37 protein-coding genes, 1 tRNA gene and 1 riboswitch (1 of these 39 only partly in view) are annotated in these 50,780 nt (G+C 40.5%); of the genes, 23 read left to right on the forward strand and 15 right to left on the reverse strand.

The window, feature by feature from the left end; all coding sequences use genetic code 11:
* Positions 1–4,778, forward strand: the 3' portion of a protein-coding gene (locus tag OCK74_RS15230; protein ID WP_279297913.1) for an autotransporter-associated beta strand repeat-containing protein. The gene continues 2,290 nt to the left of window position 1, outside the view; 4,778 of the gene's 7,068 nt are visible here — the last part of the coding sequence; its start codon lies off the left edge, out of view; its stop codon occupies positions 4,776–4,778.
* A gap of 81 nt (positions 4,779–4,859) precedes the next feature.
* Here the strand turns inward: OCK74_RS15230 and OCK74_RS15235 are convergent, their stop codons facing one another.
* The gene (locus OCK74_RS15235) at positions 4,860–5,525 is read right to left on the reverse strand and encodes an FAD-binding oxidoreductase (RefSeq protein ID WP_279297914.1); all 666 of its coding nucleotides are present in this window, start codon (positions 5,523–5,525) and stop codon (positions 4,860–4,862) included.
* A gap of 297 nt (positions 5,526–5,822) precedes the next feature.
* Between OCK74_RS15235 and ppsA the strand changes: the two genes are divergently transcribed.
* The 9 genes from ppsA to OCK74_RS15280 all read left to right on the forward strand — a co-directional run bounded on the left by ppsA (position 5,823) and on the right by OCK74_RS15280 (position 20,603).
* A complete protein-coding gene (ppsA, locus tag OCK74_RS15240; RefSeq protein WP_279297915.1) occupies positions 5,823–8,288 on the forward strand; it encodes a phosphoenolpyruvate synthase in 2,466 nt (821 codons plus the stop codon).
* A gap of 174 nt (positions 8,289–8,462) precedes the next feature.
* Positions 8,463–8,666: riboswitch (cobalamin riboswitch) on the forward strand.
* Positions 8,667–8,786: 120 nt separating this feature from the next.
* Entirely contained in the window at positions 8,787–9,758 is a 972-nt protein-coding gene (locus OCK74_RS15245; RefSeq protein WP_279297916.1) for a ribonucleoside-diphosphate reductase small subunit, read from the forward strand.
* 44 nt (positions 9,759–9,802) lie between these two features.
* The gene (locus tag OCK74_RS15250; protein WP_279297917.1) at positions 9,803–12,142 is read left to right on the forward strand and encodes a ribonucleoside-diphosphate reductase subunit alpha; all 2,340 of its coding nucleotides are present in this window, start codon (positions 9,803–9,805) and stop codon (positions 12,140–12,142) included.
* Between the two features lie 84 nt (positions 12,143–12,226).
* The gene (locus OCK74_RS15255) at positions 12,227–12,874 is read left to right on the forward strand and encodes an NADPH-dependent FMN reductase (protein ID WP_279297918.1); all 648 of its coding nucleotides are present in this window, start codon (positions 12,227–12,229) and stop codon (positions 12,872–12,874) included.
* A 134-nt stretch (positions 12,875–13,008) separates the two neighbouring features.
* A tRNA-Asp gene (locus tag OCK74_RS15260) sits at positions 13,009–13,082 on the forward strand.
* Between the two features lie 545 nt (positions 13,083–13,627).
* Positions 13,628–14,227, forward strand: coding sequence for an RNA polymerase sigma factor (locus OCK74_RS15265; RefSeq protein ID WP_279297919.1), 600 nt, complete (start codon positions 13,628–13,630; stop codon positions 14,225–14,227).
* A 133-nt stretch (positions 14,228–14,360) separates the two neighbouring features.
* Positions 14,361–15,533, forward strand: coding sequence for a FecR family protein (locus OCK74_RS15270; RefSeq protein WP_279297920.1), 1,173 nt, complete (start codon positions 14,361–14,363; stop codon positions 15,531–15,533).
* 177 nt (positions 15,534–15,710) lie between these two features.
* The gene (locus OCK74_RS15275; RefSeq protein WP_279297921.1) at positions 15,711–19,082 is read left to right on the forward strand and encodes a TonB-dependent receptor; all 3,372 of its coding nucleotides are present in this window, start codon (positions 15,711–15,713) and stop codon (positions 19,080–19,082) included.
* Between the two features lie 15 nt (positions 19,083–19,097).
* Positions 19,098–20,603, forward strand: coding sequence for a RagB/SusD family nutrient uptake outer membrane protein (locus OCK74_RS15280; protein WP_279297922.1), 1,506 nt, complete (start codon positions 19,098–19,100; stop codon positions 20,601–20,603).
* A 793-nt stretch (positions 20,604–21,396) separates the two neighbouring features.
* Here the strand turns inward: OCK74_RS15280 and OCK74_RS15285 are convergent.
* The 7 genes from OCK74_RS15285 to OCK74_RS15315 all read right to left on the reverse strand — a co-directional run bounded on the left by OCK74_RS15285 (position 21,397) and on the right by OCK74_RS15315 (position 26,127).
* Positions 21,397–21,843 carry a DUF2147 domain-containing protein gene (locus OCK74_RS15285; protein ID WP_279297923.1) on the reverse strand — a complete coding sequence of 149 codons (447 nt, stop codon included), beginning with the start codon at positions 21,841–21,843 and terminating at the stop codon, positions 21,397–21,399.
* Positions 21,794–22,621 carry a sterol desaturase family protein gene (locus OCK74_RS15290; RefSeq protein WP_279297924.1) on the reverse strand — a complete coding sequence of 276 codons (828 nt, stop codon included), beginning with the start codon at positions 22,619–22,621 and terminating at the stop codon, positions 21,794–21,796. The genes OCK74_RS15285 and OCK74_RS15290 overlap by 50 nt, the downstream gene beginning before the upstream one ends.
* Positions 22,622–22,688: 67 nt before the next feature.
* Positions 22,689–23,264, reverse strand: coding sequence for a Crp/Fnr family transcriptional regulator (locus tag OCK74_RS15295; RefSeq protein WP_279297925.1), 576 nt, complete (start codon positions 23,262–23,264; stop codon positions 22,689–22,691).
* Positions 23,265–23,465: 201 nt separating this feature from the next.
* Positions 23,466–24,119, reverse strand: coding sequence for a class I SAM-dependent methyltransferase (locus tag OCK74_RS15300; RefSeq protein WP_279297926.1), 654 nt, complete (start codon positions 24,117–24,119; stop codon positions 23,466–23,468).
* A 201-nt stretch (positions 24,120–24,320) separates the two neighbouring features.
* A complete protein-coding gene (locus OCK74_RS15305; protein ID WP_279297927.1) occupies positions 24,321–24,782 on the reverse strand; it encodes a protein-disulfide reductase DsbD domain-containing protein in 462 nt (153 codons plus the stop codon).
* A gap of 2 nt (positions 24,783–24,784) precedes the next feature.
* The gene (locus tag OCK74_RS15310) at positions 24,785–25,339 is read right to left on the reverse strand and encodes a TlpA family protein disulfide reductase (protein WP_279297928.1); all 555 of its coding nucleotides are present in this window, start codon (positions 25,337–25,339) and stop codon (positions 24,785–24,787) included.
* The gene (locus OCK74_RS15315; protein ID WP_279297929.1) at positions 25,336–26,127 is read right to left on the reverse strand and encodes a methyltransferase domain-containing protein; all 792 of its coding nucleotides are present in this window, start codon (positions 26,125–26,127) and stop codon (positions 25,336–25,338) included. The genes OCK74_RS15310 and OCK74_RS15315 overlap by 4 nt, the downstream gene beginning before the upstream one ends.
* 287 nt (positions 26,128–26,414) lie before the next feature.
* On the opposite strand from OCK74_RS15315, the gene OCK74_RS15320 reads away from it, so the two are divergent.
* The 4 genes from OCK74_RS15320 to OCK74_RS15335 all read left to right on the forward strand — a co-directional run bounded on the left by OCK74_RS15320 (position 26,415) and on the right by OCK74_RS15335 (position 30,039).
* Positions 26,415–27,083, forward strand: a complete 669-nt coding sequence (locus OCK74_RS15320) for a metalloregulator ArsR/SmtB family transcription factor (protein WP_279297930.1) — start codon at positions 26,415–26,417, stop codon at positions 27,081–27,083.
* 16 nt (positions 27,084–27,099) lie between these two features.
* Positions 27,100–28,206, forward strand: coding sequence for an MBL fold metallo-hydrolase (locus OCK74_RS15325; protein WP_279297931.1), 1,107 nt, complete (start codon positions 27,100–27,102; stop codon positions 28,204–28,206).
* A gap of 53 nt (positions 28,207–28,259) precedes the next feature.
* Positions 28,260–28,718: a rhodanese-like domain-containing protein gene (locus OCK74_RS15330; RefSeq protein ID WP_279297932.1), complete on the forward strand. Its 459-nt coding sequence runs from the start codon at positions 28,260–28,262 to the stop codon at positions 28,716–28,718.
* Positions 28,719–28,797: 79 nt separating this feature from the next.
* Positions 28,798–30,039 carry an MFS transporter gene (locus tag OCK74_RS15335; RefSeq protein WP_279297933.1) on the forward strand — a complete coding sequence of 414 codons (1,242 nt, stop codon included), beginning with the start codon at positions 28,798–28,800 and terminating at the stop codon, positions 30,037–30,039.
* 78 nt (positions 30,040–30,117) lie between these two features.
* On the opposite strand, the gene OCK74_RS15340 is transcribed toward OCK74_RS15335, so the two are convergent.
* From OCK74_RS15340 to OCK74_RS15355, 4 genes are all read right to left on the reverse strand, one after another.
* Entirely contained in the window at positions 30,118–30,636 is a 519-nt protein-coding gene (locus OCK74_RS15340; protein WP_279297934.1) for a hypothetical protein, read from the reverse strand.
* 17 nt (positions 30,637–30,653) lie between these two features.
* Positions 30,654–31,157, reverse strand: a complete 504-nt coding sequence (locus tag OCK74_RS15345; RefSeq protein ID WP_279297935.1) for a hypothetical protein — start codon at positions 31,155–31,157, stop codon at positions 30,654–30,656.
* A gap of 219 nt (positions 31,158–31,376) precedes the next feature.
* Positions 31,377–32,117 carry a LytR/AlgR family response regulator transcription factor gene (locus OCK74_RS15350; RefSeq protein WP_279297936.1) on the reverse strand — a complete coding sequence of 247 codons (741 nt, stop codon included), beginning with the start codon at positions 32,115–32,117 and terminating at the stop codon, positions 31,377–31,379.
* On the reverse strand, positions 32,110–35,328 hold the full coding sequence (locus tag OCK74_RS15355) for a sensor histidine kinase (RefSeq protein ID WP_279297937.1): 3,219 nt from the start codon (positions 35,326–35,328) through the stop codon (positions 32,110–32,112). Before OCK74_RS15355 ends, OCK74_RS15350 begins: the two co-directional genes overlap by 8 nt.
* Before the next feature lie 728 nt (positions 35,329–36,056).
* Here OCK74_RS15355 and OCK74_RS15360 point away from each other — a divergent pair.
* The 3 genes from OCK74_RS15360 to OCK74_RS15365 all read left to right on the forward strand — a co-directional run bounded on the left by OCK74_RS15360 (position 36,057) and on the right by OCK74_RS15365 (position 37,860).
* Positions 36,057–36,665 (forward strand): class I SAM-dependent methyltransferase, encoded by a 609-nt coding sequence (locus tag OCK74_RS15360; protein WP_279297938.1) that lies wholly within the window; start codon positions 36,057–36,059, stop codon positions 36,663–36,665.
* A gap of 69 nt (positions 36,666–36,734) precedes the next feature.
* Positions 36,735–37,106, forward strand: coding sequence for a DUF1214 domain-containing protein (locus OCK74_RS28000; RefSeq protein WP_423803167.1), 372 nt, complete (start codon positions 36,735–36,737; stop codon positions 37,104–37,106).
* A 67-nt stretch (positions 37,107–37,173) separates the two neighbouring features.
* Positions 37,174–37,860 (forward strand): RagB/SusD family nutrient uptake outer membrane protein, encoded by a 687-nt coding sequence (locus tag OCK74_RS15365; RefSeq protein WP_279297939.1) that lies wholly within the window; start codon positions 37,174–37,176, stop codon positions 37,858–37,860.
* A gap of 178 nt (positions 37,861–38,038) precedes the next feature.
* Here OCK74_RS15365 and OCK74_RS15370 read toward each other — a convergent pair whose 3' ends face one another.
* A complete protein-coding gene (locus tag OCK74_RS15370) occupies positions 38,039–38,617 on the reverse strand; it encodes an RNA polymerase sigma factor (RefSeq protein WP_279297940.1) in 579 nt (192 codons plus the stop codon).
* Between the two features lie 388 nt (positions 38,618–39,005).
* Between OCK74_RS15370 and OCK74_RS15375 the strand changes: the two genes are divergently transcribed.
* Complete coding sequence (locus OCK74_RS15375; protein WP_279297941.1) at positions 39,006–39,203, forward strand: hypothetical protein; 198 nt, start codon at positions 39,006–39,008, stop codon at positions 39,201–39,203.
* A 79-nt stretch (positions 39,204–39,282) separates the two neighbouring features.
* Here the strand turns inward: OCK74_RS15375 and OCK74_RS15380 are convergent, their stop codons facing one another.
* Positions 39,283–42,873: a bifunctional metallophosphoesterase/BamA family protein gene (locus tag OCK74_RS15380; protein WP_279297942.1), complete on the reverse strand. Its 3,591-nt coding sequence runs from the start codon at positions 42,871–42,873 to the stop codon at positions 39,283–39,285.
* Between the two features lie 1,533 nt (positions 42,874–44,406).
* A complete protein-coding gene (locus tag OCK74_RS15385; protein WP_279297943.1) occupies positions 44,407–45,069 on the reverse strand; it encodes a metal-dependent transcriptional regulator in 663 nt (220 codons plus the stop codon).
* 106 nt (positions 45,070–45,175) lie between these two features.
* Here OCK74_RS15385 and OCK74_RS15390 point away from each other — a divergent pair, with 106 nt between their 5' ends.
* The 5 genes from OCK74_RS15390 to OCK74_RS15410 are packed head-to-tail and all read left to right on the forward strand — an operon-like array spanning position 45,176 to position 50,617.
* Positions 45,176–46,375, forward strand: a complete 1,200-nt coding sequence (locus OCK74_RS15390) for a di-heme oxidoredictase family protein (protein ID WP_279297944.1) — start codon at positions 45,176–45,178, stop codon at positions 46,373–46,375.
* Positions 46,376–46,388: 13 nt separating this feature from the next.
* Positions 46,389–46,838 carry a QcrA and Rieske domain-containing protein gene (locus tag OCK74_RS15395; RefSeq protein ID WP_279297945.1) on the forward strand — a complete coding sequence of 150 codons (450 nt, stop codon included), beginning with the start codon at positions 46,389–46,391 and terminating at the stop codon, positions 46,836–46,838.
* Positions 46,835–48,061 carry a hypothetical protein gene (locus tag OCK74_RS15400; protein ID WP_279297946.1) on the forward strand — a complete coding sequence of 409 codons (1,227 nt, stop codon included), beginning with the start codon at positions 46,835–46,837 and terminating at the stop codon, positions 48,059–48,061. Before OCK74_RS15395 ends, OCK74_RS15400 begins: the two co-directional genes overlap by 4 nt.
* Positions 48,062–48,107: 46 nt before the next feature.
* On the forward strand, positions 48,108–48,410 hold the full coding sequence (locus OCK74_RS15405; protein ID WP_279297947.1) for a hypothetical protein: 303 nt from the start codon (positions 48,108–48,110) through the stop codon (positions 48,408–48,410).
* A 50-nt stretch (positions 48,411–48,460) separates the two neighbouring features.
* Positions 48,461–50,617, forward strand: a complete 2,157-nt coding sequence (locus OCK74_RS15410; RefSeq protein WP_279297948.1) for a TonB-dependent receptor — start codon at positions 48,461–48,463, stop codon at positions 50,615–50,617.
* Positions 50,618–50,780 lie beyond the last annotated feature (163 nt).

Here is a 50,780-nt window from a genome sequence, read left to right on the forward strand (position 1 = left end):
GTCAGGGGATCGGGACCTCCAACATTTTACGCTTGCATAATGGCACGTACAAAACCTCCAATGGCAGCACCACTATTATGGAGAACTATCCCATGCAATTGTACGTGGATGAGAACACTGTAAATGGTTTTGAACCCTTCCGGAATGCCAATCTATCGATGACCGTTCATGGCAAGGGTACCCTGAACTATGCTATTCCTTATTTAAGGGAACTGATCCAGGGTGACTGGAGCGACTTTACCGGTACCCTGGTAGCCAACGGCGTCAACACGACAGACGGAAGCATCCTGATGATCGATAACGGCGTGGGCTTTCCCAGCAACCGGATCGTCACCACCGGTAACACTAAAATTGCAACCTATCAGAATAACAACAACATTTATCTAGGTGGCCTGTCGGGAAATGCCGGCACCATGCTTTCCTGCGGCGGAACGAAGTCGCCCAGTTTTGGCCATGGTTTTACTACTTATATCGTAGGGGGCGCAGGAACCGATGAAACGTTTAACGGTGTTATCAACAACTATCTTTATGGCAATTCGGCCGATGGCGATGGCACAACCACTATCGTTAAAGAAGGGGAGGGCTTGTGGCGCCTGAACGGAAACAACACCTATATCGGTACCACAACCGTTACCAGAGGGAAACTGATCATCAATGGTAATAACGCTGGTGCCGGTAAGGTAACTGTTGATGAAGACGCAACATTAGCCGGCAAAGGAAGCATAACCGGGGAAGTGGATGTTACCGGTATGCTTGAACCTGGTGATGGTTCTATAGGTACCCTCACGCTTAAAGACAAACTGACGCTTCAAGCTACGTCAACAACTTCTATTGACATTGATAAAACCGGCAATGCCTGGGACAAGATTTCAGTTACCAGCAACATCACATACGGTGGCACACTGAAAATCAACTTTACCGGCACGCCTGCTTCCGGTGATGTATTCAAGATATTCAGCACACCAGCTGCGATCTCTGGCACAATTACGCAATTCGAACCAGCCACACCAGGGCCCGGACTGCTTTGGGTATTTAAGCAGGCAACAGGTGAACTGGCTATTCAAACCCCCAACTTTGTAGAAGCTCCTTCCAACCTTAATCTGAATGCTCCAGTGGCAAAAGCTGGATCACCCAGCACCGTTAACTTCAGCTGGACAGACAATTCCGACAACGAAGATTATTTCATCTTAGAACGCAGCACAGATAATGTGAATTTTGTAGACGTGGGCCATAGTGCTGCGAACACAACAACATATACTGATGGTGGTTTACAATCAGGCGTTAAATATTACTACCGTATCAAGGCACATAGCCCGTTAAACGAGTCTATCTACAGCCCGGTTGCATCCGTAACTACGCCGGCCGAAGGCACGTTACCTACTGTGACCGCCAATCTTTCCCCATCAAACAATGCAAGCAATTTGTTTCTGGATAACAATACCATTTCTTTGAGCTGGAGCGGCAATTACGCAGATGTTTATGAAGTGTACCTGGGAACCAGCAGTAATAGCTTAACCAAAGTGGCTGATGTGCCCGCAGGAACATCCACGTATGCGCCTCCGTCACTGGATCCCAATACAAAATACTACTGGAGGATCGATGGCAAAAATGACAATGGCACCACCACCGGTACCATCTGGAATTTCCAAACAGCCAATATTCCGGTTACAGTAGCGGGTGATTACCGGTCCGCCGAAAGCGGCAACTGGGGAACTTCTTCAGTGGCTACGGATATATGGGAAGTTTACGACGGGACTAATTGGAATGCCACTACGACGCTTCCTTCAAGTTCAACTCCTACGGTGTCCATTAGAACGGGGCATACCGTTCGGTTAAATGCCACCACAACAGCCAACAACCTGGTTATAGAAAGCGGGGCGACACTGATTTCCGGAGCAAGTGATGGGGCCAGCGGAACGGTTACCCAAAGGAATATCCGGGTGATCAGCAGCATCAACAATTTTGGTACGGTTGGTTCCAGTTCCACAGCCACCAACCGGTTAAACTTTGAAGGCTATCGAAAAAGTGGTACAGTCTACATTACCGGTACCAGTACCTACTATCTGAATACGTTCACAGTTAATAGCATTGCCCAGAATACGGAAGTGGAGATTGATGCCAACCTCAACCTGGCCAGTTACATGCGGGCTAATTATTCCACGGCCACAACCTTGCCATGGACATCTGATCCTCAAAATGATGACAACATTAGCATCACCCTCAATGAAGGAAAAACGGTGACGATGAGCAGTTCTGGTTACCTGCAGGCCGGTAGCAGCCCGACGACCAATACCATCGCGGAATTCGGGAATTATACATTCAATATCAACGGTACGCTCGACATGCGTTCCACCGGTACTTCCTGTATTGTTGGTCATGCTACCCGGGCAAGTGTGACGACCATCAATGTAAACGGAACCTGGCTGATGGGCAATGCCATCCGCTTCATACCTTCCGGCAGTGCGGCACCTGTGGGTTCTGTGGCACTGAACATTGGGGCGAACGGTGTGGTTGATGCCGGAGCAAGAACGATCAATTCAAGCAACACTGCTACCAATATCGTGGTGACCAACACCAGTTTTAACCAGACCGTGTTCTTCAACATTTCTGGTGGAGGTTTGTTGAAATCCCGGGTCAGCACTTCTGAAGTATTGTTCCCGGTAGGCTCAGGCAATACATATAGTCCGGTCAAATTGACCAATACCGGAACAGCCAATATTATTGGAGTAGGAGTAAAAACGGGCTTAGATTACCCTATAGGTGATCCATCTAAAGTGATCAACAAACAATACAGTGTGATACCCAGTACGGCAGCAGGCGTTAACCTGGCCATCAGTTTGGGCTGGTTGACAGCCAACCAGGGTGCCAACTTCAATCCTTCTGGCGCTTCAGTGCAAGGTCGGTACAACAGCAACTCCTGGTCAGAATCTGCCGCCACTATAACGGGTGCGGGTACTATAACCAGTCCGTACTATGCCAAAGTATCGGGATACACAGACTTTGGAACCTTTGCGGTTGGCCAGGCAGGCTCCGTGAATGACGTGGAAGCACCCACCGCACAGTGCAAGCCGGTTGAGGTAACCCTGGGCCTGGACGGCACCGTGGCCATCACCGCTGAGCAGGTAAATAACGGGTCGTCGGACAAGAGCGGCGTGGTAAACCTGAGTGTCTCCCCTAGTAATTTTACAGCAGCGCAGGTGGGAGCCAACACAGTCACACTTACCGTTACAGATGCCAGTGGCAATAAAGCAGAGTGCTCCTCAATTGTCACAGTGAAGAAACGTCCTGTTACCCTGGTGTATACAGGAGCTGGTTCAGCGCAATATTCAGACCAGCAATCCCTGACCGCTACACTTACCGATCAGGCAACAGGAACAGTGCTTTCAGGTAAGACCATACGTTTTGATATCGGGGCACAAACAAAAAGCGGTACAACTGATGCAACCGGGGTTGCCAGCGTTGACCTGGTGATCAATCAGGATCCGGCTGCTGCGTACAGTGTGAAATCGGAATTTGCCGGCGACGAGCTGTTCCTGCCAGCTTCAGAGGAAGATCCTTTCGACATTCTGCAGGAAGATGCCAGGGCTTATTACACTGGTACCTTGTTCGCTTCGACAGGTGCGGGTTCAACTACCACCGTTACCCTGAGCGCAACCATACGGGACATCACCGCTGAAACCGGGGATGCTTCAACGGATGCTTTTGAAGGGAATATTCAGAATGCGACAGTGACCTTCATCGACCGGACCACTAATACCGTCATTGCAACGGTTCCAGTGGGATTGGTGAACCTTGGAGATAAAAAGGTAGGAACGGCCACATACAACTGGAGTGTAGACATTGGGAATAACAACGCTAAGGATTATACCATTGGCATCCAGGTGAGCAATTATTACCAACGCAATGTTTCTGAGGAAAATACGATCATTACAGTTTCCAAATCTCTGGACGACTTTATTACCGGTGGCGGCTACCTCAAATTGGTTCGTCCTTCCGGGCAAAAGGCAGGTGATGTGGATAGCAGGAATAACTTCGGGTTCAGTGTCAAGTTCAACAAGAGCAAGACCAACCTGCAGGGCAATATCAACACGATCGTTCGCCGTACAGAATCTGATGGTGTACATGTATACCAGGTCAAAGGAAATGTCTTGACATCACTATCGACTACCTCGGCAACGGGAACTACGCAGGGTAAGGCCACCTTCAATGGCAAAGCAAGCATACAGGATATCACCAATCCGATGTCCCCCGTATCTGTAGATGGCAATGCTACCATACAGGTTGAAATGACTGACCGTGGCGAGCTAGGGACCGGGGATGCGATTGGCATTACGATCTGGAATAAGGCAGGGGGTGTATGGTTTGCCAGCAATTGGGACGGTATCCGCACTCAGGAGCAGGTGTTGGCCGGTGGAAATATCAAGATCAATAACGGCATCGTTCAAACAGTAGCACTAAGCAGTATATCTGCAACGACGGCTAACATGCAGGCAATGGCTGTTGCAGAGGATAATAATCAAGGGGATTTACTGGAAGTGTCGGTATCGCCCAATCCAACTACTTCCTTTACCAAACTTACGATCCAGGGCCGTCCTGCTGAAGGCAATGTACGTTTAAGTGTGATGGACCTCTCTGGCCGGTTGATCGAATTAAAAGAGATCGTCCCGTCACGAGCAACCATTCAACTCGGTGAAGCTTACAGGCCAGGTATATACCTGATCGAAGTAAGGCAGGGCCGGGAAAGAAAGGTGGTGAAATTGATCAAATTAGCTGAGTAAAGTTTGATGCATCAAAAAAGCCACCCCTCGCCGGGTGGCTTTTTTACTTCAGCAATATCTTCCTGTTGCAAAAGGATCATTTTATTTTTCAAACACCACGGCTTCGGGGAAAGCTCCAAGTTTTACTAAACAATCTTGTACATTTTCAATCATCTTCGGAGGCCCGCACAAGTAAAAGTGTTTAGTTAAATCATCAATATTGTCTTTCAGGAACTGCTCGTTGATATAACCATGCTGATACCTTTCGCTTTGCTCGTCAGTGATGATGAAAATAGCGTTTGGTCCAAGCATTGAAGTCAATTCGTCTTTCAGGATGATATCCCGGTCGGTTTTGTTGGAAAAAAATAGTTTGTTGCCTTCCAGTTTGTTTTCCTTGTTTAACTGCCTGAGTATAGCAATAAAAGGAGTGATGCCTGCCCCTCCTGCAATGAAATACCCGGGTCCTTTATATTCAATAGTGCCCCAAACATCCCGGATGATCAATTCATCCCCTGGTGTAAGCGTATTTAATTCGTTAGTAACCCCTGGATGATCACTATATATTTTGATCGTGAATTCCAGGTAAGGAGCTTCATTCAATGCAGTAAAAGTAAAAGGCCTCCTTTCTTCTTGCCATCCTTCTTTATTAATGGAAACTTCTGTTGCCTGGCCTGGATTAAAATGAAAACCTGGAGGCTTTTCAAATCGAAATCGTTTAACATTATGAGTAACCTGTTCAATCGTTATGATCTTGACGGTCTGTTCCATTTTTTTCCCATTTTTCTATTTCATGAAAATACATAAAGTATTGTCTGATCAACGAATGTGCTTACGGTTTTGTTGTTAAAATGGAAATTAAGTGGTAACTTTTGATTAAGAAGATTTAATGATAATGTAATACAAAGCATCCGCTTTTTCGCATATACTTACATCATAGCGTTCTCAGAACAGCAATAATCCTGGAAGAACATATTAGAATTATTATTGGACAGATTTCTGTTCAATATGGGCTTCTTATACAATCTCGTTACCCTGGATTTTGTAAACCATTCAAAACCATAAAAAATGATGAACGAAACCAACTTCATTGTGCCCCTGAACCAGGTGGGACTGGAAGACCTGCTGTGGGTAGGAGGGAAGAACGCTTCTCTTGGAGAAATGATCCAGCATCTCTCCCCTTTAGGCATCAACATCCCGGGCGGATTTGTGATCACAGTGAGTGCCTATAAGTATTTCCTGCAGTCTAATGACCTGGAACCTGCCATCAAAAACTATGTACGGGAGATCGATTTTGACAACATTGATTCCTTAAGAAAAGGCGGAAAGAAGATTCGACAACTGATTCGCAACACAAGGTTCCCCAAAGAGCTAAGTGAGTTGATTATCGAAGCGTATTTGAAGCTGTCGGATTATTACAACATTCCGGATACAGATGTGGCGGTTCGCTCCTCTGCCACTGCAGAAGATCTGCCGGATGCTTCCTTTGCCGGCCAGCAGGAAACTTATCTCAATGTCAGAGGTCCCGGTGCACTGATCGATGCCGTAAGAAATTGCTTTGCATCACTTTTTACGGATCGGGCAATTTCTTATAGGGAAAGTTTTGGATATGATCATTTTCAATTAGGTCTGTCAGTTTGTGTTCAAAAAATGGTGCGTTCGGACCTGGCTTGTTCGGGTGTTGCTTTTTCCCTGGATACGGAAAGTGGTTTCAAAGATGTAGTTGTGATCAATGGCTCATATGGATTGGGTGAAATGATCGTTCAAGGATCGGTATCACCCGATGAATTTATAGTGTTCAAGCCAACTTTGAACAGTGATTGTACCCCCATCATTGAAAAAAAGCTGGGAAACAAAGATGTGATGATGATTTATGGCGATGATCCCGATGAAAGGGTGCGCATCATTCCCACGGAAAAAAACATGCATGAAAAATTCTGCATACCGGATGAAATGATCCTCCAGTTAGCAAAATGGGTGGTAGAAATAGAAAATTATTACACCCGCAAAAAAGGTTACTGGTGCCCTATGGATGTGGAGTGGGCTTTAGACGGCAAATCCAACCAGCTCTTTTTGGTACAGGCAAGACCTGAGACCATCCATTCGCAAAAGAAGGATCGTAAACTGGTTGATTATCATATCAACGACCCGGAAAAAGAACAAAAAATAATTGCAAAAGGTATCGCAGTAGGAGATGAAATTGCTACCGGCAAGGTAAATATTATCTATTCCTTAGACAGCCGTGTGGCCGATGGAAATTTTTTCCAGGAAGGTGATGTCCTGGTGACAGATATGACCGATCCTGATTGGGAGCCCATCATGAAAAAGGCGGCGGCTATCATTACCAACAAAGGTGGCAGAACCTGTCATGCCGCCATTGTAGCCCGTGAAATGGGGGTTCCAGCTATTGTAGGTTGTGGCAACGCAACCTATTGGTTGGCAGAAGGGCAGATCGTCACTGCTTCCTGTGCAGAAGGTGATGTAGGCATCATTTACAACGGGGCCATCGACTTTATCAAATCAGAAATCGATCTGGATGATCTGCCCCCGATACAGACACCGTTAATGTTTAATGTGGGTTCGCCCAATATGGCTTTTCAGTATGCACACTTGCCTAATCAAGGCGTCGGATTGGCAAGGGAAGAATTTATCATCAACAACTACATACAAGTACATCCGCTTGCTTTGCTCAAACATCGCTCGCTCAATGATGGAGAACTTTCTTCCCAAATCAGGAAGATCATTAAAGGCTTCGATAGTGAAGAGGATTTCTTTATCAAAAAGCTGGCGTATGGCATAGCCAAAATTGCTGCAGCATTTTATCCCAAGAATGTCATTGTGCGGTTTTCTGACTTTAAAAGCAATGAATATTCCAATTTAATGGGAGGCAATCACTTTGAGCCTGTTGAAGAAAATCCGATGATAGGGTGGAGAGGAGCATCCAGGTACTACGCTCCTGCATACAAAGAGGCTTTTGGATTGGAATGTAAAGCCATTCGCAAGGTGCGTGAGGAAATGGGTTTAACCAATGTGGTGATGATGATCCCCTTCTGCAGGACGGTGGAAGAATTATTGCTGGTTCAGGCGACCATGAAAGAATTCGGCCTGGAAAGAGGACTAAATGGTTTGCAGATTTATTTGATGGCAGAACTCCCTTCCAATATTGTCATGGCGGAGGAATTTGCTGCACATATTGATGGCTTCTCTATAGGTTCCAATGACCTGACACAGCTGACTCTTGGGTTGGATAGGGATTCGTCACTGGTTGCGCATTTATACAATGAACGCAATCCTGCAGTGAAAAAGTTGATTCGTATGTTGATACGGACAGCCAAAGACGCGAATGTGAAAGTGGGCATCTGCGGACAAGGTCCATCTGACTACCCGGACTTTGCACAATTTCTTGTGGAGCAGAATATTGATAGTATCTCTGTTACACCAGACTCCTTAGTGAAAACAGTCAGGGCCATTCACCAGGTAGAACAGGAGTTATTTGAAAAAATCAAATCAACTAATGTAAAACAATCGATGTAGTGCCTATCACATTAGCAAGTAATGAAAATGGTAAGATGATATTAGGATCAAACAGCCTCCGCATCGGAGGCTGTTTGATTACAAATTGTTTTAATAATACAGTTCTAGAGCGGTTTTGGCTGTTTTTCAACATTAGGTGGAAAACAACTTAAGCCTGTCTCGGTAAAGCCATATTATCTTGCGACAGATTTTGGTTATGACTCCATTTTATGGATCGTATTAAAAGGGAAGTCCGGTGAAAGTCCGGCGCTATCCCCGTAGCTGTAAGTTCCTTACATGTTGTTCAAACGCTCTTTAAGCCACTGTCCGCCTGAGGCGGATGGGAAGGCCTAGAACAACGGAACAAGCCAGAAGACCTGCCTGAATCAACTTACTGTTTCATAGCTTTCGGGTGAAAGGCATTGAACTGATTCATTACGTAAGAATGCTCTTCTTGCGCTGTATCAGCATCCCTTTGCATCGCTCCGGAAGCATATTGCTCAACGATAAAACAATATTATGCAGGCGGAGAACGAAATTCTATTGCAAGAGAACAAGGATCGTTTTGTGATCCTTCCTATCAATTATCCCACCGTATGGGAACACTACAAAAGGCATGAGGCTAGCTTTTGGACCGCAGAGGAAATTGATGTAAGCAGTGACCTTAAGGATTGGGAAAACCTCAATGATGGTGAGCGACATTTTATTTCACATGTACTGGCCTTTTTTGCAGCCAGTGATGGCATTGTAAACGAAAACCTGGCAGTGAACTTCATGAGCGAGGTGCAATTGCCGGAAGCAAGGTGTTTCTATGGATTCCAGATCATGATGGAGAATATTCATAGTGAAACCTATGCCTTACTCATTGATACTTATATCAAAGACCCCCACGAGAAACACAAACTTTTTCATGCCATTGATACAGTGCCAGCAGTGAAACAAAAAGCAGAATGGGCATTGCGGTGGATCTCCAATGGGACCTTTGCACAGCGACTGGTTGCTTTTGCGGCTGTTGAAGGTATTTTCTTCAGTGGTAGTTTCTGTTCCATCTTCTGGCTCAAGAAAAGAGGATTGATGCCGGGCCTCACCTTCAGTAATGAACTCATCAGCCGCGATGAAGGACTGCATTGTGAATTTGCCTGCCTGCTTTATAGCATGCTCAGAAACAAATTATCACAGGAAGAAGTGTACGCCATTATTACTGATGCGGTGACTATTGAAAAATCATTTATCACTGATGCGTTGCCGGTTGATTTGATTGGTATGAATGCCCGCCTCATGCAACAATACATTGAATATGTGGCTGACCGCTGGATCAGTGAACTGGGCTATCCGAAGATTTATCATGCTGTCAATCCATTTGATTTTATGGAAATGATATCGCTGCAGGGTAAGACCAACTTTTTTGAAAAGAGGGTTGGGGATTACCAGAAGGCGGGAGTAATGGCAGCAAAGGAGGGGCAGACCTTTTCATTGGAAGAAGATTTTTGATTGGAATGTATAAGTATTGAAGTAAACGAAAACCAATATTATTTATGAGTTACGTCATTAAAAGAAGCGGCAAAACAGAACCTATACAATTTGATAAAGTAACGGCACGCATCAAAAAGCTTTCGTACGGATTGAGTCCACTGGTAAGTGTGATTGAAGTGGCTAAGAAAACCATTGAAGGTATCTACGAGGGCGTGCATACAACTGACCTGGATAACCTCGCAGCAGAGGTGGCTGCATCATTAACGGCTAATCATCCGGATTATGCCATTCTGGCTTCACGAATTGTTGTGAGCAATTTGCATAAGAATACAGAAAAATCTTTCTCTGCTACCATGAGGAAGTTGTATCAGTATACTGATGCCAGCACCGGAAGGCAAATGCCACATATTGCTGATGATGTGATGCAGATCATTGAGGATAATGCCGGACTATTGGATAGTGTGATCATCTATGACCGCGATTATGCATTTGATTATTTTGGTTTTAAGACGCTGGAGAAGTCTTACTTGTTGCGGATTAATGGCGAAATAGCAGAACGCCCGCAACATATGTATATGAGGGTGGCACTTGGTATTCACAAGCAGGATATTGAAAGTGTTTTGAAAACTTATCAACTAATGAGTGAGCATTGGTTTACTCATGCCACACCTACGCTCTTTAATGCGGGTACTCCGAAGCCTCAGATGAGCAGTTGCTTTTTGCTGGCTATGAAGGAAGATAGTATTGAAGGTATCTATGATACACTGAAACAAACCGCTAAGATTTCTCAAAGTGCCGGTGGCATCGGATTATCCATACATAATGTTCGTGCAACTGGTAGTTATATCAGCGGAACTAATGGCACCAGCAATGGAATTATTCCTATGCTGCGTGTTTTCAATGATACTGCTAGGTATGTAGACCAGGGAGGAGGCAAGCGTAAGGGTGCTTTCGCTATTTACCTGGAGCCATGGCATGCAGATGTACTGGAGTTTCTGGATTTGCGCAAAAATCATGGCAAAGAGGAATTGCGCGCCAGGGACTTGTTCTATGCCCTTTGGATTCCTGATTTGTTCATGAAGCGCGTTGAGGCTAATGAAGACTGGAGTTTATTTTGTCCCAGCGAAGCGCCTGGACTGCACGAATGCTGGGGAAAAGAATTTGAAGAGCTATTTGTTAGATACGAGCAAGAGGGCAGAGCCAGGAAAACCATCAAAGCGCAAGAGCTTTGGTTCAGGATCCTGGATGCGCAAATAGAGACAGGCACACCCTACCTGTTGTATAAAGATGCGGCCAACAGCAAGAGCAACCAGCAAAACCTGGGCACGATTAAAAGCAGTAATCTGTGCACTGAGATAATAGAATATACTTCACCTGGTGAGGTAGCGGTTTGCAACCTGGCATCTATTGCTTTGCCGAAGTTTGTGACAAATGGAACCTTTGATCATGCGAAGTTATTTGAAGTGACCTACCAGGTTACTAAAAATCTGAATGCCGTTATTGATCATAATTATTATCCTGTGCCGGAAGCAAGAAACGCTAATCTAAAACACAGGCCGGTAGGATTGGGCGTGCAGGGATTGGCGGATGTGTTCATTAGGTTGCGCCTGCCTTTTGAAAGTGAATTAGCAAAATTGTTGAACCAAAACATCTTTGAGACGATTTACTTTGCGGCCATGACTGCCAGTAAAGACCTGGCAAAGCAATATGGTGCTTATGAATCCTATGCAGGATCTCCTGTTTCAAAAGGCATTTTTCAATTTGACATGTGGGGCGTAACGCCAGGTGATCGGTGGGACTGGATTGGACTGAAAGAAGAAGTGAAGAAATATGGCGTTCGGAATTCGCTATTGGTGGCGCCTATGCCTACAGCTTCTACTTCGCAGATACTTGGTAACAATGAATGCTTTGAGCCTTATACCAGCAATATTTATGTGCGCAGGGTATTAAGCGGAGAGTTCATTGTTGTGAACAAACATTTGCTCAAAGACCTGGTGACACTTGGCTTGTGGAATCATGATATGAAAAATAAGATCATTGCAGCCAATGGTTCTATTCAAAACATCAATGGAATACCGGCAGACATTAAAGAGTTGTATAAGACAGTGTGGGAAATCAAACAGCGTTCATTGATCGATATGGCAGCAGACAGGGGAGCCTTTATTTGCCAATCACAATCATTGAATTTGTTTGTTGACAATCCCACTACCGCCAAGCTTACTTCTATGCATTTCTATGCATGGAAGAGGGGTTTAAAGACGGGTATGTACTACCTGAGAACACAAGCTGCATCGCAGGCAATTCAGTTTACAGTAGAGAAGCAGCCCCGCAGTAATGAAACAGATTTTGCTGATGGTGCAGTTTGTACTATGGAGGATGGATGTGTCAGTTGTGGATCATAGCCGCTTTTTGATCATTCATTAAAATCAGTAAATTGCTGATACGGGCTGCCCGTTTTTTTAATAAAATACAAAACCAACATCATTATGGAATCAAGAGAATCATTACGCTATCTTATTTTCTCTGCCTCAATGAGGTCAGGATCGCTCAATACACAATTAGCAAAGTTAGCTGCAACTGTTATTCAGGGGCATGGTGCGACAGTCGACTATGCAGATATGCAGGAATTTGATTGTCCATCATACAATGGCGATATGGAACAAAAGAGCGGGATTCCTTCGGGAGCTAATGAATTACGCAAAAGATTGGAAGAGAATGATGCCTTTATCATTGCATCTCCGGAATACAATGCTTCCATGCCTGGGACTTTAAAAAATGTAATTGATTGGGTTTCCAGGTTTCGTCCGCAACCTTTTAATGAGAAACATAGCTTGTTGATGTCAGCTTCACCATCCATGGTCGGGGGCAACAGGGCGCTCTGGTCGTTGCGCATTCCATTAGAGCATCTTGGTTCCAGGGTGTTCCCGGATATGTTTTCTTTGGCATCGGCTCATCAGGTGTTCAATGGAGATGGAACGCTCAATAATACAGCTTTGGCGAAGAGGTTTGAAGATAACCTTGTAGCCTTCATGAATCTTGTTGAAGCAGCCAAGCATTATCCATGTATTAAGAAAGCGTGGGTGGAATTTTTGGGTGAGCGCCCTGATCCTGTTATCGACAGGGTAGAAGCCTAGCAGGAAAACTACTCAAAGAATTTCTGATATTTCAGGGGGGAAATTTGTGCATTCAAACTATTTGTTTTTGAATGCACAAATCCCCTATTTTTGCAACCCCAAAACGGTACACCGGTAAAACGGTGGACGTTGAAGGATCGGTAGTTCAGTTGGTTAGAATGCCGCCCTGTCACGGCGGAGGTCGCGGGTTCGAGTCCCGTCCGGTCCGCTGAAAATAAGCCACAAGCAATTGCTTGTGGCTTATTTCTTTTACGGTATTTCTTTCTAAGTTTAGAAATAATGCAATGCAGTTAGTAAAGTTTCAGCAACAGCCATCCCACCTATTTAATCCGGGCCTTTTGATTACTCCGCCACAGGCATTTCTTCCTTTAAATGGATTCAATTAAATAATCAATTTCATAGAATGGTCCATTAAAATCATGGGATGCTCTATTTAAATTCTGCATGCTCGGGAAGAACTTTGTCTACATAAAAATAAGCTCTTTCAAACCCGGCAACTCATATCGCGTATTTTGTGCAAACGTTTGCATGTCAATATTTCAGATTTATTGCCATAATTTTTAAAAAAAGGAAATTTCTGACCCGATAGGGTTTAACAGAAACAAGTTACTAATGAAACATTGGTCTGGGCCTGAAAATAAAGCGCTTTTACCTCTGAGTTAGTGCAGAAGATTTTAGTGGAGGGTGGGTTGTTCTATATTAGAAACTTATGGATTTGAGATTGAAATAATCAGAAAACTAACGCATTGCTATATGATCCGTAATCTTTATGATAGAGAAATAATTAATGGATTTCGCAGGGACGAAAAGCAATCCATTCGTACGCTGTATTTAATGTACTACAGATCCCTATGCTACTTTGCCGAACGGCTTGTTGATGACAAAACGGAAGCAGAAGATATTGCCCATGAGGCCTTTTTAAGACTGCTTGACAAACAAAGAGATTTTGATCATATCAGTGATATCAAATCATTTTTATTTACGGTTGCCCGCAATATATGCGCAGATCACTGGCGTAACAAAAAGCGCAGGGAATCGGGCATACAAGAACTCAAATACCTGGATAGTACTGATGATGTGTTTGCGGAAATAGAAACAGTAAGGGCTAAGGCGCTTCAGCTTATTTATGAAGAAGTGGAAAATTTGCCTGGGCAGTGTAAAAAAGTATTCAAGTCTGTATTTATAGAAGGAAAAACCACTTCAGATATTGCTGCCGAAATGGGTATCATGCCCCAAACCGTATTAAATCAAAAAGCGAAAGCTTTGCATATTTTGCGTCTTGCACTTGCTCAAAAAAATCATTCATTAGCAGCGGCCTCTCTGATCATTTTATCATTTTTCTCCCGTCATTGATTTTTTACAGGCCATCGTAAAAATTTTTTTTAAAAATCAGGAAAGCAATGGTTAAACTATTGCTTTTTGCGACTATATAGTAGTAATAGGCTGTTTTTCAGATTTAGCCGGCCTTACCAAATCAAATAAAGCAATGCTCAATATTAAAATAGAAGAGATTATTATAAATTTTATCGATGGAACTATAACCTCCGAAGAAGCCTGTTTTTTGAATAAATGGATACAGGAATCGGAGATCAACAAACAGCTATTTGAGGAATTAACACATCCTGAACTTGTAAGTAAGGAACTGCAAAAGTTTTATACATATGATGAAGAGCTGGGTTGGAACAGGATAGAAACCGAACTGGCGCATCGGAAAAAAATAAAACAAACCAATTGGAAATATTGGACTGCCGCGGCTTGCATGTTAGGTGTTATAGTTACCACAGTCGTAATATTTTTTAAGGGTAATGATAATATTATAGAAAATAAAGTTGCGACAGTAGTAAAAAACGATGTTGAAGCACCTCAATCAAAAAGGGCTTTTATTCAATTAGCCAATGGAGAAACTGTTGCTCTTTCCAGTGTTGAAAAAGGTATTTTAACTGAGCAGGGTAGGGTGAATATTGTAAAAAACAGCGAGGGACAGATCGTTTACCAGGGCCATGCAACAGAGACTGTTTTTAATACGCTTGTTAATCCTCGTGGTGGTACGGTAGTATCACTGGTATTGAATGATGGCACTAGGGTATGGCTCAATAGTGAGAGTTCATTAAAATATCCCAATTCATTTTCCGGAAATGAAAGAATTGTTGAGATTACCGGAGAGGCGTATTTCGAGGTGGCAAAAGATCCTGCAAAAAAATTTATCGTAAAGGGAAATGGGGTAATCACCGAAGTGTTTGGCACCCATTTCAATGTTAATACCTACAATGATGAGGCAGAGACCAAAGTGACATTGCAGGAAGGGAGTGTGAGGGTTTTAAAAGGTGCTTCATCGGGCTTCCTAAAACCCGGGCAGCGGGCAGCTTTTAGTAACAAGAGTGATCAAATGGCCATTGATAATACCGATGTTGACAAGGTACTGGCATGGGTATATGGGGATTTTAATTTCGATGATGAAACATTGCCTGATATCATGCGGCAGCTTGCAAGGTGGTATGACCTGGAAGTGAGTTTTGAAGGCAAACCGCCTGCAGATCTTTATTCAGGTATTATCAGCCGCAAGTCATCGCTGGTAACCGTGCTGCAGATATTAAACGCAGCAGAAGGGATAAAATACAGTATAGAGGGTAAAAAAATAAAAATAGAAAGAACTAAATAAAAATTAAATAAACCAACATTATGACATGATTTAAAAAACAGAAACCTGAACCAAGCCTGAAATTTTGTTATAAAAAAACCGGGGATGGTTGCAACATCCCCGGGCATAATGGGACAAACAGGCATAAATAAGTGATGACATTACACCAATTGTTTAACCCAAAACTTAAGGAAAATTATGAAAATTAACGATGCTGCCAAAGAGCGGCGGAGCTATGCTTTGTCAAAAATGCTGCGTATTATGAAATTGTTTACTGCTTTTATGCTATTGTTTCTTGTTCATGCAAGTGCCAGGACTTCTGCACAAAAAGTATCGCTTGAACTTGAGAATGTAGAACTCTCAAAAGTATTCAGGGAAATCCGAATGCAAACCGGATTGAATTTTTTTTACAAATCAGAAGTTCTTAAAAGAGCTGGCAAGGTGTCCATTAAAGTTAAAAATGCTGAGGTGCAGGAGGTGTTGGCCAAATGTTTTACTGGTAAACAGGTAGAATTCAGAATCACGAGCGGGACGATCATTATTTCTGAAAAGGCCGTTTCCGCAGTTCCTGTTACACAACAGTCAATTCCGCTTCCTGATTTTGAAGCTTCGGGAGTGGTGACAGATGAGGAAGGAAAACCTTTAGAAGGGGCTTCTGTTAAATTAAAAGGAACAGACAGGGGAGTTAGCTCCAATGCTTCTGGATTTTTCAGGATTCAGGTTCCCGACCGGGGAGGCATATTGCAAATATCCTATGTTGGCTACGAAACCACTGAAGTTAGCGCAACAAAAGCTACGCCAATCAATATACGACTGAAAATTAAAATAGAAAGTGCAGAGCAGGTAGTGGTTGTTGGTTACGGCACACAAAAGAAAGTAAACGTATCTGGTTCGGTGGCTTCGGTTTCGGGCAACACTTTAAACCAAAGCCCTGCCCCTAGGTTAAATAATTTATTGGAAGGGCAGATAGCAGGTTTAACTGTTGTGCAGCCCACAGGTGAGCCGGGCAGGGATGCGGGTTCTTTGCAGATAAGAGGTAAGGGGTCTTATGGCGCTTCTTCCGCGCCCTTAGTTTTGGTAGATGGTATTGTTTCTAGCCTCTCCAACCTTTCCCCGGATGATGTAGAAAGTATATCAGTATTGAAAGATGCTGCATCGGCCTCTATTTATGGATCTCGTAGCGCCAATGGTGTAATATTGATCTCCACCAAAAAGGGAAAGAAGGGACAATCAAGAATAGACTTCAGCACCGATTTTGGAACTACCAGCGCCACAGTGCTTCCTAAGCTTATTACCAACTCGGTCCAGTACATGGAGATGTTCAATGCAGCGCGTCAGCGCAGCGGCCAGCCCGCCGCATATACCCAGGCTCAGATCGATGCTTATAAAAACAATGCAGGCAATCCTCAATACCCTAACACCGACTGGTTAAAATATTATTTCCATAACGGGCCAATCGCATCAACCAGCTTATCCCTTTCCGGAGGAAATGATCTGTCCACTTACTATGTTTCGGCAGGACATCAAAAGCAAAAAGGTATTATTGATCTATACGATTATGACAGGTATAATGCTGTGCTGGATTATAATACAAAGGTGAAAAAATGGATTAAGGTTGGTACCAATATCAATATGTCCTATGAGGACGTTTTAGCTCCGGTCTTCACCAACGATGGGTTGATCCTTCTAATGTATGCACAGGCACCTACCTATTCTCCCTACCTTTTGAATGGAAGTGGCAGGCGTGCGAACAGGGATTATTCAACCAACGGCAACGTGAACCGTACTGGTGATGAAGTATTTAATATGGGTGCGCAATCCACCAAAAACTATAACATGATCGGGCAGGGGTATATAGATATTAATATCATGAAGGGCCTTAGCTGGAAAAACACAGGGGCGCTTGTTTTCTTTAACCAGGATAATAAGAACCGTTCCTATCCCACAGAACAATCCTCTTATGCGTTCCAGCCTGATGCAAGCGGAAACTATATAAAAACCGGAAACGGGAACCCTCCTTTTACCGGGCTGCAACAAACTTCAGCGAGAAACCTTACATTAACAGTAAACAGCGTACTTAATTATACAAAAGATTTTGGAACCGATCATCATTTTAATGCGCTGGCCGGATACGAACAGATAAGCAACAGGAATACTTCTTTAGGCGGAAACCGTTATAATTTTATCAGCAATTCAATTAACGAATTAAATGGCGGCCCTACAACCGGATGGGAGAACTCCGGCAGTGCAAGCGAATATGCATTGCAATCCTTGTTTGGCAGGGCCAACTATAATTACCAGGGAAAATATTTTGTGGAAGGCGATATCAGGTATGATGGTACTTCAAGGGTGGACCCCAGGTACCGTTGGGGAACTTTTGGAGGCGCTTCTGCAGCATGGAGAGTATCAGAAGAAAAATTTATTAAAGGCAATGTTCCCTGGCTTACAGACTTAAAATTGCGGGCTTCTTACGGCGTATTAGGTAACCAGGAAATTGGTAACTATCCTTACCAGGCCGTATTTGCTAACACTGCTTATCCTTTTGCTGGCTCCCTCAGCCCCGGCGTTTTAGTTACGGACTTATATATGGCAAATTTACATTGGGAGAAAACAGCTACTACCGATTTTGGTTTGGATCTGAATATATTAAGAGGTCTTTTGGGCCTTACTTTCGATTGGTACAAAAAGAACACATCCGATATTCTGGCGCCTCAATTGGATGTGCCGGCAAGTTTAGGGCTTGGGGCTCCTGTAATTAATGCCGGCGCCATGGAAAACAAAGGGGTTGAACTGAGCCTTTCACATCAAAATCATATTGAAGAATTCACCTACGGCGTTAACTTTTTAATTGCTGCCAACCACAATAAAGTTACCAAAGTACTGGCTACTACTAAAGGCGTGTTTGCAGAAGGGCTCCCCTACAACAGCTACTACATATATCAGATGGATGGTATTTTCCAGAGCCAAGATGAAATTAGTAAATCTCCGGCCCAACCCAATTCCGGTAACCTGAAGCCCGGCGACATAAAAATTAAAGATATGACTGGCGATAACAAAATTACGCCCGATGACAGGGTAAGCTTCAGTCCATATCCTAATTACAACTACTCTTTTGGCGCGAATGCAGGCTGGAAAGGATTCAATTTGAGCGCATTTTTCCAGGGTGTAGAAGGCCAGAAATTTCTTGTATCAAATTGGGGCATTGATCCGTTTTTCCAGGGTGCGGCGCCAACAACCGAGTTCTTAAATGCGTGGACCCCGCAAAACCACAGCAATACGATACCTGCTGTTTATCAAAGGGGCTATGCCGGTGTGAGCGGATATCAATCTACTTACTATTTGAAAGATGCTTCTTACCTGCGGTTAAAAAGTATCAATTTATCATACACATTTTCACAAAAGCTGATAAAAGCTGACTGGTTAAAGCAGCTTACGCTATATGTCGCAGGAAGCAATCTGTTTACATGGACAAAATATCCGGGTGCTGATCCTGAACGTTCTGGGTCGGGCAATTATGCCCAATTTCCACAAGTGAAGATATTTAGCGGAGGTTTAAAAGTTTCCTTATAATTAAAACAGCACAAAATGAAAACGAAATTCATAAGCATACTTATATTTTCAGTCTTTATAGCACAGGTATTTACGTCCTGCAAAAAAGATTTTCTGGATAAAGAACCATTGGATAAACTTTCAAGCAGCACTTTCTGGAAATCAGAAGCGGATGTACAGATGGCGCTTAGCGGTGTGTACGCAAGATTACAAAGCGGTTTTTACAGTCAATATAAAGTATGGCTGGATGCCTATTCCGATAATGCTTGGGACAGGTTTGATTATTTCGGGTTTAAAGCAACAACCCAGGGCATAATAAACCCCACCAGTGTTAATACTACGTTTTATAATACACCTTATCGCGGCATTTCCGCCTGCAATTACTTTTTGGACAACATTGGCAAGGCGCCTATTTCAGATGCTGCCAAAAACAGCTATTCAGCAGAAGTCAAATTTTTAAGGGGTATGTATTATTTTGACCTGGTGCAGTCTTTTGGCGGGGTCGTTTTATATAAAACATCACCGCCCGATGTAGCCAGTTCAAAAATTGCGCAAAGTTCAAAAGAAGATGTATTGGCCTTTGTTAAAGAAGACCTTGATTTTGCAATAGCGAATCTTCCTGATCAGCCTTATAACGGGCATGTGGTGAAAGGTAGTGCATTAGCCGTAAGGGCAAGAGTGGCTTTGTATGAAAAGAACTGGCAAAAGGCGGTGGACTTAACCAGCCAGATTATGAACAGTGGAAAGTTCAGCATTGCACAGGATTATAGTGGCCTGTTTCAAACAGCTACACAGCAGGGGAACCCGGAAATTATGTTTTCTACTAAATACCTGGCGCCAAACAACAACCAGGGAGGTTATGCCGGCTTTGATATTGAAGTTGGCTGGTGGGGAGCCGTACAGCCTTATCAAAATTTAGTGGATGAATATGAAATGACAAATGGTAAAATGATCACTGACCCTACTTCGGGTTATAATCCCTCCAGCCCTTACACAAATAGGGACCCTCGTTTACAAATGTCAATAGAATTACCAATAGACCCCACGTATCCCAATAGTGCACATGATAATAATACCACAGAGACTGGTTACCGGATGAAAAAATATACCAACCCCAGTAACTTTAGTTATACCAAAATGCAGAATACCGATCAAAATGTGGTGTATATCCGATATGCGGAGGTTTTGTTGATGTATGCAGAGGCAAAAAATGAATTAAGCGGTCCGGATGCAAGTATCTATACTGCCCTAAACCAGATCAGGCAAAGAGCAAGTGTGAATTTGCCGCCTGTAAATGTAATAGTGAATAATACACAAAGTTCATTGCGTGATTTTATTCGGCATGAAAGGAGAGTGGAACTTGCACTGGAAGGTCACCGGTATTATGATCTCAAGCGCTGGAACCTAATGGATGCAAAATTATCAGCATTAAAAAACCCTGGTGGTGTTCAGATGAAGTTTGGTGAAAAGAATAATGTGCTGCCCTTCCCGCAAAGTGAACTTGATAAGAATTTTAAATTGAAACAAAATACCGGATATTAATTAGCAGGCAAAGGCTCTGCTATCTGCTTAACAAATATGCAGGAATATGCCCGAACGTTGAATGTCACATTAAGCTTCCGAGCGGTAAAATCTCTGTTTCTGCAAAAGCAGATGGATTAACCGGAGATTCAATTGAAATCACCATTAAAAAGAAAGCCGATGATACCGGCAGTACAGTATAAGCAAAAGTGAATAATAAAAGTTGAACAGTATTAGGCAAGCAATCGTTATGCGCCCTGTGTCTACAGGGGGCTATTATCAAACTTATTATAAATAGTTCCTCAATTGTATACAGAAATATGAAACCAAATGTTAACCATACGAAAACCATTTTAATCATAGAAAAAACAAAGCTGCAGGTAGGAAAGGATATGAACCTTCTAGGTGTTACTACTGTATGGAGGAGGGGATAATGTAAAAATCGGTGCCTCCAGCCAGGACATCAAGCTCACCCAACCATTCACCTTGGCAAAAGACATCATGGTAGAAAGTGAACAAAGCACTTGTTCCCCAGGCAAAAATAAATGTGTTGCACCGCATCGACATTATAGTTTTCGATCTGTCTAATCCCTGTAAAAGGTTCCCGGCGTTGTGTAGTCAATATAACAATACGGTAAAAAGGCAAATACTTCTTTTATTAGCGCCAAAGCTAAAAGAAATAGCATTTATGAAATTTTTTCTAATGCTTACGACACCAGCTTTTGTATATCATTTTGAACTTCTATTGCGACGCTCTGTTCAACTCTCTGTTTTTCTATTCAACAAATATTTAAACAATTAAAGGACTAAAATCTTACAATTCCGCCCTGGTCCAGACCTCTGTCCGTCCTACAAGTGCTATTCCGATGTACCCTCTGACTTTCATAGTATTTTTGTCTTTTAGTGAAAGGTAGCAGCTATAAGTTTTGCCGCTTTCTGGATCATATATCCTGCCATTTTCCCACTCATCGCGTCCATCGAATTGAAATTCCCTCATTATTACCATACCCGTTACTGGCTGGTTGCGCTTGTTTTTGTCCGGATTTTTTGTATCCAGCTTTGGCTTGCCGTTGTTTGTTGGATATTTCAGCCAAACAATTTTACCATAATATTTTTCACCGGTCCTGTATATCCTAATTTTTGTGGGCTCATTACCCACCGTCATCCAAACCCCTATAATGTCATCGGCCTTCACTTGCCCACAGGTGCTGTTATTTAAGGAAAACATGAGGAGCACAAGTATTGTCAGACTCTTTCTCATTATTTTGGGTTTTAGTGTTATCTGTTTTCTTTCTGGAACAAACCTCTTCAAACCTCTGATCGTATTCCTGGTTTAGTGTTCCCATTATCCGGTCCCAGATTGTAAAATAAATTCCGTAATTGCCCTTAAAATACTTGTGGTGCATGTTGTGCGCTACTGAGGTGTTTATCCACTTTCCCAACCAATGTTTGCTGAATCCTTTGGGATACAGTTCAAATCCTAGATGTCCGTACACATTATAAATCAAGCTGAACAGGAAAAACAGCATTAAATGAATACTGTGTACCGGAATGGTAAATAAGAAAATGACGAAGATGAGAGATTCCAGGGCTGCTTCCAAAGGGTGGAAGGCGTAAGCAGCCCAGGGAGAGGGATTATGGGATCGATGATGCACCAGATGGATTCGTTTAAACAATTTTGGATGGTGCATAAGCCTGTGCGCCCAGTAAAAATAGGTGTCGTGCAGCAAAAGCATTAGTGGGAAAGCCAAAAGGGCATAAAGCCACCCATACTCCGATAGGTCTGAATAGAAAGTAGTATAAGGCTTTAAAGGAGTATAGAGTAACAACAGTGGAGGAAAAGAGAAAATGATAATGGAAAGGGTAGAGAAAAATATTTCCCTTTGGTAATCGGTCCGTTTTGGGAAGGTAATTTGAATCTTTTTATAGCTGATCCTTTTTTTTAAAAGCACATAAAAGATCAAAAAAGCGGGTCCAGCAATAAGGAAATATTTATCTGCATTATCCAACAATAACCAGGTGAATTTTTCCCAATTCATAATTTAAATTTTGGTTATCCGAAACTACAATGAAGTGGGTCAAGGAAAATTAACCCTGGTTAACTTCTTATTTACTGGCCAGCCTTTTTCGCAAACGGCTCAGGCTCGGCGCTTCAATTCCCAGATAGCCGGCAATGTACTTTAAAGGGATACGGTTAAACGCATTGGGATAGTCCTTTAAAAAGTTCAGGTATCTTGTTTCTAAAGACTGTATTTTACTAGCTTGTTCTGTCAGCAAAACAATTCTAAGTTCTTCAGCCAGGATTTGGGTAAACAGTGTTTCAAACTTTGCATTCAAAGAAAAGATCAGGGGCAGTTTTTCTTTACTCAACATCAGCATTTCGCAATCTTCGAGGGCGATGAAGTTTTTATGCGAGGGGACATGTTGGCTGATGCCTTCAGTATAGGTAAAAAAGCAACCTTCGAACGTGAAATTGGAAGCAATCTCTTTGCCTTCACTAAGTATGGTGCCAACAATAAGTCCTGAATTCAAAAAGCCAATAAACCGGCAGTATTCACCGATCTTAATTAAGTAATCACCCTTTTTATATTGCCGTACAGAGCTGTAGCCAAATGCTTTCTCTAAATCCTCTTCGGGAATCTGAATTCTTTGATTAATATACTCTTTTACTTTGGCGAACATGGTAGTTTACATTACTTGAAGATACTCAATGCTGAAGAAAAAGTGCTACTTTAAATGAGACACTATTGGATTGATTCCTCCCTTTATGTGGTTCGTTGCACTCTAATAAATGTGCTTCCGCATTGTAGCTAACGGTCAATTCCTTTTTTTCATCTGTGTCAATAGTCTTAATCATTTGCTCCTCATTCTTACAGGAAAAAATTAATGTATCCTTCTGCATATGATGTATGAATCTCCATGTTGTAGGACCTCTTCGTATTTGTCAGGTGCGAGACCTTCATAATAATACAGAACTTCAAAATCTGAAAAAACTTCACGAAGTCTATTTTTCTCAATGTAATATCTGATCTTACAGCAGTCTTCCTTTTTCCGGAAAGTATTAGGCTCAATCATTGCCTCTGTAGAAATATAATCGGTAAATTCCGGATCAAGATAATTTCGTAAGGACATAATAATAATACCTGCCGGTTTCACTGTGCGTTTAAGACAATGTAACAAGTATTCAAAATCACTTCGCCTCATACAGCAGCCTACAAGCAAACAGTTGATTACATCATAAAAATTCTGGCTATAATGGTATCTTATTACATTCCCATTCCTTACTGAAATATTTATAAGCCTGTTATCTTTTACATATGCACGCAAACGGCCTAAATAATCCTTATTATTGTCTATGGATGTAACTTGGAACCCTTGCCTGGCAAAGAATACACTGTCTGCACCTTCCCCGCAACCGACGTCAAGTAAACGTTTTCCATCATTTAGATAATGTAAAGCCTTTATGGCCAAAGGATCTGGTTTAAAAGGATTTTCAAATCCGTATTTAGTGCTTAATTGAGACGTTGAATAGCTCATCTTCCTAATTTGCCAGTTAATATTTTATAAAGAAGCAATCAGGCTTTCAAGCCGATTGATCAATTGGCGGTCATTAGTATTTGTTGAAAGTTGCATGATTTTTGATTTCAGCAATTGTTCAAATTCAATTCTTTCGAAACACGAAGGGCTTAAGCTTCCCTAATAAGCCCTTTTTAGAAGTATCTTCAATAAGAATAATTGTTATTTTACTTCCACCTGAATTGAAAACTCAATTGTTTTCGGCATAAGACACCTTTGGTTATCGCATGCCTGATAATTAAGTTTTGCCTGGAGCACATGCCTTTGCCTTTGAATGTTTCTATTTGTTTGTACCGTAATAATTATTGAAAAAACACCATCATAAACATCTAAATATGTGTTCGTTCCTTCCAATTGAAATTTGTTAGCCGGAGGAAATACTGTTCTTTCAACTCTTATCCCCTCATAAGTCTTTATTTCGAGCGTTGTTGGTATAATAAATTCGTCTTTGGTTTTATTAGCCTGAATGTGATAACCATTTTTTACTTCTAATTCAACTTTGATTAAAGAACGTTTACCTGCATAAACAATAGCTTCCGGCACCTTGACTTTTACAATATCAGAAACTGTCTGATGTCCCCAAAAAAGTTGAATCGGCAATATGAAAATCCACAAATAAGCCATATTTATTTTTCATTGCTTAATAGTTCATCTAATTCCTGTTTCAACTTGACCAGCTTTGCATCAAAATTGGTTGTATTGAGTAGCGAATAAAACCGGATCTTGCTCTCTTTATCAATGATCAGGTTGGAGGCAATAGGCACTTCATGTCTTGCAAGGTCTGGCTGAACACCTTCAGGTGCATACTTCGTGGAGATAGCGCCGTTTTCGTCAAGTAAGACCGGAAAGCTAAAATTGAACCGTTGAAGCCACTTTTCTATCAAGTCTCTATCCTCCTTTATATCTATGATCAGCACTTGTACACCCTTGTCCCTGTAAGCTTGATGAAGTTGTTCCAGATAAGGAGCCTCTGCATTACAAAATGGACACCAAGTGGTTGCAAAATGTATGACAACATATTTCCCTTTCAGTTGTTCGAGGGAATATGTTTTTCCATCAAGGCCAGTAAGTGTAAAAGCAGGCGCAATCTGCCCTATCATGGGTTGCTCCTGCTGTGCGTAAACTAAGTTTGGTAAGCAGGTTAAGACTATCCAATAAAGTGAGAAAAGTAGTGTTTTCATGAATTTCTTTTTTTTATTGCCAATAGAGAAATACTTTTTACACCAAATTGTTGTGAAGCTCCTTTTGCAGATTGGGATAAAAAATGATAGGGCGGGTTGTTTCTGATTTGCGCCAACTGGAATCCATTATTTTCTATTGCGCTTCTATATTGATCTTTTTGGCTGGCTCCTCCTATACAGGAAGCCCAAAAAGTGGTATTGCTCACAACTGCTGCCGGCAGTTGCTTTTCGCTAATGATATCCGCAATTGCCATACGCCCACCGGGTTTTAACACTCGAGCCGCCTCTGCAAACACTTGTTCTTTTTGGGCGCTCAGGTTAATTACCCCATTGCTAATCACCACATCAACACTTTGGTTGGGAAAAGGAAGCTGTTCAATATAACCTTTGTAAAAAGAAACATTTTCAAAGCCGGTTTCTTTGCGCAACCGTTCTGCCTTATCCAACTGTTCTTCGGTCATATCCACACCCCACACCTGGCCCGTCTTTCCGGTTCTCAAAGCAGCGATAAATACATCCGTACCCGATCCGCTGCCTAGGTCAAGCACTGTTTCACCTTCTTTGATAGCAGCTAAATCAAAAAAATAGCCTACACCGGCAAAGGATTCTACTGCTGCAGTAGGAATTCGTTCTAAGTCTATTAAAAGATAACCAAGATTTTCTGCCAGCTTCCGGCCTATGGAAAAATGGTATTCTTTTTCTGGATGCAGAGCTACATCCCGATACATGCTTTTTACTTTTTGCTCCAGATCCGTAGTATCGAATTGTTTGTTCTTGGTTGATTCCATATTAATAATTGGGGAGTGTTTATTAAAAAGACGCAAAGCCTTATAAAAAAGTTCCTGTAATCTAATGGGGCAGTTCTTGATCAGTTTAAATATGGGTATCTCCATTAGCTACTCATCCCAATGCGCTTTAGTCATGAAACAATTATTAATACTTGTTTTCCTTCATTGTTTATTTGCGTTAGCTGTTATCTTAACAAAAATTTGCTGAGGTATTCTTTTAAAACTATTCAATAATTATATTTAATAGTTGAATCGTTTATCTATATTTGTATTGCAAAACATTGGTTATGGACAAAAGGGAGTTTAAAGACAAGGTATATTCTGTGCTATCGCAAATGGTGAAAGCTATGGCCAACCCACACCGCCTGGAAATTATAGACCTACTGGGTCAGGGTGAACGGTCAGTAGAGGAAATCGCTAGAGAAACAAATCTCTCTGTTGCCAATGCTTCTCAGCACCTCCAGGTACTCAGGCAATCAAACTTGTTACAAGTAAAGCGGAAAGGCAATTTTATATACTACAGTCTGGCAGGCGACAATGTATACAAATCCTGGAAAGACCTTAGAGAAATCGGCTTGGAAAGCTTGGCTGAAATTGATAAGCTGATTAAGGATTTCCGTATACAAAAAAGCAGTTTGGAAGCCATAAGTTTTGATGAATTGATGACAAGGATGAAGTCGGGGAAGACCATTCTCCTGGACGTACGGCCAGAAGTGGAATTTAATTCTGGACATATTCCCGGTGCTGTCAATATACCAATTGAACAATTTTTAGATCGTACAGAAAAATTAAGTAAATCGAAACAATACATCGTCTATTGTCGTGGTCCTTTTTGTGTCTTTGCAGACGAAGCAGTACAGATCCTTTCTCAAGAAGGTTTTAAAGCAAAGCGTTTACAGGAAGGTTTCCCGGATTGGAAAGCTAATGGACTTCCAGTTTCCTCTATTCAAAACTAATAAAATTCATTAAATAATGAATAGTACACCCCTTATCTCCACAGATTTATTAAGGCAAATGCTCAACAAAGGAGAACCCGTCAATGTTATAGATATTCGACCCATGCAGGAAAGAGCAGAATGGATGATACCAGGAAGTATTCATATAGATGCCTATCATCGGGTAAAGCAGCATGATGCATCCGTTTTTGAGGTTGTTCATCTTGACAAATCTGTGCCTGTTGTTACCGTTTGTGCAGGAGGTAAAGCAAGTTTAGTAGCAGCCGATATGCTTCGCCAGAGAGGTTATAACGCTTTTTCATTGCAAGATGGCATGAAGGGATGGAGCCTTGCCTGGAATACAGCCTACAAACAATATGAAGGCTTTGAATTGTGGCAAGTCAGACGCACAGGCAAAGGCTGCTTATCCTATATTATTGCATCAAACAAAGAAGCTGTCATCATTGATGCTTCCCTTCCTGTTGAGGTATATACTCAATTAGTTAATCAGCATCACCTCACAGTAAAGTATGTGCTGGAAACCCACATCCATGCCGACCACCTTTCCAGGTCAAGAGAAGTAGCAGCGCATTTTAAAGCGCCGTTGTTTCTGCCGGTCCCCAATAAAGTGCAGTTTGCTTTTAATCCAATTAAGGAGAATAACACTTTTTTTATTGGTAAATTGGTAATTCAATCTTTACCTACTCCTGGCCATACTTTGGACAGTTTCAGTTTCTATATTGCTGATAAAATAATATTTACTGGCGATACACTTTTTACTAATGGAGTAGGGCGCCCCGATCTGAAAGCAAACCCTGAAGAAACCAGGGAAAAAGCAAGGCTTTTATACCATTCATTAAATAAATTGCTTGCACTGCCTGATAGTGTCATTGTACTTCCAGCCCATACCAGTCAACCAGTGAGTTTTGATGATATGCTCGTGCAAACCACTATAGATGAAGCCAGGAAGAATATTGCACTATTGCAAAGCAGGGAAGAAGAGTTTATCAATTCACTACTAAAAAAAATACCTGACACACCACCTAATTTCCTTTCCATCGCAGAGAAAAATCTTTTGGGCAACTATGAAGGTATTAATCCAATTGATCTGGAAGCAGGTGCTAACCGTTGTGCTGTTTCCTGATCATAATTGCATTAATACAACACTTATTTAATCAAAAAAAATCAAAGCTCTAAATGAACTCTTTAAGTAAGAAAACAATCCGAATCCTTTCATGTGCCTTAGTTATGGCAATATTTATTGTTGCAACAGCTTTTGCACAATTTCAAGATGAACCCTGGAAACCAGAGCAACTTATGGCTCCCAGCGTGTTGGCTGAAATGATCAATAAACCCGGTAGTGAGCTCCCGCTCATTATTAGTGTGGGCCCTGCTGGTCTAATAAAAGGTTCTGTAGAAGCCGGGCCAACGAGTGAAAAACAAAATTTAAAAAAGTTAGAAAAATTGCTTGCAAATGAAAGCAAAAGCAGAAGTATCGTTCTTTACTGCGGATGCTGTCCTTTCATAAATTGCCCTAATATCCGTCCCGCCTTTTCACTGCTCAATAAAATGGGATTCACCAAACATAAGCTACTGAACTTATCTCGTAATGTAAAAGCTGATTGGATAGACAAAGGTTATCCGGTAAATAAATAATACGGAATGGATGCTAAAAATAGAATAACCAACAATGTCTTTGAATGGTTTTGGTAATACATTTTGAAAAGTCGTAAGCATGAAAGAGATACAACTTGGACTAAAAGAGAATTGGAAACAATTTACATTGCTTGTAATCATTAATTCTTTTGTCGGCGGTATGGTAGGTTTGGAAAGAAGCATCCTCCCAAAAATTGCAGAGGTAGAATTTCATATTGCAGCCAAAACAGCCATCCTTTCATTCATTGTAGTATTTGGCATTGTTAAAGCCGTTGCTAATTATTTTACAGGAGCGTTAGCTAATAAAGTCGGAAGAAAAAACCTCCTTATAATTGGTTGGCTCTTTGGCATTCCTGTTCCTTTTATCTTAATGTTTGCTGAGAACTGGAACTGGATCGTTGCCGCTAATGTTTTACTAGGGATTAACCAAGGGCTAGCGTGGAGCTGCACTGTGGTTATGAAAATAGATCTCGTTGGCGAAAAGCAAAGAGGATTTGCAATGGGCTTGAATGAATTCGCCGGTTACCTGGCTGTAGCTGTTGTTGCTTTTTTGACTGGTTGGATCGCTTCTGAGTATGGCCTGCGTCCCTATCCTTTTTATATCGGTGTAGTCTTGTCATTAATGGGTTTCTTTGGAAGCTTGCTATTGGTAAAGGATACAAAGCACCACGTTGCTGCAGAAACCGGCAGTAGTAAGATACCAAGACTCAATAACATTTTCTGGCAGACAACCTGGAGGGATAAAAACCTAGGCTCCGTTACACAGGCTGGGCTTATCAACAACCTTAATGATGGGATGACTTGGGGAATCTTTCCAATTTTATTAGCCTCAAAGGGCTTTTCACTTGAACAAATTGGCATCGTAACAGCCATCTATCCTGCAGTTTGGGGTGTAGGTCAGTTGTTTACCGGCACGATGGCTGATCTTTTCTGTAAAAGAAATATGCTATTCCTTGGCATGCTGCTACAGGGTATTGTTTTGATAGCTTTATTATTTGCCACAACCATGTTTCATTTTATAGCACTTTCTATACTGCTAGGTTGGGGAACAGCAATGGTGTATCCAACCTTTTTAGCCACTGTTGCTGAAAACACACATCCCCAGGATCGCGCAAAAAGCCTGGGCATATTTCGTCTTTGGAGGGACTTGGGCTATGCCATTGGTGCTATTCTTACAGGTATTATAGCTGACACCTTAGGGCTCTCAGCTTCTATTTTAATTATTGGATTATTAACAATAGCTTCAGCCATGATTATCTTTTACCGTATGAAATGCTTTAACCCTGCATCTCTGCATAGCGGTAAACCAATCATTGCATAGTTGAAATAAAAGAGCATCGCTGCAATGTGACGCTCTTTTCCTTTGGTTCATCTAATTATTTGAGCTAGTTACTAGTTATTAACATGAAATTACAGGGCCATTAGTGCTAAAGAAAAAAGTAACTTCTCCATTTGCATTAATGGTAAGATGCCAATCATTCTCTAGATTAAAATTATCTAGGCTGCCGATAGAAATATATTTAATTGTTCCTCTCTGCTGGAAAACTATTTGTTCGTTAATAAAACTACCGTTATTCGTATAATTAAAGGTCTCCGTGGAAATATATTGCCTACCAGAAGTTAGCCCCACGCCTTTAGCATTTGATGTATTATAATGCAAAGAGAAGGTCGCTTTATTATCATTAATAACTCCATGGACACTATAGTGTCCTGTACCACTAAATACAACCCATTCACCTGTGCAGTCATTCCATGCATTCCATTGTATTGCAAATGTTTCGGCAAAATTAAATGGTGTTCCACTTTGTGCAATGGCGCTTGTATATAGTGTTTGTCCCTCTGCAAATTGTAAGGACTCTTTTTCGCAAGAGCTAAATGCTATAATAGCAATTGCTGTACAAACAAAAAGCTTTTTCATATTTCATTTTTTAAGAATCATAAAGATTTATTGAAACGTTCAACTTCTTCAAGCATGTCATCTTCTATCCTGATTAGAATTACATTTTTGTTGTCTTCAAGGTAAGCTACCCAAACGTTTCTATCCTCCTGGTTGATGTATATGACATGGGTGATGTTGTAATCAAAATAATCCGGGTGTGTTTTGATCCTTTTCCTGATTTGAGCTGGTAGATGTCTTTCATACCCATGGCTTACATGATATAACATGTAACCGTTTTTGTAAAATAATGCGTTGCTTTGCTGATCCTTCATCATGAAGCTTACAAAAAAGTTTTCATCAAGCTTCGTCCAGTTGATGTCTTTAACATCTTGAAAATAGTGGTAAAATGCATCCAAAACTTTGGGGCTTACTTTTGCATGATTCGTTGTTGCCACCACATCAGGTAACTTAACCATTTGATTTTCTTGAGCAAGACAGAGACCAGAAAACACTAGTGAAATAAATATTGTTTTAAGAAATAAAAATAGTTTCGGTTTCATGGCTTTAATTTTTGAAGGAATCTATAACAATTGACTCCAATAAAGGTATATTAGTCTTCCTCCTAAGTCCAGTATCAATGAGTGTTTGAATTGAATGAGTATGCAGTTGGCCTTTAGGGAAAATGAATGGCATCCTTATCACTCCGGCAATAAGGATATTGATAGATTTTCTTATTACTTAGAAGGAGTTTCTACATTTTCGACGAACCAAGTACCTGTTTAGAATAATTTTAATAACGAATCTTTACGGCTCTTCGAAACATTTACACTAGAGCCATCACTCATTACCAGGTACCCACCTTCACCTCTTATATACTTACTTACTTCGTTGAGGTTTACAATATGAGAATTATGTACTCGTAGAAAGTATCTGAAGTCCTGTATCTGTTCTTGCATTTCTTTTAAGGTGCGACAGGCAGTGATCTTCAAATTGTGTTTCAGAAAAATGTGGGTGTAATTATTATCTGCTTCACAACGTATTACCTGATCGGCAAGTATTAATTCGAATCCTTCAGAAGTTGGAACAGCAATCTTATTAAAGATTACATCCTTTCCTTGTACCTTCTTCAATAACATTTGGAACTGTTCTGCAAAAGGTAAATGCCGTTGTTCTTTCACTTTCTTTACTGCATTAACAAGCTCGCCAGGTTCAATTGGTTTCATCAGGTAATCTAAAGCGCTAAAACGGATGGCTTTGATGGCATATTGGTCATAACTGGTGGTGAAAATAATGGCGAAGGAAATTTCAGGCAGTTGCTCCAACAATTCAAATCCATTCATAAAGGGCATTTCGATATCCAGGAAAATAAGGTCAGGTTTCCATTTCTCAATTGCTTTAATACCGTTTTCAGCCGACTGACACTTTTCCAGTACCTGTACTTCCGGACAGTATTCTTTGATCATAAAGTCAAGCGCATTAAGACAATGCAATTCATCATCAATCATCACTGCTTTAATCATAAACTTCCGGTATTTTCATGATAACTTCCGTACCTCCAGGCGTACCATCAGGAAGTAATAGGTCAGTAATAGTAATAAAGGTTTCAGCATCTATTTTCTGTTCCAACAGGGCGATACGGTCGGCCGTAATACGCATGCCCATTGATTTATGGGTAGCCGCCGATTTGCTTTTCAGTTCTGCCGCTCTTTTTCTACCAATACCATCATCTGTTACCTTACAGTACAAGAAATCATCTTGTCCGAACAATTCGATATCTAAATAACCTTTACCTTCTTTATGCATTAAACCATGCCAGATGGCATTTTCTGCGTAGGGTTGTATAATCAGTGGCGGCACTTTCACTGCAGAAATATCCAGATCATCATCTACAATAATTTTGAAGTCGAACTTATGATCAAATCTTACCGCTTCCAGTTCAAGGTAGAGCCTTAAAGATTCCAACTCACTTTCTAAAGGAATTAATTCAGCCTGTGAGTTTTGCAAAATCAATCTCACTAGTTTTGAGAATTTGGATAGATATTCTGAAGCTTGTATTTTATTGTTTTGTAGAATAAAGTGATTAATGGAATTAAGTGAATTAAATATGAAGTGTGGATTCATTTGTGCTCTAAGCGCCTGCATTTCAAGCTCTGTAGTTTTGTGCTGTAATTGAGCCAATTGCTTTTCTTTTTGTGCCAATAGTTTCTCTTTTTCAGAATGTTCCAATTGCTGGCGAAACTTCTTATGCATGCGCCATTGTATCGTTACATACAATAAAGTTGATACCAATGCCACTGCTATTATTTTAAACCACCATGTGCCCCACCATGGAGGCGAGATGGCTATGTCAACGCTCTTTTCAGCCCATATACCTTCGCTGTTGGCTGCTTTTACACGAAAAACATACTTTCCTGGCGGTACATTAAAATAGGTGGCCTTTCGGGCTATGCTTGCCTCATTCCAGCTGTTATCATAATTTTCCAGCATAAAGAAGTGCCGATTATCTTCCGGATTGGCGAAATCAATGGCAGCAAAGTTGATTGTAAAGGCATTTTGATTATAATGTAACAAAATATTTTTCGTTTTTAAAAAGGGCTCCCCACTTGGATTATTCTTCTCGTTATGAAAATTCTTGTTACCTAAATTAAAACTTGAAAAAACTAGACTTGGTGGTTTGTTTGCTTTTGTCAACTGATCAGGGAGAAAAGTATAGTAGCCGGAGTAAGTCCCGAAAAATAATTTACCATCACTACTTTTATAACTGGAGCGATAACATAAATCATCCCCATAGATGCCATAGCCTTTACCAAATATCTGTGTTACAATTCGTTGTTGGTTTAATTTAAAAATCCCATATTCCGTAGCAATCCAAAGATTTCTGTGATCATCTTCAACAATGGATCGTATAAAACTGAATCTAGTAAGTGTATTGGAGTCTACATATTGTTCAAAATTCTTTTTTTCTTTACTGTATGTAAATAGGCCTTCGGCGCCTCCGGTCCAAAATGTGCCTTTTGCATCTTCAAAAAGGCTGGTAATGCCCTTTCCGTTTAGGTAGGTCTCATATTTGCCATTTGCTGTATTGAGCTTATGTACATCTCCCACCATCCAGCAACCCACCCATATTTCGCCCTGTTTGTTTTCTAGAACAGATGTAACAATATTCAATCCAAGCGTGCTTGTATCTTCAGGATGAAAAATATACCTTGTAAATAAACCAGTCTTGCGGTCCATCCTGTTTAATCCTTTGGTTGTTCCCACCCATAAATCAGACTTTTTATCTTCATATATCGTCAAAATAAAGTCATTGCTTAAGCTGCTCTTATTTTTAGGATTGTGCCGGTAATGAATAAAACCTTCCTTATTTTCATCCCACAGGTTAAGGCCTTCTTGGGTACCTACCCAAATTTTCCCTTGTTTATCAGCTTTTATGACCTCGATTGAATTATTGGAGATTGAAGCTGGATTGCCCGGTTCGTGAACGAACCACTTTGTTTTGCCATTTCCATGGTAGTTCTGAATCTGTAATCCCTGCTGCGTTCCTGTCCAAAGAGCTCCATCCGGACTCTCATAGAATGAATTGACACAACCTGTTAAAGACTCATTAAATGGTATATTTCGGCGCAGTGGATTAATCCGATAAAGATTACCGAACAAAGTACTGATCCATACCACACCTTCCCTTGAAGTATAAGCCCCCCATACATTTCTGTCAGTAAAAGCTCCTGCAGTATCTTTTGCATTCTCGTAATGCTTTGTTTTTTTCGTTTTAGGATCATAATAATTCAATCCTGATTCTGCTGTCCCTATCCAAATCGCTCCAGTAATATCCTCTGTAATAAAAGTTATATAGTCTAAATATGGTTTCTTTTTAAAAGGAGGTCTGCTTAATTTTTCAGGATGTGCCGGTTCATAAGGGAACCTTTGAAAACTACCCTTTTGCCGATTCATTGTGTGTAAACCATCACCTGAAGTACCCACCCAGAAAATGCCTTTACTATCTTCATAAATAGCTCTCACCTTGTTATTGATAAGGCTGTGTGGATTCTTTGGATCATGTAAGTATCGGGTAAACTTACCCTCCTTTCTATCCATTCGATTGAGCCCTCCTTCATCAACACTTCCTGCATAGACGCTGCCTGTTCCAATCCAAAGCTCGTGCTGTCGGTCTTCATAAATAGCCACTACAGCGTTATTGCTGATACTAGTTGGGTCATTTGGCTGGTTGCGAAAATGGATAAACTTTCCCGATTTAGGGTTGAAACGGTCTAGTCCATCACCTGTTCCTACCCAAAGCGTTCCTTTATGATCTACCAAAACAGCCGGTACCCAATCACTACTAATACTTCCGGAATCATTAGGGTTATATTTATAGTGTTGGAAAATGCCAGTAGTTGGGTCAAATCGTTCTAGCCCTTTACCAAAAGTGGCTATCCAAAAAATGCCTGAAGAATCAATACAAATAGCTTCTAAAGCGTCAGTTGTCAAAGAGTTCGTATCTAAAGGGTTGTTATTGAAAACTTTCATATCATACCCGTCATAACGGAAAAGTCCTTTTTTGGTAGCAAACCACATGTATCCATCCTTATCCTGAACCATACCAGTCACATGCATAAAAACTTTTCCTTGAGGTGGGCGCACTTTATTGAAAAAAATATTCTGCGTCCAGGCAGAGCAAACCCGTATTAGTAGTAAGGCAAGAATAAAGAAAAATAGAGCAAACCTTTTCATTTTACTGCTTGCTTCAAAAAATTAGAAGAAATGTCTTTATCTATATGCTTCTTATTCACATAGGATCTGTATGAACTAAACTATTAGAGATATTTTTTTCTTCCTGGCTGTTGTATCATTCTGATCAATTTTCATGGGTTGAATTATTTACCGTATTGGTGGGCAGATTTATTGGCCGTTTATGCCTGTGTTGTTTTCTGGTTAATTCTATTTTCTTCAGGCTGAAAAGGGGAGAAATTCTTAACCTATTGAAAAAGCCGCTTCGAGTTTTAATTGGTCAAATCGGTAGAATAGAAATGCATGTTTATTTTTAGCTCCCTACTTCAGCAATCATCATTGATAGAGTATAGATAAATATGGGTTCAAATAATAGGCTTCGGATATAGAACATCCTATATAAAGTTACTTATACTTATATCTATAAACTAATTAATATTTTACTCAAAATTAATTCTGGATTGGCTTATTTGTTATCTCTATTGTGTGGTTGTATGTAATAACAAAGTAGATGGCAGGTTTAAATGAGTAGTTGCTTGTTCCTGTATGTCTAAGTGATATCAAGCACTACTATTTATCCCTCTTTTTTCTGCAGTATGAACCATTTTCCTAAGCTTCATTCATTGTTCATATCAATGTATTTTGGTCTTTCTTTGATCATACTCTATAGTACAGCTTCATGCGTGACTTTTGTTACGTTTATATCATAGTTGTTAATTTATTTTTGTATTATGAATTGTAAGCAACACTGGGAACAAGTTTATAAAACTAAGCAACCCAATGAAGTAAGCTGGGCACAAGAAATACCCTATACTTCACTTGAGTTTATTCATAACTTCAATTTACCTAAAACTGCTAGTATAATAGATGTTGGAGGTGGTGATAGCAAGCTTGTAGATCATCTTCTTGCTGAAGGCTTTGAATATATTACAGTGTTGGACATATCAGAGGATGCTTTGAATAGAGCAAAAGAAAGGTTGGGTGAAAAAGCGAGAAAAGTAAAGGGGATAGTTTCGGATGTTAATCAATTTATCCCTAATCAGAAATTTGTCCTTTGGCATGACAGGGCGACCTTTCATTTTCTCACCACTTCCGAGCAAATAAAAAGATACCTATCTACAGCAAAAGAGTTTGTCTCAGGATATTTAACTATAGGCACCTTTTCTGAAAAAGGTCCAGCTAAATGCAGCGGATTGCCTGTTCAAATATACTGCGAAGAGGAATTGAACAACGTCCTGTCAATTGGATTTAAGAAGATCCGCTGTATAAACGAAGACCACATTACACCATTCCATACAAGGCAAAACTTTCTTTTTTGCAGTTTTAAAAGCTACAATTAAAATCCTGCATTTTCTTTGACTGAATAAGTATTTAGTCAGTACAATGCTGCATCCGAAGAAACACGATACATCTATACCGATTTTTATTCTGCAGGGCAGCGACTCAACGGCGCAAATGCATACACAGTAACTTTTCAAAAAGGAGAATTACCTCCTGTAAATGGTTTCTGGTCTCTGACTCTATACAATGAGGAACACCTCTTTTCGCCCAATCCACTGAACCGGTATTCACTGGGCACCAAGAGCAAGCAACTGAAGTTGGGTGCCGATGGATCATTGACGATTTATGTTCAAAGTGTTGCTCCCGGTACAGAAAAAGAATCAAATTGGCTTCCTGCTCCAGGAGGAGCCGACTTCTCAATGTACATAAGGGCCTACTGGCCGCAGCAGCCAATTCTCAACGGTTCGTGGATGCCACCGATGGTAGAGAGACTGAAATAGATGATGTTGATGAATGTAATAACCCGGTGCAATAGATACCGGGTTCTATTAAGATTGAAGAGAAGCCTTGTTTTTTTCAATCTTGCTTTCCGGATTATCCCCTGCAGATGAAGACAGGTTTTTCCCATATTTGTGCAAAGATCCTTTGACCGCCGAAGAAAAAAAGGCGCGTAGATATGTTACTGTGAATATTGATGATTTGTTCGATATGTCTGATCCGACAGGCAGTACCTACAAAGCTGTTACATCAACAAATGGAATCACTCCGTCGAGCCTTGCCAACCTATTCCCGGCTATGATGAAGTTTAATCACAACTTCGATGGCTCATGGCTGGGTGGTAATTTTCAGCAGAAACTGGGTAATATTATGATCATGCGTATGGCTGAAGTCTATTTGATCGCTGCTGAAGCCACCCTTCATTCAAATGGAGATGGAGCCACTGCCGCTCAATATCTGAATGAATTGCGCAGGCGCGCTTGTCGTAATATTGCAGACTTCAATCCTGGTACTGGAATGCAGTTAACTTCAGCAACGATGAACGATGTTTTTGATGAATATGCCCGTGAGCTTTGTGGTGAGTATAGCCGTTGGGCTCTCTTGAAACGTAATAAAGCATTTGAAACTCGATTACAAGCTTACAATAAAACAGCTTTTACAAATTTTGTTGCCGCTAAACACTATAGCCGGCCCATTCCATTCAACTTCTTGAATCAGATCAATAATGCAGATGAATTTGGAACGAATGGTTACTAGCGATTAATTACGAATAATAGTACAGTCCGCATTGCAAGTAGATGCCGGTACATATTAGTTTAGCCGGGGCTGACCAAAAAGGTCAGCCCTTTTCTTTCGGTCTTCCTATTATTCAAATAACTTATACCTGGCAGTTAGACTTCCTCTGATATCCAACTGATCACAACTATTCTAATATTCATTGTTTAAAGGACTCATACCTAGGCTCATTCATTTCCTTTATATAGCTTTTTAAGTATAAACGTGCTTTGAATAAATAGGACTTACAGGTACCAACTGAAATTCCGAGTGCATGGGCTATATCATGGTGTGAATAACCATCAATTACATGCATATTGAAAACTATTCTATAAGAAGGAGGCAGTTTTCTTACCAGTTCTATTAATTCTTTATATACAATTTGCTGATCAGTTGCAAAACTGGTGCTTTCAATTTCCAATTCATATTTACTGAGGCTTTCAGTTTTGAGTAGCATATGTTGTCTGCGTAACTCATCAATCGCAGTATTTACCATGATTTTATTGATCCAACCAATAAACAACTTAAAAGTTTCTCTTTGATCCTTACTTTCAAAGTTTTGAAAGTTTTGAAACAGCTTTACAAATCCATCATTGACAACATCCACTGCTTGATCATAGTGGTAAATATATCGGTATACAATTTTAAGGGCATATTTATAAAATCGCTCATAAAGCATCTTTTGATACTTGTAGTTATTAATTGTACATCCAATAATTATGGCAAGTAATTCTTCCAAATTCTATTGCTGGGTTACAATCATTAATGATTATCTAAGCATTCGTCGATGTTACCATTCGTTGGTTTTTAAGTTTTGTCAATAAATCTCTGCCTAATGAGCTTAGAATTATTATTTTTCTTGATTATTGCAAATTTGTTGCCCATTTTAATATTAGTTTACTCTTCGTATGTGTATGTATGCTGAAGTAATAATTAGTATTTCTTATTGCTACCATTCTCCAGCTTTTACAAGTGACAAGAGTCTGTATTTTAAATTGTTATCAATCATCGGCATGAGTATTAATAATCCAAAGCTCAACCATTCTCAACCCAAATATGTAAGAGAAATGCATTTAACGATCGCTTTTATGGCATAATTTTTAATTCTTTAGTGTAAAACGTATTTTATGAAAAAAGTTTATTTAACACTGTTAGCGGCTTGGTTCACGATGATAAGCTTTGCACAGGAACATAAGGTTGATATTGATATTAATAAGAACGAAGGTGGAGGTGGCTTTTTCATGTCACCAGTAGTTTGGATTGTAGGAGGCGCTATTTTTATTCTTCTTCTGGTCGCTCTTTTACGTGGTAGGAGCAGCGACTAATTTTTTTATAAAATAATAATGCGCTTAAAAGCTTTATGGATCTATCCATAAAGCTTTTATTATTCAGTTACTTTAACCATTATTGATACCAATTGATTGTTTTGCCAATAGTAAAATTGTAAATAGCTCCGTCCTCATTTTTACCAATACTTGCAGAAAGGAAGAACTTCTGATATGGGAAAAGGTAAATACCTGCGCCATAAGCAGTGTGCCATAATTGCGAGGAGGTATGTTTCGTCCACACTCTGCCTATATCACCGAAGCCCAATAGGCCAAAGTCGCCCGATAAAAGAAAGGAGTGGAGTGAAGCTGCTTTATAACGAAGTTCCATGCTGCTGTAAAGAAGTGAGTTACCTGTAAATCGGTAGTTTCTAAATCCCCGCAGGTTATTTTCAGTGCCTAGGCCAAGTGCCTGGTAAAAATCATATTGCTCACTGAAAATATGCCCGCCACCTACTTTTATCAATGTCACCAATCTTGATGTATCAATCAGGGGCGAAGCAAGCAAGATATGTGATTGCAGTCGTGCATAAATTGGACTATTGTTTTTCTGCATATTTCTATAGCAGGTGAATTCGTTTTTCCAGCTTAGGCCTTGTGTGGGGAATAACAGGTTATCCATGTGGTTTACATTCAACAGTACCCTTCCCCCAATATATAGCTTAGTTTCATACATTGAAGAGGAATCCATTCCAATGTAATCTGGAGACTCTGCTAGCCATTTGCTGTTTTCTTTTGAATTGTTCCAGTAGTAGTAGGCACTAGGGCCAAAGGAAAAATTGAACTGGTCAAAGTAGTTTTTTGTAACCAACAGATCTACTGCAGCATAGTTGTACTTAATTCTGTAATAAGAAAATGCTTTGTTCTTGTCCTTCTTAGTTTCATTGCCTATTCCATAAAAGTTTTGAATAGCATTCTTCTGTATTTCACCAGTTGTCAACAAACCCGTTGCAAACCTCCAGCCGTTTAGGATGTTAGATAATTTTATTCCATAGGAGTTTTGTGATGGTGCATAATGGATGGAAACAGAAGTTTCAGAAGCAAAAGGTTCACGACGGAAATCATATGTCTTTTTATTCGCTCCTATGCCAATTTGCAACCCATATTCAGAATTAGCAGCTAGTGAGAATACTGGAAATTGGCCTTTATCTTGATAGGTATAACTATTCAGTTTATATTCATTAATTGTGGGGTGATTGCTCATCCTGTTGCGAGTGCTTCTTCCACGGGACAATATATTAGCCTCCGAAGATCTGTCATAAATAAAGTTTTTGCCTGTACCATTTACTACAAATGTATCCTGTCCTCCTCCACCAACGATGCGTAGGGGAATACTTTTCTGGACCGAACTATCCACCATAAAGTAATCATTTCCATTTAGTCCATATAAACGAATCTCCCTCGTAATGGAAGGATCAAAGCTCCTGTAATAGGTAAGCATTGTAGTATCACCTTTCTTCCGTTCATATACCTTTATCTGTAGAATATGATTCTTCTGAGCAACTTGAAAATAGTCATTTTGATTACTACCTAAGATATTCACCTGCTCTGAAATGGCTCTATAAAGCTCAAGAGCCCTTTCCTTCAAAACATTACGTCGGCTTTTTAGTTTTTCCTCTAAATCCTCACCTCGGATGGCGTAGATTTCCGGAGGTAGTTGCTGTACAGACTTTTCTATAGCCTGGTCTGTCAAATCATTTTGAAACTTATTTATTACTTGCTTCCATTGTTCTTCGTCCAGGGTATTTAAAAAGGTATGGTCAAATTCATCTGCACTAAATCCCAGGCCAACAGCATTAGACAGGTCTTTTGTAAAGCCTCTGAAAAGAGATAAATTTTTTCGTGCTAACATGCGAACCAGCAGCCCATCAGAATTAAAATAAGCGGCATCCCTGTCGTTTGGCACCGGCTCAAATAATTTTCCATTACCTGTATCTTTCCATCCCCAGGTCCATTGTTCCAGGTGTCGGTCAAAATCTCCTGTAAGAATATCCAGGAGTCTTGCTCTTAAAACAGATTGCTGATTTACTACATGATCAGCTTTTTCTGTTATACTATTGAGAATGTCATAGCTTCCTTTAGTGTCTTTATAAGGATAAGGATCTTTTTCTACCAGCATCACCACCTTATTGGCAAATAATGGTCTGTAAAAGCCAAAAGCAGTATCATTAGGCACAAAGAAGTATTGAGGCTGGGCCTCTGTTACACCAGTGTATTGCGCAATTGCTGCATTCACAAGGGCTCCATATGGATGCTGAGCTGACATATAATCTTTAACGAGGCGCTTCGTCAAACCACTTCTTAATGATACCGGTAAAAACTCAACAGGATCTTTATCCACGGTGCGCAACTTGTATCCTCGTCCATTTGCATCTTCTAGGTGAAGCGATTTACTTTGCTTTCCGCCACCTAATTTTTTGATTGTTAATCCCCCGTTTACTTTTCCAATATCAAATAGAGGTAATAGTATGGGAGTTTCCCATTCTTTACGATAGTTTTCACCTATCAATTGTTTTTGCAACTTCGTGGGCTTGCTATATTGTAAACTGGCAGCCACCTTTATATTGTCCTGTACCAGAGGCATCCACTTTGTTGTTGTATCTTTTAGTGCAGGCAGTTTTGAAAAATCATGAATATGCTGTTGGAAGACTAAAGTTGCCTGCTCTCCCTTTATTTCATAGAAGCAGAATTTCGCTTTTTGTTTATTATCAACCTCAATGACAGCAAATCCCTTTGATGGACTCGTAAACAAGGATTCTCTACGCCTGGATACACGGCTGGTCTTACTTGCGCTACCTGATACTATATAAGTGAGTGTTTTATCTTTTAATAGCTGAAGATTTTCTTCATGGCCGCTTATATATACAATATTAGGATGAACAGACAGCGTTTTCTTAAGATCGTTAATCATGCTTTCATATGTTGCATTCATAAGGTCCTGCACATTTGGGAAAGCATTTCGAATTATTGGGTAGATGGATCCTGCTAATGGTAAGGGAAGATATAAACCGGGACTAAGATCCGTTAAGGGAAACAAATGTTGCTTGAGATCATAACTTCCACCATGGATGCCATTGCTCTTCAAAGGATGGTGTGCCGCAATCAAAACTAGTTTGTTGTAATTTTTGCGCAGAATGCTCCCAAGCTCATCATAAACTTGTCTCTTTGATTTGGTCGGACATCCCGATTCAATATCTGGTTTTTGATACTGGTGAAGCCACCATTGAGTATTTAGGACGATTAAAACTACATCGTCGCTCAGTTTGATTTCTTCAGGTCCCGGACAACCATCTTTGGGGAGGAAACTTATATTTTTGCATCCTACATTTTCAATATAAGATTGCATCAAAATAACGGAATCCAAACCCGCTTTGCCACCTCCGCTCCATTCTTTCTCTCCCGGGATAAACACAGCAGATGCATCACTCTTCTTGATCATTGCCGCTATAGCCTTTACCTGATAAATATCATTATCTCCAAGAAAGAGTAGGGCTGTTTTTTGATTCAGAGGCACCTTTTCTCTAATAGCTTTAAAGAGTGCTTGTGGGGGCGGACTTCCATACTGCACCCCTCCGATTAATACGATCCTGTTTATGATTGAATCTTTACTGAACTGAGTAAACGCGATTAAAGATTTTAAACAAATAAAGATAAAGAGCGCAAATCTCATGGGGTTGTATGTTATGGATTAACGTATGGGTACGATCAATAGTTTATGCCCTCTTAATTGATCATGTAGAGGTATGGATATTCATAATAAAGCAAAATCTCTACCATTTTTCGAATCCATCAAATTCCGGCAGTTGGCATGTCATTCCTCAACTCGCCAAGAGTAATTTTTTTGACTAGGAGTATAAGAATAATAATATAGAATGAAATATAAAATCGATCAGAGATTTCAGGAAATAATATAAATCGCAAAAACAAAATAACAGGAATAAATAAGGCAAACAACTTTTCAAACGAAAGCTCTTTAACGGGAAAAGGGTTATTTATGTAAAATAAAAGTAATGCCATAAACACAGTTAAGAGGGAATAGTTAATTCCCCCCATTGCCTGCTCGTACATCAGTCTTATATAGCTTTTAAAAGAAGAATGAGCGCCCGAACTAAATGATGGATGAAGCCTGTCAGCGAAATTATTATAGAAGAAAATGCTCCACCCATAATGCTTTGCAAGTAATCCAATAAAAAGATAACAAATAATAAAACCTCCGGAATAAAGTAAAAAATCCCGGGTTAAGACTCTTTTATTCCATTTTTTACTAAAAAAAATAATACCCCAAATTATGATGCAGGTAACTATATTATCCAACCGTGCAAAAACAGATAACAACATTAGGATATAGGCTGACTTTAGATCAGGCTTTTCAATAATAAAATAAAAGGAGGTCAACAATAAAAAGGTGGACAAGCAGTCAGGGGTGGCACATTTGGCTATAGAAATCACCGGTGATGATATCATTATTAATAAAGCAATACCAAATGCAGTGGGCATACTTAAATAAATGCTCAACCAATGAAAGAGCAAAAATGCGATAAGCAGGTAAGAAATGAAAGAAGGGAGCAAGGTAGCTTGTGGTAAACCGACTCCTGCCTTATAAAACAAATAGGATATTCCAATATAGAGAGGCTTTACAACATAAAATGGCAGTTGCTCAGTAAAACTCACGGGATCATTGAACATAGTGCGCCTGTATAAATGTGAATTATCTGTTAGATTGCGGTAATGTTTATCAGGGATGCTTTCTTTCGCAAGCTTATAAGTAAGAAGATGTGCTTCCTTTGCATTATAGTGATCCAAATTGAGAATTAAAGCAGTGTAAGGCAACATATCCCAATTATAGAGAGGTCTCTTAAAGCAATAAATTCCTGCAAGAAGAATGCATAGAAAATAAATTAACCAGTAGGCTCTTTGTTTGATAAACATTATTATCCGGGCTTTTCTTTAAATTTATTGGAAGAAAATAATTTTTAAAAGAACAATAGAAGAATTTCTCAGTTAAGAAGGCTCCTCCCTGCCCAGGAATTTAACTCTACAGTCCCCTCTTAAACAACAATGACGCACCTTTAGGTATTGCATCCATTGGCCCAGCCGTAATAGCTCATGAAGGATCAACATTGGTAGTTGTATTCAACGCGCTTAGGCTTCTTGCTTACAAAAAATAATCTAAGATTGGACAAACAAAATAGTAAATTGAAAATTAAACTACTACTAAAATATTACTCGCAGCCTCATTGCTAAGGGTAATTGAACTTTTCTTATGCAACACTTTCATTGATCCGTCAAACGCCTCTACCTCTAATACCTCAAGCTTGTCTCCAATTGAAATGCCTGCTTTGTCAAGGTATTTCAAAAATTCATTTGATGAATTGGCTAAACTGGCCACTGTAACCTTCTTTTTTATGGGCGCATCACTCAAAGGTTGTGTCTTGATCTTCTTAAGTTTTCCATGTTCATCCGGTATCGGGTCTCCATGCGGGTCAACTGATGGGAATCCTAAAAATGCTTCCAGGCGTTGAATCAGGTCATCTGACTCTATATGTTCCAGCTGTTCTGCCAAATCATGTACTTCATTCCACTTATAGTTGAGCTTATCTACTAAAAACACTTCCCAAAGTCTGTGCTTTCTAATGATCTGCAGCGCTTTTTTTCTTCCCTTATCCGTTAATTGGATGGTTTTGTCAGCTAGTAATTCAACCAGTTGTCTTTCTGCCATCTTTCTTACCATTTCCAATACAGTGGCTGGGTTAAGTTCTAATGCCTTAGAAAGAGCAATATTGTTGACTTTCTTGACCTTCCCATTTTCCAACTTATATAAAGTCTTTAAATAGTTCTCTTCCGAATGGTGTGTAAAATGCTGCATATATTCAAAAGTACATGGTTTGACTTAGTTCATAAAATTTGGGATGCCAAATAAAATAATTTTGGATATTCAAACATTTTCTACCTTTGAAGCAAATCCCCGATACATGCGGAAGAAACTTTTAGTTCTAACAGGCATAGCGGCATCTATGCTTCTTTATCTTTCTTGTAATAAGGTTTTCCCCGATGCGCCTTCTGATGATCAAATACTGGATGGACCCATAGAAGGCCTCACCCCAGACCAGACAAGAATTTTCTTACAAGGTGATGTCGCTTTTAATGATGAGATATTTACAACAGAGAAAGGTTTAGGGCCTCTTTTTGTTGCTAATTCCTGCGGCTCCTGCCATGCCGGCGATGGTAAAGGTCATCCATTTACTACCCTGACAAGGTTTGGTCAAACCGATACTATAAGTAACCAATTTCTTCATTCTGGTGGTCCTCAACTACAAAACAGGGCTATTGTAGGCTTTCAGCCAGAGCAAATACCAGCCGGTGCTACTTTTTCAAAGTTCACCCCTCCTGCAAACACTGGCCTCGGATTACTGGAAGCTGTTTCCGATGCTACACTGTTAGCACTTTCAGATCCCAATGATGCAAACGGAGATGGTATTTCGGGCCGGCCTAACTGGATCAGCACCCCACAATACTCATTAATCCGTACTGGTGCCGCCATAAAAAATGGTAAATATATCGGCCGCTTTGGCAAAAAAGCAGCCGTGTACGACCTCATGCAACAAACAGTAAATGCCTACAACCAGGACATGGGGATTAACTCCACTTATGAACATTATGACACTTATAACGGCCATGAAGTAAATCCTGAGGTTTCCAATCAAACGGTACTTGCAGTTATATTTTATTTGCAAACCTTAAAAGCTCCCATTCAGCGAAATATCAATGACCAGGATGTACAGGCCGGCAAGCAATTGTTTATCAATAACGGATGTGCATCCTGTCATACACCGCAAATGCAAACAGGACATTCAAATATTGCAGCCTTGTCCAATAAAACATTCTTTCCGTTTACAGATCTGTTGCTGCACGACATGGGCGTAGGCCTTGATGATGGCTATACTGAAGGCACCGCACTTACTTCCGAATGGCGCACACCTCCATTATGGGGCTTAGGCTTATCTAAAAACTCCCAGGGTGGTCAATATTTCCTGATGCACGATGGTCGGGCAAAAAGCATAGAGGAAGCTATTCTGATGCATGGCGGTGAAGGAGGTCAAAGCAAATCAAATTTTCAAAATCTCTCCCAGGTAGAAAAAGCCAGGTTGATCAAATTCTTAGAATCATTATAATTGTTATTCGCAGATGAACAGAAGAGATTTCCTCTTGAACAGTTGTGCAGCCTGTTTAGGTGCTGCAGCTTCAGCATCAATTTTTAGTTCTTGTACCTCAACACGATACATTTCAGGCACAATAGTCAAAGACGGTCTTACACTTAGCAAAGATGAATTTAAACTGGACCAGAAGGGCAATATTGCATACCGTTCATTTGTCATTGTACGCAATGAAACGCTCCAGTATCCTATTTGCATTTATCGCTTTAGCGAACAGGAATATACTGCACTGTGGATGCGCTGCACCCATCAAGGCACAGAATTGCAAGCTTCTGGCGATGTATTGCAATGCCCTGCTCATGGCAGTGAGTTTAACAACAGGGGAAAAGTAACCAATGGTCCCGCAGATAGGGATCTAAGAATATTTCCCGTAACGGTAAACAACAAAGAACTATTTATTGATCTAAGAAAACAATCATGAAACCAAGTTGCCTATTTACTCTTTTTACCCTTCTTTGCATAACTGCCTCTGCGCAAATTGATCAAGAATTGCTCAGAAAACCTACTGAAGATACATCAGGTCTTCAACTAAACATGGACGCAGTGTACAACCGACCCTTCAGGCAGGCAGGCAAACTTCCCGTTGCGTTGGGTGGCTACGTAGAAGCCAATTATCAGTATTTACGGGAAAATGGTATCTCGGAAGGACACCAGTTCCAAATGCGCAGGCTGACACTCTTTACCTCTTCTTCCATTGCCAAGCGCATCAAGTTCCTTTCTGAAATTGAGTTTGAAGACGGCACCAAAGAAATTAATATTGAGTTCGCCTCCGTCGATTTTGAATTTGCTCCACTTTTAAATTTCAGAGGTGGTGTAGTAATGAATCCTATAGGAGCTTTCAATCAAAACCATGATGGTCCTAAATGGGAGTTTGTAGATAGACCAATTTCAGCAACCCAAATGCTGCCGGCAACCTGGAGCAATGTAGGCTTTGGCTTATTTGGAAAAAAATACAGCAACAACTGGGTATATGCATATGAGACTTATCTCACCAATGGCTTTGATGAAAGTATTATTGCCAACGAAGAGAACAAAACTTTTTTACCTGCAGCCAAAGAAAATAAAGACCGGTTCGAAGAAAGCTCCAATGGAAGTCCTTTGTTCACTGGAAAAGTAGCCATGCGTAATAAGAAAATTGGGGAAATAGGATTGTCCTACATGGGCGGTGTTTATAACAAGTATAAAGAAGATGGCTTAGTGCTGGATAAAAAGAGAAGACTAAATGTATACGCCATAGATTTTAATACAACGCTGCCAAAGGTTAAAACCTATATCAATGGAGAATGGGCCTGGATCAATGTAGATATTCCTGAAAACTATACAGAACAGTTTGGGAGGAATCAACAGGGAGGTTTTATAGACTTTGTACAACCAATCATTAAAAAGCCCATGCTGGGTTATGAAAACGCAGTCCTCAATGCTGCTGTTCGTTTCGAGTATGTAGACTGGAACAATGACCATTTTAAATCTACAGGAGGCAAGATTTCAGACCACGTCTTTTCTGTTGTTCCAGCCATAAGCTGGCGTCCAATCCCACAAACTGTCATTCGCTTTAACTATCGCTACAACTGGCAAACAGACCTGTTAGGCAACCCACCTTCAAAGCTGGCCGGTGTACAGGTGGGCATATCAACCTATTTTTAAGGAAATAACGTAAGCCGGTATATTAAAGTTGCTTTATTTTTGCGCCGTGAAAAAAGCAGCAGCATTCATATTATTACTGATCATTTTTATCAGCGCATTTACGCCCTGCCGCCTTTTAGATGATTGTGCTGACGATCAGGTTGCTGCCAGTCATCACCATGAGGAAAAGAAAGACTGTAATTGTTCTCCCTTCTTTACTTGTTCATCCTGTTTGGGTTTTGTCTGTATATCAAAGCCAGTTTCTCTTCCGGCTTTGATTCCTGAAATAACCATACATTACGAAAAAAAGATCAATATTATTTTATCTTCCTATACTTCTAAGCTCTTGCACCCTCCCCAAGCGGCATAATTATTATTGAGATTTTCTTTTGTTTTATTTTTTAACCTTTTCATTAAAACATGAAGTTTATACTATCAGTTTGCCTAATAGCATTGTCTGCTATTAGTGCCCATGCACAACATAAATTAAAGCTATCCATAAAAAACGCCGAAGCCAAAGAACCCCTTGCAGGAGCTACTGCAACCATCAAATCACTCAATAGAACAGCAATAGCAGACAGTTCAGGCCTGGTATCATTCGATAATCTGAAGGCAGGTAACTATTCTATTGAAATATCTTATGTAGGTCATGAAGAGCAGGAAATTGATATAACTGTGCCGCAACCTTCAAACCAGCCCTTTGAAGTATTCCTCGAAGAAGGAGAGGAGCATGAGGAAGATGTTGTGGTAATGGCAACAAGAACAAGCAGGTCAATCAGGGATATTCCAACCAGGGTAGAAACCATTTCTGGTGAGGAACTGACAGAAAAAGGAAATATGAAACCTGGTGACATACGTATGCTTCTGAATGAAAGTACGGGCATACAAACCCAGCAAACCTCTGCCACTTCCTATAATTCAAGCATAAGAATACAAGGCTTAGACGGCCGCTACACACAAATTTTGCGTGATGGCTTTCCTCTTTATTCAGGTTTCGCCGGTGGGCTTAGTATCATGCAGATAGTACCTTTGGACCTGAAGCAGGTTGAGGTAATCAAAGGTTCTTCCTCTACTTTATACGGAGGTGGCGCAATAGCAGGGCTCGTTAACCTCGTATCAAAAACACCTACCGCCAAAAGAGAAATCAGCTTTATGGCAAATGCCACTTCAGCAAAGGGTTTGGACCTAAGTGGCTTCTATAGCCAGCGCTTTAACAAAGTAGGAGTCACTGTATTCGGGTCAAGAAACACCGGCAGCCCTTATGATCCTGCCGATATCGGACTTACTGCCATCCCCAAATTTGAACGCTACACCATCAATCCACGGCTGTTCATTTATGGTGAAAAGACGAACGCCAACATTGGCTTTAGTTACATAACCGAAGATCGAATTGGCGGCAGCATGGATTATATTAAGAATGGTTCACAAGGTTATTTTGAAGAAAATAATACAGACCGTTTTACTACCCAGTTCGATATTAATCATAAGTTGGATAAACATTCAAGCCTCAACTTTAAAAACAGTTATAGCCGTTTCGATAGGCTTATTCAGATCCCGGATTATGCTTTCAAGGGTTTGCAGCAATCCACCTTTTCAGAGCTAACCTATAACCTGAAAGGTGAAAATACCCAATGGGTAGCAGGCGCAAATTTGCTAACAGACGATTTTGCAGAGGATAAAATAGCCACCAGCAATCTGCGGGATTATCATTACAATACATTTGGAGGCTTTATTCAAAACACCTGGTCCCCTGTTAGCATCTTTACGCTGGAAACTGGTTTGCGAGGTGATTACGTAGAACAATATGGTTTTGAGTTATTGCCAAGGATCTCAGCTCTGTTTAAAATAAGCCCAAAACTTACTTCACGTATTGGTGGCGGATTTGGTTATAAAACGCCAACAGTTTTTAATGAAGAATCAGAGAAAATACAGTTTCAGAACATTCTACCCATCGATCAGGATCTAACACGAAATGAACGCTCTGTCGGTGGCAGTTTTGACGTTAATTACCGGGCTAAATTAGGTGAAGCAGGTATTGCAATAAATCAATTGTTTTTTTACACCAGGTTAAATAAACCCTTAATTCTGACAAGTACTTCATCAGGCGATTTGGCTTTTGTCAATGCCAATGGCTATATAGATACAAAAGGCCTGGAAACAAATCTGCGTGTAACTTATAACGACTTCAAGCTATTCATTGGCTATACCTATGCTGATGTGGCCAGTCATTTTGATGGAGAAGAAAGCTGGTTCCCGCTTACCGCACGCCACCGTTTAAATAATGTCCTGATGTATGAAAAGGAAGAGAAACTAAAGATAGGCCTTGAAGCCTATTACTTTAGTCCCCAAAAACTATCAGATGGCAGTATAGGGAAACCCTATTGGACTGCAGGTTTCATGGCTGAAAAAATGTGGGAGCATTTCTCAGTATTTGTAAACTTTGAAAACTTTACAGACACCAGGCAAACCAAGTTTGACACCATATATACCGGTTCTATCAATGATCCGGTGTTTAGAGATATCTATGCCCCTGTAGATGGTTTTGTAATCAATGGTGGTATCAAAATAAAACTATAAACAAAAAGCCTGGAGCGCTTAACAGCTTTAGGCTTTAAGATCTGCCCTGAAATTCTGAACTGGTAATTTCTTACTCTATTTTACCAGATGCGACCTTTAGATTAGCGGTTAGAAGTTAAGAAGTTCTTTGAAGATAATGTTTAGATGATAAATTTAGTGGAAG

The organism is Paraflavisolibacter caeni (assembly GCF_025628885.1).
GTDB classification, from domain to species: Bacteria; Bacteroidota; Bacteroidia; order Chitinophagales; family Chitinophagaceae; genus Flavisolibacter; species Flavisolibacter caeni.

What these genes read in the sequence shown, in the direction of transcription:
- OCK74_RS15235 (WP_279297914.1), bottom strand. Translation starts at nt 5,525, where the DNA reads ATGGAACAGACCGTCAAGATCATAACGATTGAACAGGTTACTCATAAT.
- ppsA (WP_279297915.1), top strand. Translation starts at nt 5,823, where the DNA reads ATGATGAACGAAACCAACTTCATTGTGCCCCTGAACCAGGTGGGACTG.
- OCK74_RS15245 (WP_279297916.1), top strand. Translation starts at nt 8,787, where the DNA reads ATGCAGGCGGAGAACGAAATTCTATTGCAAGAGAACAAGGATCGTTTT.
- OCK74_RS15250 (WP_279297917.1), top strand. Translation starts at nt 9,803, where the DNA reads ATGAGTTACGTCATTAAAAGAAGCGGCAAAACAGAACCTATACAATTT.
- OCK74_RS15255 (WP_279297918.1), top strand. Translation starts at nt 12,227, where the DNA reads ATGGAATCAAGAGAATCATTACGCTATCTTATTTTCTCTGCCTCAATG.
- OCK74_RS15265 (WP_279297919.1), top strand. Translation starts at nt 13,628, where the DNA reads ATGATCCGTAATCTTTATGATAGAGAAATAATTAATGGATTTCGCAGG.
- OCK74_RS15270 (WP_279297920.1), top strand. Translation starts at nt 14,361, where the DNA reads ATGCTCAATATTAAAATAGAAGAGATTATTATAAATTTTATCGATGGA.
- OCK74_RS15275 (WP_279297921.1), top strand. Translation starts at nt 15,711, where the DNA reads ATGAAAATTAACGATGCTGCCAAAGAGCGGCGGAGCTATGCTTTGTCA.
- OCK74_RS15280 (WP_279297922.1), top strand. Translation starts at nt 19,098, where the DNA reads ATGAAAACGAAATTCATAAGCATACTTATATTTTCAGTCTTTATAGCA.
- OCK74_RS15285 (WP_279297923.1), bottom strand. Translation starts at nt 21,843, where the DNA reads ATGAGAAAGAGTCTGACAATACTTGTGCTCCTCATGTTTTCCTTAAAT.
- OCK74_RS15290 (WP_279297924.1), bottom strand. Translation starts at nt 22,621, where the DNA reads ATGAATTGGGAAAAATTCACCTGGTTATTGTTGGATAATGCAGATAAA.
- OCK74_RS15295 (WP_279297925.1), bottom strand. Translation starts at nt 23,264, where the DNA reads ATGTTCGCCAAAGTAAAAGAGTATATTAATCAAAGAATTCAGATTCCC.
- OCK74_RS15300 (WP_279297926.1), bottom strand. Translation starts at nt 24,119, where the DNA reads ATGAGCTATTCAACGTCTCAATTAAGCACTAAATACGGATTTGAAAAT.
- OCK74_RS15305 (WP_279297927.1), bottom strand. Translation starts at nt 24,782, where the DNA reads ATGGCTTATTTGTGGATTTTCATATTGCCGATTCAACTTTTTTGGGGA.
- OCK74_RS15310 (WP_279297928.1), bottom strand. Translation starts at nt 25,339, where the DNA reads ATGAAAACACTACTTTTCTCACTTTATTGGATAGTCTTAACCTGCTTA.
- OCK74_RS15315 (WP_279297929.1), bottom strand. Translation starts at nt 26,127, where the DNA reads ATGGAATCAACCAAGAACAAACAATTCGATACTACGGATCTGGAGCAA.
- OCK74_RS15320 (WP_279297930.1), top strand. Translation starts at nt 26,415, where the DNA reads ATGGACAAAAGGGAGTTTAAAGACAAGGTATATTCTGTGCTATCGCAA.
- OCK74_RS15325 (WP_279297931.1), top strand. Translation starts at nt 27,100, where the DNA reads ATGAATAGTACACCCCTTATCTCCACAGATTTATTAAGGCAAATGCTC.
- OCK74_RS15330 (WP_279297932.1), top strand. Translation starts at nt 28,260, where the DNA reads ATGAACTCTTTAAGTAAGAAAACAATCCGAATCCTTTCATGTGCCTTA.
- OCK74_RS15335 (WP_279297933.1), top strand. Translation starts at nt 28,798, where the DNA reads ATGAAAGAGATACAACTTGGACTAAAAGAGAATTGGAAACAATTTACA.
- OCK74_RS15340 (WP_279297934.1), bottom strand. Translation starts at nt 30,636, where the DNA reads ATGAAAAAGCTTTTTGTTTGTACAGCAATTGCTATTATAGCATTTAGC.
- OCK74_RS15345 (WP_279297935.1), bottom strand. Translation starts at nt 31,157, where the DNA reads ATGAAACCGAAACTATTTTTATTTCTTAAAACAATATTTATTTCACTA.
- OCK74_RS15350 (WP_279297936.1), bottom strand. Translation starts at nt 32,117, where the DNA reads ATGATTAAAGCAGTGATGATTGATGATGAATTGCATTGTCTTAATGCG.
- OCK74_RS15355 (WP_279297937.1), bottom strand. Translation starts at nt 35,328, where the DNA reads ATGAAAAGGTTTGCTCTATTTTTCTTTATTCTTGCCTTACTACTAATA.
- OCK74_RS15360 (WP_279297938.1), top strand. Translation starts at nt 36,057, where the DNA reads ATGAATTGTAAGCAACACTGGGAACAAGTTTATAAAACTAAGCAACCC.
- OCK74_RS15375 (WP_279297941.1), top strand. Translation starts at nt 39,006, where the DNA reads ATGAAAAAAGTTTATTTAACACTGTTAGCGGCTTGGTTCACGATGATA.
- OCK74_RS15380 (WP_279297942.1), bottom strand. Translation starts at nt 42,873, where the DNA reads ATGAGATTTGCGCTCTTTATCTTTATTTGTTTAAAATCTTTAATCGCG.
- OCK74_RS15385 (WP_279297943.1), bottom strand. Translation starts at nt 45,069, where the DNA reads ATGCAGCATTTTACACACCATTCGGAAGAGAACTATTTAAAGACTTTA.
- OCK74_RS15390 (WP_279297944.1), top strand. Translation starts at nt 45,176, where the DNA reads ATGCGGAAGAAACTTTTAGTTCTAACAGGCATAGCGGCATCTATGCTT.
- OCK74_RS15395 (WP_279297945.1), top strand. Translation starts at nt 46,389, where the DNA reads ATGAACAGAAGAGATTTCCTCTTGAACAGTTGTGCAGCCTGTTTAGGT.
- OCK74_RS15400 (WP_279297946.1), top strand. Translation starts at nt 46,835, where the DNA reads ATGAAACCAAGTTGCCTATTTACTCTTTTTACCCTTCTTTGCATAACT.
- OCK74_RS15410 (WP_279297948.1), top strand. Translation starts at nt 48,461, where the DNA reads ATGAAGTTTATACTATCAGTTTGCCTAATAGCATTGTCTGCTATTAGT.